Below are 43,126 nucleotides of genomic sequence, written 5' to 3' on the forward strand. Positions count from 1 at the left end.
CAACAGGCAACAATTCGGACGCGGGGTGGAGCAGCTCGGTAGCTCGTCGGGCTCATAACCCGAAGGTCGTCAGTTCAAATCTGGCCCCCGCAACCAACTATTTGTGTGCATGGCACGGCATCTGCCGATGCGATGCTGCGAAGACACAAACTGCTACTGCTCGGCAGGCTTGTGGTGAAAAGTCCTGGTAACAGGCAACAATTCGGACGCGGGGTGGAGCAGCTCGGTAGCTCGTCGGGCTCATAACCCGAAGGTCGTCAGTTCAAATCTGGCCCCCGCAACCAACTTTTCATGTTATCTCCTATTTTTCCCCTCTCTGATCCCCAATTCTATCATCCTGATCTTGAACATTAATTTTCAAGCTACTGGTCGTCGCCAGCTCTTGTTCGGTATCATCGTGACCTCTGTTCATGGATGAGGCCGCTTCCTATGCTGCAACCCTTCAGTTATCTCCCTCCCAAGATTGACATCCAGACCACTAGCCTTGACGAGGTGATGGCAAGCCAGGCGCAGATCAAGCTGCTGCTGGTCGCCGACACCGAGCGCAGTACCCTGCTGGCGCAACCCGCCTTCGCCGGGGTCGCGGCCCAGCTCGCCCTTGGCCAGAAGGCGCCGTACCGGTTGGCGGACGCCCAGGGCCTGCAATTGGTGATCTTCGTGGATCCCGAGGCGAGCCAGGATCATCGGCTCTACAAGCAGGTCCGCTCCTGGGTCGCACCCCTGGCCGGCCTCAAGGTGGCGCAGTTGGCGCTGCATCTTGAGGGATTCGACGACGCCAGCCGGGCCCTGCTGGCCGAGCTGGTGCTCTCGGCGCTGCTCGCGGCCAATGTGCCACTGCCCACCCACAAGCAGCGCAGCGAGGAGACACCGAGCTACCGGCACCTGATGGTGTCACCCGCGTGCGAGCTCGATCTGGCCCGGATCCATGCCGAGGCGCAAGGCAATGGCCTGGCCCGTCATCTCGCCGTGCTGCCGGCCTCCGATCTGACCCCCCGCAGCTACCGGGCCTGGGCACAACAGCTGGCACAGCAGGAGGGCTGGCAGTGGCAGGAATACGATGAGGCCGAGCTCGCCAGACTCGGCGCCGGCGCCTTCCTGGCGGTGGCCAGGGGATCGGCAGACAACCAGGCCGCCATCGTCAAGCTCAGCTATTGCCCGGCCAAGGCGGAGCGCAGGCTGGCGCTGGTGGGCAAGGGGATCTGCCACGACTCCGGGGGCTACAACCTCAAGGTCGGCGGCAGCATGTATGGCATGCATTTGGACATGGGGGGCAGCGCCGTGGCGCTGGGCACCCTCTATGCAATCAGCCGGGCCAAGCTGCCCTACGAGGTGCACTGCTGGCTCGCCATCGCTGAGAACCACATAGGCCCGCAGGCCTACAAACCCGGGGAGGTGGTGACCGCCATCAACGGCACCACCATAGAGGTGGTCGACACCGATGCCGAGGGACGCATGGTGCTGGCGGATACCCTGGCCATGGCGGTGCAGGACGAGCCGGACCTGCTGATCGACTACGCGACCCTCACCGGCGCCTGCAAGCGGGCGCTCGGCAGCCGTTACAGCGGTGCCTTTACCAACAGACCCCAGTGGCTCGGCGAGTTGATAAGCCTGGGCCAGCGCAGCGGTGAGCGTGTCTGGCCCTTCCCGCTGGACGAGGATTACGATGACAACCTCGATAGCGAATGGGCCGACCTGCTACAGTGTGCGCCGGGTGCGTCACCGGATCACATCGATGCCGCCCGCTTCCTCAGTCGTTTCGTGCCCGAGCAGACCCCCTGGTTGCACCTCGACCTGAGCGGTTTTCGCAACAAGGGGGGCAACGGTGTGGTCAGCAGCGAGGTGACCGGATTCGGGGTCAGATTGACGCTGGATCTGCTCGGCGGCCCGCTGGGGCGGCGCCTCGACGATCGAGATGCATGAGCAAGCAACCTAAGCAAGACAACGAATGAGGACAAGCGTGAAACAACCAAGTTATGACTGGGTGCTGTTTGATCTGGACGAAACCCTGCTCGATTTCCCGGTCGCCCAGGCCCTGGAGCAGACCCTGCAGATCTACGGGGTGACACCCAGCGCGCCCAAGATGGCGCAATATCACGAGCTGAACCACCGACTGTGGCAGCAATACAACTCCGGCGAGATAGACGCCACTCATCTGCAGCAGACCCGCTTCTCGCTGTTTGCCGAGCAGGTCGATGTGGCGCCCATGGCGATGAACGACACCTTCCTGCAGCAGATCATCGCCCTGAGCACACCGCTGGACGGGGTGGTCGAGACCCTGCAGGCGTTCCAGCAAAGGGGTGTGCGGATGGGGATCATCACCAACGGTTTCAGCCTGCCTCAGCGAGGACGTCTGGACAAGCTGGGCTGGAGCGACTGGTTCGAGCCGCTGGTCATCTCCGACGAGGTGCATGTCACCAAGCCGGCCGCCGCCATCTTCCTGCATGCCCTCGAGCTGATGGGGCAACCGAGCCCGGCGCGGGTGCTGATGGTGGGGGACAATCCCAAGACCGACATCGCCGGCGCCGCGGCGCAGGGGCTGGCCACCTGCTGGTACAACCCGGAACGCCACGACACGCCGTGCGAGTCGACCCACGAGATCCACCACTTCGCGCACCTCAGCGCCATAGTGCTGGGACAATAGGAAAAGGCGCCAATATGGCGCCTGCAATGAAAAAGGCAGCCTGGAGCTGCCTTTTTGCATGTTATCGAGCCTTCAGCGAGCGAGGCGGCTGAGCAACCAGGACTCCAGCAGGGCGACCCCGTACGTCAGCACGGATTCGTCGAAGTCGAACTCCGGATGGTGGTGGGGCGCCGTCAGGTTGGCCCCCAGGATCAGATAGGCGGCCTGACCGCCGCTGCGCTGCACCCGCTCGATGAGAAAACCGGCGTCTTCGCTGGCACCGAAGCGGCGGGTATGGACAGTCTCCAGCTTGAGTGCCTGCGCGAGCGGCACTATCTCCTCGAGCAAGGCCGGGCTGTTCTCGATGCCGATGGCTTCCCCCTGCTTGCGGATGAGGTAGGTGGCCCCCTGCATCAGGGCGGCGCCTTCCACTATCTGCTGCACCTGACCGAACATGTAGTTGTTGAGCTCAGGGGTGGCGCCGCGGGTCTCTCCCTGCAGGCGAGCGTGCCCCGGTATCACGTTGCGACCGCTGCCGCCGCTGAGCTGCCCCACGTTGATGCGGGTCATGCCGTCCCGATGCCGCGCGATGCCGAGCATGGCGGTGGTGGCCATGCAGGCCGCCGCCAGCGCATTGCTGCCCGCATTGGGCTCGAGCCCCGCGTGGGCGGCGCGTCCCATAAACTCCACATCGAACTTGGTGGAGCAGAGAAACTCGGTCGGGTTGACCACCAGCTCGCCACTGTTGGCATGAATGCCGATGTGCAGCGCCAGCAGGGCGTCCACGTCGTCGAGCTGGCCACCGGCCGCCAACGCCTTGCCGCCGCGACACCCTTCTTCGGCGGGCTGGAAGAACAACTTGATGCGACCGTTTAGCTGCTCGGAGAGAGCAGCAATGCGCTCGGCCAGCACCAGGCCGATGGCGGTGTGACCGTCGTGGGCACAGGCGTGCATCCAGCCCGGATTGCTTGAACGCCATCCCTCCTGGCTGGGTACATGCTGCTCCTGCTCGCTCTCATCCACTTCCACCGCATCGATGTCGAAGCGCAGCGCCAGGGTAGGGCCCGGGCGGCCTGTCTCCCACAAGCCCATCACCCCCGTTATCTCTTCGATGCGGGCCAGCCAGTCGGGATGCGCCCCCTGACGAAGGGCGCGCTCCTTCTGGGCTTGCACATCTATCTCTCGGCCCATGATGAGATTGCTGGCCAGCAGCTTGTCGCCCAGCATGACGGAGAAACCGAGTTCGGACAGATGGTGAGCGATGAGGGAGCTGGTGCGAAATTCACACCAGGCCGCTTCGGGCAGACGATGAAGGTCACGGCGCCAGTGGCGCAGAGCATCCTGAGTCATGGTAATTCCTGCATGGCGAAACCAGCGGATATTGTGACGGGCAGGGGAGCAAGAGTAAATCCCGTAGCAGAAATGCAACAAGGGGAGCGATAGGCTCCCCTTGAGGGTCATAGTGATGGGGTGGCGGTAAAATCTTCATCACTCACTATAAATCTCAGCTTGGCGTCGAATGCCACTCCAACCCCTCAAAAGCAAGGGTGTGCGCGCAATTAACCAGCGCTCGAATGTCGATAAGAGTCAGGTTGAGTAATTTTCTGGCGAATTAACCGACTCAAAGCTGGGACAGCGAGGGCAGAGAGACGGCAACCAGAGTGAAAAATACGGTAAAAACGGCGGTAACAACGAACTCTTTCATTATTGTGTCTCCCTTGGCTGACTGTTGATGGGACCAAGATACCATAATGGCCCGTTAAAACAATGATAAATGTATTTTTATGGCGTTTCATGTTCCATGAAGATGCTAGGCTTTATTTCTATATGTTTATGAGTGCTTTGTACCCTCTCGAGGTGATTATCGCGGAGTAGAGCGCAGGGCATAAATTAAATATATTTAAAATCAGTTGGTTGCGTAATTTCTTATTGATGATTTAATGGGTTTTATATGAGGCTTTTTTGGGTTTTTAAAATTTAATGGACTTCTCAGAACCATTTTGGCGTCTCAACCTGTCGTATGAGGCGCATAGGCATGCTCCGGTTCGACATTCTGTGGCTATAACCATTTTTCATCAGCAGTTGTCCTTCAATCCTCGTCTGGACAGCCACTTATCGGCATCCTCGGCCCAGGCTGACATCAGTTAACGAGCGGCAGAGATGCCCTGGTCTGCGCCAGGGCAGGCTCAGCTGGCGACACTGAATAACGGATATACGCTGGCCTTGTGGCACTGATGCAGAGCCTGAGGTGTTAAGGGGGGTTGGATAAGCGAGGTGGTTGCAGAGGCGGCGTCGATGGCTAGTGGAAGCAAGCCGCAAGGTGGAGGCGACGACGGGGGAAGGCGCTCACTCAGAGTTGTATCGCCGCCGTGGCCGGCATCCATCCCAAGGCAGGCGCAGGTCAATGGGAGGGGGAAAAGAAAAAACCCTCCAACGGAGGGTTTTTGTCACAACAGCCTGTAAAGCGTGTTTGGGCTTAGAACAGGGTGGTGGAGAGATCGTACAGTTCCTGATCGAACGGGCGCTTGAGGTTCTCGATGCAGTCGATGATGTCGTGATGCACCATCTCGTTGCCTTGAATACCGACGCAGCGGCCACCCTGGCCGGCCAGCAGTTGCTCGACGGCGAAGGCACCCATGCGGCTGGACATGATGCGATCGCGGGCGGTCGGCGAGCCGCCACGCTGGATGTGGCCCAGGATGGTGGCGCGGGTCTCGCGGCCGGTCATGGCTTCGATGTCTTTGGCCAAGGCGTTCACATCGGTCACGTGCTCACAGATGGTGATGATGGCGTGCTTCTTGCCTTTGGCTTCGCCTTCTTTGATCTGTTGCAGCAGCTTCTCTTTGTCAAAAGCCACTTCCGGTACGATCACGTACTCGGCGCCACCGGCAACCGCGGCGGACATGGCGAGATCGCCGCAGTGGCGGCCCATGATCTCCACCACTGAGATGCGATGGTGGGAGCTGCAGGTGTCCCGCAGACGGTCGATGGCGTCAACCACCACGTTCAGTGCGGTATCGAAGCCGATGGTGAAGTCGGTACCGGCGATATCGTTGTCGATGGTGCCCGGCAGGCCGATGCAGGGGAAACCCTCTTCGGTCAGCTTCTTGGCGCCCATGTAGGAGCCGTCACCGCCGATCACCACCAGGGCGTCGATGCCGTGCTTTTTCAGGTTCTCGATGGCCTCGGCACGGACTTTCGGGTCTTTGAAGGCGGGGAAACGAGCGGAGCCGAGGAAGGTACCACCACGGTTGACCACGTCGGAGACGCTGTGGCGCTCGAGCTTGACGATCCTGTCCTGATGCAGACCGAGGTAGCCATCATAGATGCCGTAGACTTCCAGGCCATGATGCAGACCGGCGCGCACCACGGCGCGGATGGCTGCGTTCATACCCGGTGCGTCACCACCACTGGTCAAAACACCAATACGTTTGATTTGCTTGGTCATGAGTGCCTCTGGATCTGAGTTGTCGAAAATCAATATCTGAAAATAGGGTCAGCCACTTTTACTATATCGGCTTTCCTATGAAGCGAGCGGGACCCATAGGAAAGGAATATATGAAACACCATATACAAGAGAGGGGCCAGGCCCCTCTCTCTGCGCGCCTTACTTGGCGGCGCCAGCGATGATCTGGGAGAAGTCGTCTACTTTCAGGGACGCACCACCCACCAGGCCACCGTCGATGTCCGGCTGACCGAACAGATCGGCAGAGGTCGCGCCAGTCACGGAGCCACCGTACAGGATCTGTACCTTGGCAGCCACTGAGCCATCGAAGCTGGCCAGGTACTGACGGATGTGAGCGTGCACGGACTGAGCGATTTCCGGGGTAGCGGTCTTGCCGGTACCGATGGCCCATACCGGCTCATAGGCAACGACGGCGTTCTCGAAGGAGGCGATACCACAACGGTCGATCACGGCTTTCAGCTGGGTTTCAACCACGGTGTTGGTGGTGCCGGCTTCGAACTGCGCCAGGGTCTCACCGATGCACAGTACCGGGACCAGGCCTGCTTTCTGGATGACTTCGTACTTGGCGGCAACCACGTCGTCGGTCTCTGCGTGCAGGGTACGACGCTCGCTGTGGCCGACCAGGGAGTAGGTGCAACCGAAGGCTTTGAGCATGGAGGGGGCGTTTTCACCGGTGAAGGCGCCGGACTCGTGAAGGTCGGCATTCTGGGCGCCGTAGGCGATCTTGGTGCCTGCGGTCAGTTGCTCAACCAGACCCAAAAAGATAACCGGCGGGCAGACGGCGACTTGTACCGAAGGATGAGCGGCAGCAGCCGGGGTCAGTCCTTTGATCAGAGCTTCTACAGAAGCCTTGGTGCCGTTCAGTTTCCAGTTACCCATTACCAGGTGCTGTCTCATCTTGTATATCTCCTAGGCATTTGATTGCGCGACATTATATGAATTGAACCGAGCCCAAGATAGCTGACCCGGCGGCAAATGACGTAATTTTTTTTCGCTTTCCTGATCCAAATCAGGAATGCAATCGTCGATCGCTCATTCGTTAACCTGACCCCGCAGACGGGCCCACCATACCCCAATCCATTCGTGAATGGCAGCCTCGGAATACATCAGATAACGCCCCTTGGGCAGGTAACTGTAGAGGGGTTGCGGCTGCTGGCTCTGCTTGGCGGTATAGTCGGTGGGGGCCGGCACCGCATCGAGTCCTTGTCCCTGATAGAGCGCCATGGCCCTGGGCAGATGGGTGGCCGAGCTCACCAGCGCCACCTTCTTTCCCTTGAGATAACGACTGATGCTGACCGCCTCGTCGTGGGTGTCTTTGTTGTTTTCAAACAACGTCATCCGGGATCTGTCTATGCCCAGACTTGCCGCCATGCGGGCATTGACCTCGGCGTTTGACAGCGGATCTCCCACCACGGCGCCCGAGAAGACCAACTCGGCTTGCGGATAGGCCTGGGCAAGCCGCACCCCCTCCAGGGTGCGGGCCTGGGAGATGTTGTTCTGCCAGGAGCGTTCGGGCACCGCAGGATCGCTCACATGGCCGTTGCCGAGCACGATGATGGCCTCGATGTCCGGGTGCTTGTTTATCTCGAAGGGCGGATAGGTCTGCTCCAGTGAGCGGGCCAACTCATAGCTTACCGGCCGCATCCCCATCAGGGCGACGATCGCGAGAGAAAGGGTGGCCAACAGCTTGCCGGTTCTCTGGAAGCGGGTGAACCAGAGCAACAGCAGCGCCAGCAGCAATAAGGAGAGGGAGAAGGGCAGCGGCATCAGCAGCTGGCCCAGCCATTTTTTTAGCTCAAACACTGTGGTGTCGTCCTTGAGTTTTCAGCGGATCCGGGATGTGACAGAATACCCCTCTTTTTTCCCATGGCCCAACCCTGTGTGCGCTCAGTCTGCGAGCGACGAGCAGGGGCGGCCGAAGATGAGTGTTGTCTTGAAGCAAGATCAGAGTTTTGACGGACGCGCCGACAAGTTCGCCCGCAACATTTACGACTCCACCAAGGGGCGCATCCGCACCACTGTGGTGTGGAGCGACATCGAAGCCTGCCTGGCCCGGCTCGGCAACCGGCCGCTGCGGATCCTGGATGCGGGGGGCGGCTTTGGCTACTTCGCCCAGAAGCTCGCGGCCATGGGTCACCAGGTGGAGCTGTGCGATCTGTCGGCGGAGATGCTGGAGCTGGCCCGGACCCAGATCGCCGAGAAGGGGCTTGAAGACAGAATTCGTCTCATCCAGTGTCCCATTCAGGATCTCAGGCTGCACGTGAGCGGAACCTTTGATCTGGTGCTCTGCCACGCCGTGCTGGAGTGGCTCGCCGAGCCTCGCCAGACCCTGCTCGGTCTGTTCCCTTTCGTCAATGCAGGGGGCATACTGTCGCTGCTTTTCTACAACCGTCACGGCCTGCTATTCCAGAGCCTGGTGGTGGGCAATTTCGACTACGTGCGCCAGGGGCTGAACAAGAAGCGCCAGACCGCCCTGACCCCCACCAATCCGCAACTGCCGGAACAGGTATATGACTGGATCGGGCGAGGGGGCCTCAAGATCATCGGCAAGACCGGGGTGCGGGTCATCCACGACTACATGCGCCACAAGCAGGATCAGCACGAGAAGTTCGACGATCTGCTGGCCATGGAGCAGCAGTACTGCCGTCAGGAGCCTTTCGTCTCCCTTGGTCGCTATATCCATGTGATGGCGCAAAAACCGGTCGCTTGAGACCCTGGGCTATCGCAGTCGATGCCATTTTTGCGGGATTTAGCCGCCAGAGCACCCATCGGCTCTGGCCTATACACAACGAGCGGGAGCGATGCGCACATGAGGTGCATGCCGGCCCTTCGGTTATAACAACGAGATGATAACGTCATGATGAGTACATCCCGTACCCTGCCCGAGATGGTGGGATGGGTCAGACAGGAGGGGCTGGCCTTGAGCCTGCCCACCGACCGGCTGGCCTTTCTGATTGCGGTCAAGACCCTGTCCGAGGACGAGTCTGATCTCTCCGAGGCCGCGCTGCACGATGCCTTCGGCTATGTGAGCAGCGCCTTCGGCCAGATGGACGAGACCCAGAGCGGTCGCGCCAACAACGCCATCAACGATCTCATTCGCCAGCAACTGCTGTCGCGCTTCAACACCGACATGGTGGCGGGGGAGAGCCTCTACCGCCTGTCGCGCCTGGGGGTGAGCATCGTCGACTTCTTCCTGGATCAGCGCCAGGTCGACTCCATCAAGCTCTCCATCCTGCTGGAACACCTGGCCGCCGAGCTCGACACCGCCCGCAAGGCGGCGCTGACCCTGGATACCCGCGAGCAGTGGGACGCCGAGGTGCTGCCCCGGCTCAGCTTCTCTCTCGAGGAGACCCTCGGGCGCATCGATCTCACCCAGCGCGCCATGGATGAGCAGCAAAATCAGGTCAAACGCGAGATAGCGGCCCTGCTGACCCAGAACTGGATCGATGCCATCCACAGCTGCGAGAAGCTGCTGCACGAGACCGGCCAGACCCTGCGCGAGTTGCAAGACACTCTGGACGCCGCTGGCCATCGCCTGCAGGCGGGTCTGCTCAACATTCAGGAAGCGGCCCAGGGGCGGGAGGACTTGTTCCACGTCGAGGAGCTGACTCACGCTTTGCAAGGACGGCTCGATGTGATCACCTCCTGGGGCCAGCAGTGCATCGAACTCTGGTCCCGCTACGACAGGCACGTCCACAAGTTCATCCGCAACGCCATCGACATGGACAAGAACCGGGCCTTCAGCCAGCGGCTGCGCGACTCCATCCGCAATTTCGAGCAGCACAGCTGGTTGCTGAGGGTGGCCGAGGAGCCGCGCCTGCTGGAGCTGCGGGACGAGACCATCGCCATCCACGACGAGGAGGTGACCGGTGAGGTGCCCCTCGAGATGGAGTATCTGGAGATGGTGGATATCAATCAGGAGCTGGCGGAGCGCATCGAGCGCTACCTCGCCCGCTACCCCGAGCAGCGCTCCCAGCTGGATCTCGCCGACGTGCTGCGGGAATACCTGCTGGACTACCCGGCCCACGCCCACTTCGATGTGGCGCGTCTCTTGATAGATCAGGCTGTGCGCCTCGGCCATGCCAGTGGTGAACGTGAACTTCACCACCAACCCGCATGGAAACCCATTAACCAAGCTGGATCCAAGGTTCAGGCCTATGTCATCGATCAATACTGAATTTCCCTTGCCGCTGCGATTGGCCGAGGCCATCGCCAACCCCTTGTTTCCGCGCATCGACACCGCCTTGCGCTCGGGCCGCCACATCAGTGCCGACGATTTCGAGCAGCATTCGGCCCTGGTGGAGTTTCACGGCGAGCTGGAGATCTTCTACGGCCGCTATCAGGTGGAGCTCATCAAGGCGCCGGAAGGCTTCTTCTACCTGCGTCCGCGCCCCAGCGCCGACATCGGAACAACGGTGTTATCCGAGCTCGACATGCTGGTGGGCAAGGTGCTCTGTTACCTCTATCTGAGCCCTGACCGCCTCGCCTCGGAAGGGGTGTTCGCCATGGGTGAGCTGCAGGAGGAGGTGCTGAGCCTCGCCGATGAGAAGCAGTTGTTGCGGATGGTCAACAGCCGCTCCGGCGGCACCGATCTGGACAAGAAGAAGCTGCTCGAGAAGATCCGCACCTCCATGCGCCGCCTGCGGCGTCTGGGCATGATCACGGCGCTCGGCAACGGCGACAAATTCCGGGTCAATGAATCCGTGTTCCGCTTCGCCGCCGACGTGCGATCCGACGAAGATCCCCGCGCGGTGCAACTGCGCATGATCCAGGAAGGGGAAGCCATCTTCCACGACGACGAGATGCCGAGCAGCGATTCCCTGTTCGACGACATCGAAGCGGATCTGGACGAAGAGCAGCTTGAGCTGGAGGTGGAAGATGATCAGCAAGGTTAAATTTTTGGTCCCGATGGGGACGATAGGTTTGATGGAGAGTGCGGCGTGAGAGGCAAATTCAAATCCCTGACCATGGTCAACTGGAACGGCTTCTTCGCCCGTACCTTCGATCTCGACCAGCTGGTGACGACGCTTTCCGGCGGCAACGGGGCGGGCAAGTCCACCACCATGGCGGCCTTCATCGCGGCCCTGATCCCGGATCAGTCTCTGCTTCATTTCCGTAACACTACCGAGGCAGGCTCATCGAGCGCGTCCCGTGACAAGGGGCTCTACGGCAAGCTGCAGCGCGGCCATTGCTACTCGGTGCTGGAGGTGATGAACAGCCGCGAGCAGCGGATCTGGGTCGGTGTGCACCTGGAGCAGGTCGCGAACCGTGACAACAAGGTCAACATCACCCCCTTCGCCCTGGTGGATGTGCCGGCCAATCTGGCGCCGACCGATCTCTTGCTGGAAAAGCTTGAGGGTGGCAAGGGGCGGGTGCGCGCTTTCACCGATCTGAAGGGTGCCGCCGCCGAGCTTGGCGCCATGAAAGTCGCCAAGTTCAATACGGTGACCGATTACCACAACTTCATGTTCGAGTTCGGCATCACGCCCAAGAAATTGCGTGACCAGAAGGATCGCGGCAAGTTCTATCGGCTGATCGAAGCCTCCCTCTACGGCGGCATTTCGTCCTCTATCAGCCGCTCCCTGCGTGAGTATCTGCTGCCGGAGAACTCCGGCGTGCGCAAGGCGTTCCAGGACATGGAGGCGGCCATCTACGAGAACCGCCGCACCCTGGAGGCCATCAAGGAGACCCAGGGGCAGCGGGATCTGTTCAAGAACCTGATCACCGAAACCACCCATTACGTGGCGGCGGACTATGTGCGCAACGCCGCCGAGAAGAACCGCCTCTCCGAGCTGGCCCTCAAGGCCCGTCAGGAACTGGCGGGCAAGCGCCGGCTGCTGGCCGAGGAGAAACAGCGCGCCATCTATCTGGCCGACGAGGTGGATCAGCTCACCAACCGCGAGAAGCTCTTGACCGACGAGCTGGAAAGCGCCGCCGAGCACCTGGCCAAGGTGATGGCCGCCGTTGGCTTGCAGAAGAAGATCGCGCTGTATCGCGCCGATCTGGCGGATCTCACCGACAAGCTAGAGCAGCAGCAGGCGATCGTGGAGGAGATCCACGGCCAGTTGCTGGAGGTGGAGGAGCGCAAGGAACTGGCGATCGGTGAGGTAGACAGCCTCAAGACCCAGCTCGCCGACTACCAGCAGGCGCTGGACATCCAGCAGACCCGCGCCATCCAGTACCGTCAGGCGGTGCAGGCGCTGGAGACGGCCCGCGAGCAGTGCGAGCTGCCGGGGCTGAGCGCCGAGCAGGCGAGCGAGACCCTGCACCAGTTCCGCGCCGTCGAGCAGAGCCTCACCAGCCGGGTGCTGGGGGCCGAGCAGCAGCTGGCCCTGGCCAAGGCCGCGGTGGCCGAGCACCAGGCAGCGCTGACGCTGCTGCTCAGTATTGCCCCCGAGACCGCCCGCGAGGCCGCCTGGCCCACGGCCCAGGCGCTGCTCAAGCGCCACATCGAAGACAAGGCCCGCATCGCCCAGGGGCAGGGGCTGCGCGCCGCCCTGGCTCGCCTGGAAAAAGAGAGCGAGAGCCAGAAGAACCTGCTGCGTCTGCGCGATGAGCTGAGCGAAGCTTCTGGCCAGCAGATCACCAGCGGCGACGAGCTGGAACTCTTCCTCGAGGCCCAGCGCAGCCGCCAGGAGGAGCTTGCCGAGCAACAGGCAGAGGTCAATCAACGCCGCGCCAGCCTGGAGCATCAGGGCGCCCAGCTCGGCCGCGATATCAGCGATCTCACCAAGCTGGCACCCCGCTGGCTGAAATCCTTCGAAAAACTCGAGCAACTGCGCGAGCAAAGCGGACTGGCACTCATCAGCGCAGAGGCGCTCTCCGCCGGCATGCAGACCGTGCTCGACAAGGAGCGGGAGTTCGAGCAGGAGAGCAACCGCATCCAGGCCCAGAAACAGGCGCTGGAGCTGCAGATCCGTAACCTGCAACTGGGGGCAGGGGAGGCGGATCCGCGCCTCGCCCGCATCGCCGAGCAGGTGGGGGGCGTGCTGCTCTCCGACGTCTACGACGACATCTCCATCGACGATGCCCCTTACTACTCCGCGCTCTACGGCCCGGCCCGCAGCGCCCTGGTGGTACTCGACCTTGAGGGCGCCATAGAGCGGCTGAAAAAACTGGAAGATTGCCCCGAGGATATCTACCTCATCCAGGGCAATCCGGATTCGTTCGATGAGGATCTGGTGGAAGCGGACGAGCTCGGCGACGCCGTGCTGGTGCGCACTAGCAAGCGTCAGGTGCGTTTCTCCCGCTACCCCGAGCTGCCGCTCTTTGGCCGCGCCGCCCGCGAGAAACGCATCGAGCAGCTCGACCTTGAGCGTGAAAACCTCATCGAGGGCTACGCCAAGGCTGCCTTCGAGCAGCAGAAGTACCACCGCCTCTACGGCCACTTTCGCGACTTCATCGGCCAGCATCTGGATATCGCCTTCCTGCCGGATCCGGAAGCAGAGGTGGAAGCCAAGCAGAGCGAGCTGCGCAAGTTGCAAGGGGCCATGGCCGAGTGCGACAAGCAGCTCGCCGACGCCAAAGCCGCGGTCGCCCAGCTGGCCCGCCACATCCAGCTGGTGCAGGCCATGCTGCCGTTCGCCCATCTGTTTGCCGAGGCCGATCTGGCTGCCCGCCTCGAGGCCGCCCGCACCGATGTGGAGAGCCTCAAGGCAGCCGAAGCCTTTATCGCCCAGCACGGCAAGGCGCTGGAAAGACTCGAGGCCCTGGTGCAGGTGCTGCGCCAGGATCCTCAGGATCTGGCCGCCCTGCAGGCCGCGTACGACGAGGCGAGCGGATTGCTGGCGGAGCAGAAGCGCCGCGCTTATGTGCTCGATCAGCTGGTGGCCCGTCTGCCGCACTTCGCCTATCAGGATGCCCAAGACCTGCTGGGCAAAGCGTCTGAAATGAGCGAGCGGCTCAAAGAGAAGCTCAAGGCCGCCGAGCTGGCGGCCCGCACCGCCACCGAGCAGCACAAGCAGATCGGCCTGCGCCACACCGAGGCGCTGCAGCTGCGCACCGCCCTCGATTCCAGCGCCTCGGCCAAGGGCCAGACCCTGGCGGAGTTCGAGCAGGAGCTGGGGGCCATGGGGCTCACCCTGTCCGACGACATGGAAGAGAAGTCCCGCGCCCACAAGAAGGAGATCGAAGAGCTGCTCATCCGCACCCGCTCCCGTCGCACCAGCGCCGAGGCCCAGTTGCAGGTGACCAAGCGCGAGATTGAATCCTTAGGCGGGCGCCTCAAGCTGGAGGGCAAGGACTACTTCGGCGCCCGCAAATCCCTGGTGGGTCACAAGGCGAGCTGGTCCCGGGTGGTGCGGCTGGCGCGGGAGACAGACGTCGAGAAGCGTCTCAACAAGCGCGAACTGGCCTATCTGGACAGCGACGAGCTAAGATCCATGTCCGATAAGGCGCTCGGCGCCCTGCGGGTGGCGGTGGCCCACGACGAGGCCCTGCGCGATGCGCTGCGCCTCTCAGAGGGTAACCGCAGCACGGAGCAGAAGGTCGCCTTCTACGTGCAGGTCTACCGCTACCTCAAGGATCGCATCCGCAACGACATCATCCGCTCGGACGATCCGGTGGAGGCCATCGAGGAGATGGAGATCGAGCTGGCCCGTCTCGCCGACGAGCTCAAGCAGCGGGAAACCCACCTGTCGCTCTCCTCCCACGAGGTGGCGGCCAAGATCACCAACATCATCCGCCGCGAGCAGAACCGCATCCGGGTGCTGAACCAGGGGCTGCAGAACATCGCCTTCGGGCTGGTGCGCGGGGTGCGCCTCAACGTCAACATCCGCGAGGCTCACACTCGGCTCTTGACCGCGCTGGCGGATCAGAGCGCCATGCACAACGATCTGTTCGCCGACAAGGAGCTCAGCTTCTCCGAGGCGATGGCCAAGCTGTTCCAGCGCCTGAATCCGCAGATAGAGCAGGGGGAGCGCAGCTACCAAGTGATGGGCGACGTGCTGCTCGACTATCGCAACTACCTGGAGCTGGAGATCGAGGTGCAGCGTGGCGCCGACGGCTGGCTGCGTGCCGAGAGCGGTGCGCTCTCCACCGGCGAGGCGATCGGTACCGGCCAGGCCATCCTGCTGATGGTGCTGATCAGCTGGGAGGAGGAGTCCCGCCGCCTGCGTGGCAAGGACATCGCCCCCTGCCGCCTGCTGTTCCTGGACGAGGCGGCGCGCCTGGATGGCAAGTCCATCGCCACCCTGTTCGAGCTGTGCGAGCGGCAGGACATGCAGTTGCTGATCGCCGCGCCCGAGAACATCAGTCCCGAGAAGGGCACCACCTACAAGCTCATCCGCAAGGTGCAGGGCAAGCACGAGCATGTGCACGTGGTGGGCCTGCGGGGCTTCGGCTTCGCCGACGACAAGCTGATCGCCTGACACAGGTTGACGGGTGAACACACAAACGGGAGGCTTGGGCCTCCCGTTTTCTATGGAAACTGTGAGAGAGTAGGCGCCTGTTTGCGGGATCAAGAGTGGCGGTGGCCGCCTGGTCGCCGGGCCGGCATGGCGCCGCATAAAGAATCGAGGAAATGGATATGAGGACCATGGTGCAAAAGGGGCTGCTGTTACCCCTCGGCCTGCTGCTGGCGGCCTGCAGCAGCCAGCCGGAGGCCAGCAAGAGCGGCAGTTGGCGGGGTTATACCCAGACCGGGCTGGCATCCTATTATGCCGATCGCTACCACAACAAGAAGACGGCGAGCGGCGAGCCTTACAAGAACAACGCCAACACGGCGGCCCACATGACGCTGCCTTTCGGCTCCATGGTGAGGGTGACCAACGTGGCCAACGGCAAGAGCGTGCTGGTGCGGGTCAACGACAGGGGCAACTTCGCCAGGGGGCGGGTCATCGATCTCTCCAAGGCGGCGTTCAGCAGCATAGGCAACCTCAGATCCGGCCTTATCAAGGTCAAGCTCGAGGTCATGTAGGGCTGCAGGGGCAATTTATGCTGCCCATTGCAGCGCTGGCAGAAACGCCGGTTAGGCCTCATGTCACGACGCTTCGCATTGACAGAAACTAAAGCCGGACTCTAACTGTGGGGTGAGCGATGGCCGAGTCTGTGACTCGGCTTGTCGACCCTTGCCAGCGCACAGAGACGGAGGAATCGAGATGGCTGACCACAGGCCCGTTCACCTAACCCAGATCCCGGTACAGGGGGCCAAGTCCCTTTATCCAGAACCCTTCGCCTCCCTGGTCAGGCACCGCACCAGGCGCAGATTGGGGGATCACTTCGGTCTCACCAACTTTGGCGTCAACTTCACGACCCTGGCACCGGGGGCCATCTCGGCGCTCAAGCATCATCACTCCAGACAGGATGAGTTCATCTACATCCTCTCGGGGACCCCCATGCTAGTCCATGGTGATGAGGAGTTCCCGATGTCGCCGGGGGATTGCATCGGTTTCAAGGCCAGCAGTGGCCTGGCTCACCAGCTGTTGAACAGATCCTCCGCAGACGTCACCTACCTTGAAGTCGACGACAGACTGCCTGCCGATACGGTCGAATACCCCGATGACGATCTGGCCCTGGTACAAGGGGCCGATGGCGCCTGGTCTGCCCTGCATAAAGACGGCACGCCTTACTGAGGGCGGCATAGAGAGCCAGGAGACTGGGTGTGGGCCCAGATTACCGAACCGATGAGCAACGGCGCCGCTCGTGCCTGTGAAGACTGCAGGCCAGGGAGTTGAATGCGCGAGTCGGTGATCAGCGGCTCGGCGCACGTGTGATCAGCGGCTGGCTCTGGTGCGAAAGCCTCGATGGCTCGGTCGCAGGCTTCCCTTCGGGAGGCTTGGGTGCACTCCCAGTCCCGGGACCTGCCTTCCGTGTTGCTCTCGGATTTGTTCAATAGAGCGAACAGTCTGTCCATATTGTCTGTCTATACGCATCAATAGCCTGCTCTTACACTGCGTCTCATGTCGAAGGATGCGCCCTTGGCTCGCTGACAAGCCGCTGTGATGGGCATCCTTTGCCAATGAATTTCTTGATAACGGAGTGTGATGATGAAGATGGAAGCGGACAAACTGGTGTCGATAGCGGTACTCAAGGCCAAAGCGGGCATGGGGGAGGTGCTGCGGCGTGAGTTGCTCGAGCTGATCGAGCCCACGCGCCTTGAACCGGGCAATCTCGATTACGTGCTGTTCGAGCTGCGCGACGAGCCTGAAACTTTTTATATGCGGGAGGCCTTCGTCAATCAGGCCGCTCTGGATGCTCACTGTGCCACCGACTATTTTCAGGCCTTCGCCCGGCAGGCCGATGCGCTGCTCGCAGAGCCCCTGCGGCTGATCATGATGAAGGAAGTGGGCCAATAGCCCAGATGGCGGTGGGTCTGGGTGACCTTGGTTTCGCTGGTGGCGAGCCTGTCTCCTGATGGCGCTCTGCCGGACGAGGAGGGAGAAAACGGGAGGCTTTGCCTCCCGTTTTTTATTGCCCAACGGCGCAGGGGCTGCCGCCGGGATCTCGGCGCGGTGCATCCATGCCACGGCCATCGATTGGGGCAAGCAGGACGCGCTTTCTACAGCGATCTTTGCTTGAGGCTCGCAGCCGACTTTCCGCTATCATCTGGCATAACAGTCATGCCATCAGCAGATGGATGGCCAGATGCCGAGGAATGGTTGCTGCGGGAGGGCCAATGAAGAGAACGCTGTTATTGGTTCGTCATGCCAAGTCGAGTTGGGATGAGAGGGCCCTGTCTGACAGGGATCGGCCCTTGGCCGCCCGTGGCAAGCGCGATGCCCCCGTGATGGGAGAACGTCTGGCGCGGGATGGGGTGAAGCCGGACCTGATCCTGTCGAGCCCGGCGTGTCGGGCCCTGTCGACGGCGAGGCTCATCGCCGCGGCGCTCGACTATCAGGCCGGGAATATCCTCGTCAACGACAGGCTCTATGCCTGCGATGCCACGACCCTGCTAGAGGTGATCGCCGGGTTGGGTAACGAGCCAAAGTGCGTGATGATCGTCGGCCACAACCCGGAGTTCACCGAGCTTGCACATCAACTTTCTCGAGGGATCACCCGAATGCCGACCTGCGCCGTGGCACAATTCACCTTCGATGGGGCGCCCTGGTCGGCCATCGCCGGAGTCAAGCCGGTGAGCGTCTCACTCGATTATCCGAAGAAGGAGTAGCGAAGCGCATTTTGCCTCAGGCTCCCGTCCGCTTGACGAAGCCGTTGCCTGTTGCGCTCAATATATTAACCGCGGCGGCGGGATTGGCCCGCCGTTGCAAGCTCTTTGCCGACCTGGCGGTAAGGACGGATATCTGATGAGACTCAAGGCTCTGATCACAGGGTTGGTGGTCGCCATGATCCCGGTTATCGGCGAGGCGGCCGACTGGCGCTATGGCGTCGGTGTGCATGATTTCAACGTGCCGGATGTGGATTCCCACACCTATGGGCTCAACGCTAGCCTGTCGGTGGATGAGCGTACCCAGAGCGATCTGCATCTGTTCGGCTCGGTCGATCTCTTCGTGGACAATGACAAGGATCACCTGGACCCGGACCACATACCCATCTGGTGGCAGCTGAACGCCGGCGCGGATGGCGACGTCTGGCGCGATGATCGGCTGCGACTCGGTTGGATGACGGATTTCAACACCAGGATGAACACGGTCAGCTCGGTGGAGCGGCAGATGACCGCCCTGGCGGCCATGGCCGCGGGTTATGAGGGCGACATATTTCAATACTCGCTGGAGGCAGGGCCCGGCTGGTTCTTCCTGGAGATAGATGATGATGCCCCCCGGGAGCGGGGTTACGATCGGGAGGGTTTGCGCAACAGCACCCTGGCTTATGCGCTCACCAACAAGGCCGCGATCAAGCTGGGGGATGACTGGACGCTCTCCGGCCTGGCCCGACGCTGGTGGGATGGTCACCAGACCCTGGAGAGCCAATACCGGGCGGAGCTGCGAGGGAATATCGATCATTGGTTGAGACGGGATCCGGCCAAGCGTACCCAGCTGGTGCTTGGCGCCGATGTCTACCACTACAATCTGACGCCCTATAACGAATCCAATCTGCCATCCGTCGTGGGCTGGGATAACGACGTGCTGGTCAGGTTGTCGCTGGAAACCCGCTGGTAAATTAGTAGCATTTTCTGATTAAAAACAGAGTGGTGTAATTTTGTGCTGCATTAGGCACAATTTAGCAGTTTTTTAGTGGATACGTTCGCAAGTTGATGGTGGATATCACTGCATCCTCCATGGTTATTCGGCCAGTGGAATAGGGGCGGCTCACAATTAATCCTCGTCTGGCCAGCTTCGCAGGCGGTAACGGAGCCTAGCTCTGGGTCCGCCTCATCCCGGTATTGAGATAGAGGCTGCTGTGGTGAGCGCTGTGGCTCACGAACATCACCTGATGACGGCTCTGATCGGACAAGATGATGATATCGCCAGCATTGGCGGGGCAGTTGAGCACTATCTCGTGCTCGGGAGCGGCCAGCTGATCGGCCTGATCCTTGAAATCCAGCGTGTATGAATACATATGGCACTCCACAACAGGCTCATATACAAACACATATCCCAACTCTAGCCGCCAGCGCCCGGATCCGCGGCGCTCGTTCGACACCGGAGTGCCACTTAATTTAGGCTATGAGCCGAGTGACGTTCCTGGTGGCATAAAGGAGCGTCAGGACAAATACAGGGTGCCATCGCCGGCAAGGGTGAACAGGCATGAACGGATTTTTCGACAGCGAATGACAAGGAGTCGTGATGACGGAACGGGTAACTGAGTTGGTGCGGATCGCCGCCTTTGCTGATGGGCAGCAGGGGGGCAATCCCGCCGGTGTCTGGCTGGGGGCCCACCTGCCTGCGGTGGACGAGATGCAGCGCATCGCCGCCGAGGTGGGATTTTCGGAGACGGCGTTCGCCGCCCCGCTGCACTCTGGTGTGCACTCTGACGAAGGGCGTGAGTGGCGGGTGCGTTACTTCTCCCCCGAGGCCGAGGTGCCTTTCTGTGGCCACGCCACCATCGCCCTCGGCGTCGCCCTGGCGCGGCGCAGTGGGGAAGGGGAGTATGAACTGCAGCTCAATCAGGCCAGGATCCGGGTCTCGGGCTGGCGGGATGGGGCTGGCCAATGGCAGGCGGCGTTGCACTCTCCGCCGACCCGCAGCACGCCTGCCTCACCCGAACAGGTGGCGGCCGCGCTCACGCTGTTCGGCTACACCCAGGTGGATCTGGATCCCCGTATCGCCCCTGCGCTCATTCATGGCGGCGCCGATCATCTGGTGCTGGCCCTGCACAGCCGCGCAGCCCTCGCCGCCATGCGCTACGAGCTGGCCCAGGGGCGCGCCCTGATGCAGGCGCAAGGCTGGGTCACCATCTTGCTGGTGCATGTGGCAGGAGAGCGGCATTTTCATACCCGCAATCCCTTTGCCTATGGCGGCGTCTATGAAGATCCCGCCACTGGCGCCGCCACCGCAGCCTTTGCGGGCTATCTGCGCGATATCCACTGGCCCCACGGCGGCGCCATCGACATTCTGCAGGGAGAAGACATGGGCATGCCATCGCGCCTGCATGCGGAGATCCCGGCCGAGCCCGGTAGCGGGATCCGGGTGTCAGGTCAGGCACGGCTGATGTGATCCGCCATGGTGCATCGTGTCTCGATAGAGCCATCCAGGAGGAATGCCGATGGCATTTTTTGAGCGCGCCGATATTCGGGGGTTAAGCGTCCGGTTGTTGGCATTGGAGGCGGGGCAGGGGATCCCGCTCACCAGCCGGGCCGGGCAGGAGTTGCATGCCATGTTGAGTGCGGTCGATGGCATCCGGCCCGTGGGGCGTGGTGCCGCTCGCCAGTTGACCGATCGGGGCCACCTGTTTCTGACCACCAAGCTCAAGGAGACCAATGGTGAGCCATCCTGGTCGGGGGAGAGAGTATTGGCGGCGCTGGAGGGGCATCTCCCCCACCACATCAACGCGGCGACCTTGAGCGGCCTCTGGCTGCGAGACTGCAAGGCCGCGCTATCACCGACCCAGCTGGCACGAGCCGACGAGTTGGGGGTCCGGGTGTATGGGGATGAGGTGCTGCGGCTCCGCTGCGGCTCATCCCTCTCCCTGCTGTGGCAGGATGGCCGCCGCTATTGTGCCGATGAGGGCTTGCAGCTGCTGGGGGAACTCGCTTTGCCGGAGCGCGCCCTTGACAGGCTGCGAGGCATCGAGTGGCAAGGGCGGCAGATAGTGACGGTGGAGAACAAGGGCGCTTTCGTGGATTATCCGCTGCAACCTCAGGAGTTGTTGCTTTATGTACCTGGCCGCAATACCACCCTCGCCAAGCAGCTGATCCCGCTATTGCCGGCGGCTACCCCCTGGGCTCATTTTGGCGATCTGGATCAGCGCGGGCTGGATATCGCCGCCGAGCTTGCCAGCACCATGACCCGCCCGTTGGCGCTCTGGTTGCCAGAGAACCTCATGGAGTATGTTCACCACTATGCTCGCGACCTGACTCGTCCGTCGGAAGGGCAACAAAGCCGCCGCGGAAAGATCCCCTGGCGAGACCGTCTTGTGACAGCCAAGGCAAACGATGTGCTGACCACGGCCTTGGCTCATCTGGTCGCGAACAAGGCCTGGCTGGAGCAGGAGGTGCTGGTGACAGCCAGACGCTGGCGGTCATGGCCACGGGGTGACATGCCAGCGTCATGACGCAATAAAAAACCGCCTGCAGGCGGTTCTTTTTATCGCGCTGATCTTGTCAACGTTTCGGTAGGGCGCCCTCGCTCAGGGCCGACCGCTTAGCAGGATGGCGCCGCCGAGTGTGATAAAGAGTCCACCGGTGATGCGGCTAAACAGATGCTGGCTGCGCGCCGGCCGGAAGTAGCTGCCGGCGCGTCTGGCCAGGGCCACATAGCTCAGGTGCACCAGGCTGACGATGACGCAGATGGTCAGGTACATGGTGACGAACTGGATTGGCAGCGGACTCTGGTGATTGAGAAACTGGGGCAAGAGGGCGCAGAGGAAGATGATGGTCTTGGGATTGCTGGCCGAGACCAGAAAAGCCTCTTGCAAGAAGGAGCGGCTACTTCTGGCACTTGCGCTCGACCCCGCCAGCGTCATCTCCTGATTGCCCGCTCTGGCAGCGCGCAGCGCCTTGTAGCCGAGATAGATGAGATAGCCACCGCCCGCCAGCTTGAGGGCGATAAACAGGGGCGGCAGTGTCTGCAGCAAGGCGCCCACGCCCATGGCAACCAGACCGATGAGGATCGCCTGACAGGCCAGGTTGCTCGTGATGCTGAGCAGGGCGGCGCGCCAGCCGTGTTGCAGACCATTTTTAACGACCAGCAGCACATTGGGTCCCGGGGTCAGGGTGGCCAGCAGATAGGCCAGAAAGAACAGCATCCATGTGTTCAGATCCATGATGTTTACACTCCAATGTGAGAGCCAGTTTGGCGATGAGGTTTTTCATGCGAAAAAACCATGATGCCAGCGCGCAGGGGAGCGAGTCCAGCGGGGTGTTGGTATCTGGCCCAATACCCTTGCGGAGCGAGACCATGGTGAAGCGCCTGCTGCCAAGGGAGGGGGCATTCGATTATCCGATGCATAAAAAAACCGCCATCAGGCGGTTTTTGTCATCATGCGGCCCTTATTTCAGGGCTTTCTTCAGCTTCTTGATCTTGCCCTCGTGCTTGGCAATCTTCGCCTTGCGGGACTCGATCTTCTTCTTGACGTCTTTCTTGGATGCTTTAGCCATATGAGTTCTTCCTTAAATAGAGGGCAGCGGACTGCGCCTGGTGTGTCTTTCCATCGACATCAGACTGATGGCAAGGGTAACTTGTCGTCTTGTTGTGGCTGAATACACAACGGCAATCTGTGCTGGCGGGCGCTTTCTGCCGTGCTCGCGGGGCCAGTGCAGTAGGGTGTTGCCTCGGATACAGGGCCGATGATCCCCAACCTGCAGGTCGGCTAACCTGCCGCCAACGTCTCTACAAGCTAGTGTGATTTATCCACAAAGCAAGCAAAAGCTGAGCAATGAGGCGTCTCTATGCTGTGTACATCCTGCCGGATGGCGCTGTTCAACGGGAGGAGTGTAGGCGGTTACCCGTCAATCAATATTGACGACCATATCAATACTGTGGATATACTGGCGCGGTATTTTTCAAGAGTCAACGTCGTACTCATGTCTGTGTCTGTCGCATTACCCCAACTGCAAGCGATGATCCGCGATCTGAAAGCGGGACGCTTTGAAGTCAGGCATCCCCCGCTCGATGAGAGTGTGGGACTCGCCCCTCTCATCCTGGATCTCAACGAGTTGGCGGATAGCCTGGACCGGCGCTTTCGCGAGCTGCATCGGTTGCAGGAGATATCGGCCGAAGTGAACAAGGGGGTCTTCATCGAAGATACCCTCAGCCTCATCTACGACACCTTTGCCGAGTTCATCCCCTACGATCGCATCGGCTACGCCCTGCTCTGCGACGATGGCACCAGGGTGCGATCCCTCTGGTCCAGGAGCCGCATCAACCGGATAGCGCACCTCAAGGATGGTTATCGTGCCAACCTGGCGGGGAGCAGCCTTGCCCAGGTGCTGGAGACGGGAAAGCCCAGGATCATCAACGATCTGGAAGCCTATCTTGCGGAGCATCCCCAGTCCGTATCCACCCAGCTGGTACTGCGGGAGGGGGTACGCTCCAGCCTGACCTGCCCGTTGCAGGTGGATGGCAAGGGCATCGGCTTTCTGTTCTTCTCCAGCGCCAGCAAACACACCTATCAGAAGCTGCATCAGGAGGTGTTTGTCTACCTGGCACACCTGGTCTCTTCCATCATCGAGAAGGCGCAGCTCTATCGGCAGGTGCATGAACTCAATGTCAGGCTGGAAGAGGCGCTGGCCCGGCTCAAGGAGCAATCCTGCCGGGATGCCTTGACCGGGGCCCTCAATCGCGGGGCGCTCATGGAGCGCTTCACCCAGCAGATGCAGTTGGCAGAGCGCCGGGGCGAGCCACTCTGCCTCATCATGCTGGATCTCGATCATTTCAAGCAGGTCAATGACCATCACGGTCATCCCGCCGGGGATCATGTGCTGCAACAGCTGGTGCGGACCTTGACGAGCGAGCTCAGGGAGAGCGACAGGCTGGGGCGCTATGGCGGGGAAGAGTTTATCTTGCTGCTGGAGCAGACCAGGCTGGCGGAGGGGGTCAAGATAGCCGAACGGCTGAGGGCCAGGGTCGCCGCCATGCAGATTGAGCATGGGGGACGGTCCATCCCGGTCACCATCAGCGTCGGGTTGAGCTGCGCCGCGTTTGGCGAGAGGAGAGGTGAGAGGACGAGGGAAAGGGCAGGGGAAAGCGATCCCTGGCCCTCCTGCACCGAGCTGCTGGAGCGGGCCGATCGGGCGCTCTATCGGGCAAAGCAGAGCGGTCGCAACCGGGTTTGCGTCAATGAGGCCTGAGCCGAGTGGCGCAGGGCGGCCCTGCGATCAAGGGCCAGCAATATAAAAGAAGCGCCCCTGGGGGCGCTTCTGGCATTGTTTGACGGTGATCAGGCCTTTTTCAGGTAGGCCGCGACCAGCACTATCTGCACGCCGTTGACCTTGCCCTCGATGTGCAGCGGGTTGTTGGTCAGGCGAATGCCCTTGACCAGGGTGCCGCGCTTGGCGGTGAAGCCGCCGCCCTTGACGTCCAGATCCTTGATCAGGGTCACCGAATCCCCTTCTTGCAGCACGGCGCCGTTGGAGTCGACGGTCGGCACGCTGTCATCATCCTCGCGGGCCGCGCCAGCGTCGGCCCAGGCCTTGGTCTCTTCTTCCATGTACATCATGTCCAGCATGTCCTGGGCCCAGAGCTCGCCGCGGGCGGACAGGTTTTTAAGCTGGCGCCACGCCATCACCTGCACCGCAGGGACCTGGCTCCACATGCTGTCACCCAGGCAACGCCAGTGGTTGGCGACCAGGGTATCAGGCTGCTCCAGCTGACCACGACAGGTGGCACAGAGCGCCACGCTGTGATCGTCGTCGCTGGCGGGGGAGTGGGGCACCGGGAAGGCAGTCAGGACGTGTTCTGCTCCACAGAGTTCACACTTGGCGCCCGCGCGCGCTTGCAGGATGGCATTGATGGTCATGTTTTGATTCCGTTTATAGGGGGAAAACGGCCCGCCGTGGCGCACCGTGCTAACAAGGGGGCGGAATATAGCACAAATCCATGCGCTTTGTCAGGCTACCCCCTGCGCCCGGGGTTGCTTGCCCGCTCTCTTGAACGCGGCGCCATGGGTGCTTTTTGATGAGGGATCGCTAGAATGAGCCTCCTTTTGGATATGCAGGACAAGACCGCCGTGCTGGCCCATCGATTTCAACAACTGGACCGCTTGCTGACCGACACCCGGCGCTGGTGGCAGTACCAGCCTTATCACCATCAGGGCCTCGCCTTCGCCGATGAGGCTCCCGAACTGGCGGCCCGTCTCAACGGGCTGAGCCTCGAGGAGGTCATGGCGCTCGATGCCGACATGGCGGCGCTCTGCACCCTGCTTGCCCCCTGGATCCCGGCGGGCCAGGCACTGCACGCCCTGAGCGAGCTGGATGCCTTCCTGCCCGAACCCATTGCCTGCACCAAGGGGATGGCGATGTACATGCCGGGGCGCAAGCAGGCGCAGATAGAAGCCTTCACCGGCTGCTTGCCGCCCCATGGCGGGCCCTATCTGGAGTGGTGCGCCGGCAAGGGGCACCTGGGGCGGCTGGTCTCCTTGCAGCGCGGTGCGGATATCATCAGCCTGGAGCTGCAAGGCGCGCTGTGCGAAGAGGGGCGCCTGCTGGCGGCGCGCGATGGCGCTCGCATGCAGTTTATCGAGGCCGATGCCTTCGCCCCCGCGTCGGGCCAGCTCATCGCCCGGGAGCACCACGCCATGGCGCTGCATGCCTGCGGCGAGCTGCATACCCACCTGCTGGAGCGGGTGGCTGAGCAGGGGGCGAGCGGCGTGACCATCTCCCCCTGCTGTTACCACCTCATTCGCGGCGATCAGTATCGGCCCCTGTCAGAGGCCGCTGCTGCCAGTGCCCTGCGCCTTGGCAAGAGCGATCTCAAGCTGCCGCTGCAGGAGACGGTGACCGGCGGTGCTCGCATCGCCCGCCTGCGCGAGCAAGAGGTGGTGTGGCGCCTCGCCTTTGACTGCCTGCAGCGCCAGCTGCGCGGGGTGGATGAATACCTGCCGGTGCCCAATATGCAAAAGAGCCTGCTGACCGGTGGCTTCGAGGCATTCTGTGGCTGGGCGGCCGAGCGCAAGGGTATCCGTTTACCCGCTGGGCTCGATCATGCGGCCTTCCTTGCGCGAGGCGAGCAGCGCTACGGCGACGTCGCCCGCATGGAGCTGGTACGCCACCTGTTTCGCCGTCCGCTGGAGATCTGGCTGGCGCTGGATCGCGCACTCTTCCTGCAAGAGCACGGCTACTCGGTGGAAGTGGGGGAGTTTTGCGACAAACCCATGACGCCGCGCAACATCCTGATCCGGGCGGTGCGCGCCTGACCTTCACCCGCCAGGCGCCGCCGGGTGATCCGCCCCTGTACTGAGCGAGCAAAGATGCCGCAGATGGGAGATCCATCAGCTCCTATCCTGAACAAGTAAGGGGTTGCAGGGGGGGAGTCACACTTTTTGCATCGTTATTTTCCCGGTGTTTCAACGTGGGTGCCGCTGTTATTTCGGCGCGCTGGTTACTTCATTAGCCTTACGACGGTAAAAACATGGGTATTCGTGTCATCTGATCCACCACGCCGCGGAGTGAAATGGCTCACAAATTCGCCACACTCTTAATTTTCGTCGTGAATTTAGTAATTAAAGCGCCTATGCTCGGCCTGAACATTATAACGAGACAAGGATTGCTACCCATGTTCCAACCCAAGCCCTGTGCCTGGCTGGTCGCGGCACTTTGCGCATCTCCAGCTTATGCCGCCATGAATATCCAGCCAGACCCACAAAATAGCGGTGGCTATGTGATTGCCGCCTCCGATATCAGCGCCGTTGAAAAAAACAAGACCACCAATCCCATGTATAGCGTCTGGTCAAAGGCATTGGCTACCCGTCCCAACAGCATTGTGGATGCCATAGTGCCGCGCCTTGCCAGCAATCCGGATAACGTCAAACGGGTTGAGCGGGTATTTACCGAGTCGGATTGGGATTTTCTCACTCAGATGGCGGCCCCTGAATATACCTACGAGCGCTTCTTGCGAGCAGTGGGGAAATTCCCGGCATTTTGTGGTGAATATACCGATGGCCGTGACGCTGATGCCATCTGCAAGAAATCCATCGTGACGGCCTTTGCCCATTTTGCCCAGGAGACTGGCGGCCATATCGGCAAAAATAACAGCTCAGATAATCCGCTGGGGCTGGAGGAGTGGCAACAGGCGCTGGTCCATGTGCGTGAGATGGGGTGGTCGGAAGGGCAGACCGGTTATACCACCGGCTGCGGTCAGAATGACTGGCAAAACAAGAAATGGCCTTGCGCCAGCGGTCAGGGTTATTTTGGTCGTGGGGCGAAGCAGCTCTCCTATCACTTCAACTACGGCGCCTTCTCCGAGGCCATGTTTGCGGGGGATGCCTCGGTATTGCTGAACGATCCCGGTCGGGTCGCCGACTCCTGGCTGAACCTGGCCTCGGCCATCTGGTTCTTTCTGACCCCGCAGGCCCCCAAGCCCGCCATGTTGCACGTGATCGACCGCACCTGGGTGCCCTCCCAGCGCGAGATTGCCGCCGGTATCGGCTACGGCTTTGGCACCACCATCAACGTCATCAACGGCGGCATCGAGTGTGGCGAGCAGAATAAGGACAAGGGACAGCCGGTCAACCGCATCCGTTATTGGGAAGGGCTGGCGGCCCATTACCAGATCCCCATCGAGGCGGATGAAAAAAATACCTGCTGGCAACAGACCCCTTATGGCAGCCTGAATTTGAACGGCGCTACCGATGTGCTTTATACCAACTGGGATGGCAACTGGAAATATTATGCCGACAGACCCGGTGGTTATTCCTTCGAGTGCGAGCTGGTGGGTTTTCAAACCGCCTATTCTGCGCTGGTGCCGGGGGATTATGAAAAATGCGTGACCAACGCCTATGGCTCTCATGCCAATTGGCCCAAGGTGCGAGTGGTCGCCAAACTGGATCCGGCCCCGGTCGACCCAACCGATCCACCGGTCGGTGATATTCCCGCCTGGGCGGCCAGCAAGGTTTATACGGCCGGCAACAAGGTCAGCCACAAGGGGATTATTTATCAGGCTAAATGGTGGACGCAAGGGGATGACCCCACCCAGGGGGGGGCCTGGGCTCCGGCTTCCTGATAAATAACATAAATACCGGGGCGGCATAATAGGCCAACCCGGCATAAAGCAGAGCCATCGATAATGTGGGGGAGGCGAACTGCCTCCCTGTATTGACGGGGATAAAGATAATATGGGGAGTTGATTTATCACCGAGACTGCTTTATTGATGACCGCTATCTTACCCAGCTCGTAATCAATATGATCTTCTCTCCCCTGCGTATCTGCCCAGTGTGCCAACAACGGCTATTTCCGCTCAAGGCGTTCCTTGTCAGCCCCAGGCTTAAATTTCACTGCAAACAGTGTGACTCCCGGCTGGAAATGTATGAGGTGCGCCGCCGTCCGCTTATTAATGGGTTGCTCATGGTCGGCTTCTTTATGGTGGTGTCACGAGAATACGATAACCTGTTGAGCCTGGCGTTTGGCATCAAGGCGGCCCCCATCTTGCTGCTGATGACCTATGTCCAGTTGAAAACCAGTGCCCTGAGGGTTCCAGATGAAGTGCCACGGTAGGTGCCGTAACCGGCCCGTCTGTGTACCGCACAACAGCCCATCACTCAGATGACTGGCTCCCGTACTGGAACGCTGCCTGACGGCAACAAATACAAGGAGTTGTGATGAATATCGCCATCCATTTTGAAATTCCGGTGCGGGATCTGGGGCGGGCCACCGCCTTCTACGAACGGGTGTTTGGGCTCCAGCTCGAGCGGGTCAGTATCGACGGCAACGAGATGGCGCTGTTTCCCCTCGATGAGCAGGCGCCCGGCTGCTCGGGGGCCCTGGCCATGGGGGAGAGTTATGTGCCCAGTCTGGACGGCACTCGCATCTACCTGCGGGTGCCCGATATCGAGCGGGTGATGGCCCGGGCGCTTGAAGCGGGGGCAGGGGAGCTTTACCCGGTGACCCAAGTGAGCGAGCAGATCCGGGTGGCCGAGCTTCAGGACCCCGAGGGCAATCGCATCGCCTTGCAGGAGATATGCTGAGCATTATTCGTACGGTGCATGCCATATGAAATCTCATTCGTCAGATTGATAGAGATGACTCAATCTCGAGAAATACGGCCTGTTACAGGGTGCTGCAGGGGAAATTGACCACGAGATGGTCAGTTGTCGGCCTCTGCTTTGCGTGCTAATGCTCAGTGGTTAAACCGGATCGGGGACAGGCTCCGATCGCACAGTTCCCCCAAGGTTCAAGGAGGCATCATGGAAGGTCATTGTCTGTGTGGCGGGATCCGCGTTTCAAGCGGCGAGCATAAAGAGGTCAATCTGTGCCACTGCGCCATGTGCCGGCGCTGGTCCGGCGGGCCCCTGTTTGCGGTGCACGGTGGCAAGGATGTGCGCTTCACCGGGATCACGCCGGCGGCCTATCGTTCGTCCGACTGGGCGGAGCGCGGCTTCTGCCCGACCTGCGGCACCCACCTCTTCTATCACCTGCTGCCGACCGATGAGTACATACTGCCCGCCGGCCTGTTTCAGGATCAGGGGTTCGAACTTGCCAGCCAGATCTTCATCGACGAGAAGCCGGAGTTCTATGAATTCAGGAACGACACCCCGACCCTGACCGGTCAGCAAGTGTTCGAGCAGTTCGCCCCCAAACCCTAAGAAAGCAGCGATTGATGCCCGCATCGCAAAGTGCGGGCGCAGCGACCCAAGGAGAGCGTCATGGATGAACAACCCAAGGTGAAGGGGCCCGCCTCTTATTTTCCCTCCATCGAGCAGAAATACGGCGAGCCCATCGCCCACTGGCTGACGCTCCTGGCGAGCCGAGAAGAGAAGAAACACATGGCGCTGGTGGCTTGGCTCAAGGCCGAGCACGGCATGGGCCACGGCCATGCCAACGCCCTGGTGGCCCACTTCTTGGCGCAGGGTTGAGGCGTATCACGAGGAGTGCCATAAAGGCGCAATATGACGTGATGGCCGAGCTGGCACGGATCTTCTTGCCGGATCAGTTGGCAACAGGGCGGGCAGAGCATCCTCGACAACTTCAAGCGGTATATGGAAAGCGCGCTCTGAGGCGCGCTTTTCGATCAACCCTTTCCTGCCCGGCGGCGGGCTACTCTTCGATATCCAGCAGCACCAGGATGGCGCTCTCGCCCCCCCATTCCCGCGGGGCCTGATGGAAGGCGCGCACATTGGGGTGCTGGGCCAGCCAGCTCGGGATCCGCTGCTTGAGGATGTGCTTGCCGATGCCGTGCATCACCGAGGCGACGTGGATGTTCTCTTTCTGGCACAGGCTGAGCAAGGCGGCCAATTCTTGTTTGGCCTGTTGCTGGGTCATGCCGTGCAAATCCAGGTAGATCTCCGGCGGATAGATGCCGCGTTTGAGCTTTTTGAGCTCGAATTTTGACACGTCTTCGCGCACGTAACGGCTCGGGCAATCCTCCTCCAGATGGGGCTGATACTCATCGCTGAAAAAGTGGTCGACCCCAAGCTTTTCGCGGCTCTCACGCAGTTCGCGTTTCTGCTTGACCGGGCGCAACTCGGCCCTTATGGTATCTTGCTTTATTTTCCGGGTACCTTTGGCCGCATCGCGAAACAGCAGGCTTTCCTCGTCTGTGGGTGAGGGCGTTTTTTTCATCAGGTACTCGTCTTGCTCGCTATATAAGAATGCTCGGGCCGGATATTACTCGACTTGGAGGTGGATTTGGACAAGATATTTATCGATGAGGTGGTTGCCGAGATGCACACCATCCAGGACATGTTGCGCTGGGCCATGAGTCGTTTCAACGACGCCGGGATCTTCTACGGACATGGCACCGACAACGCCTGGGATGAGGCCGTGCAACTGGTGCTGCCCGCGTTACATCTGCCGCCGGACGTGGATCCCGGCATGCGCCACTCCCGCCTGACTACCAGCGAGCGTCACCGCATCGCCGAGCTCATCATCCGTCGGGTGCAGGAGCGGGTGCCGGCCGCCTACCTGACCAACAAGGCCTGGTATGCCGGTTGGGAGTTCTATGTGGACGAGCGGGTGCTCATTCCGCGCTCTCCCATCGCCGAGATGGTGGCCAACCGCTTCGCCCCCTTCCTCAAACATGAACCGACCCGGATCATGGACTTGTGTACCGGCTCAGGTTGCATCGCCATCATCATGGCCCACGAATTCCCCCACGCGGAAGTGGACGCCATCGACATCAGCGTCGATGCGCTGAACGTGGCCGAGCGCAATATCACCGATCACGGTCTGGAGCAGCAGGTCATTCCGATCCGCTCCGATCTGATGCGGGATCTGCCGGTCGGTGACAAGTACGATCTCATCGTCTCCAACCCGCCCTACGTGGACTCCGAAGACATGTCGGACTTGCCTGAGGAATTCCGCCACGAGCCCGAGCTCGCGCTGGCGTCGGGCTCCGATGGCCTCAAGCTCACCAAGCGCCTGTTGGCCAATGCCGCCGATTTCCTCAAGGATGACGGCGTGCTGGTGGTCGAGGTGGGCAACAGCATGATCCACCTGGAATCCCAATTCCCCGAAGTGCCCTTTACCTGGGTCGAGTTCGAGAACGGCGGTCACGGCGTCTTCGTGATGACCAAGGCCGAGCTCGAGCAGTACCAGCCTCATTTCGCGATTTACAAGAGCTAAGAGCAAGGAGCATCCATGGCAGGGAACAGTTTTGGACAACTCTTTCGGGTCACCACCTTCGGCGAGAGCCACGGCCTGGCGCTGGGCGCCGTGGTCGACGGCTGCCCGCCGGGGCTGGAGATAAGCGAGGCGGATCTGCAAGTGGATCTGGACAGGCGCAAGCCCGGTACCTCCCGCTACACCACCCAGCGCCGCGAGGCGGACGAGGTGAAGATCCTGGCCGGGGTGTTTGAGGGGCGCACCACCGGTACCTCCATCGGGTTGATGATCGAGAACCAGGATCAGCGTTCCAAGGACTACTCCGACATCAAGGACCTGTTCCGCCCGGGCCACGCCGATTACACCTACCACCAGAAATACGGTCAGCGTGACTACCGGGGCGGCGGCCGCTCCTCGGCGCGGGAGACCGCCATGCGGGTCGCGGCGGGGGCCATTGCCAAGAAGTACCTCAAGCAGATGCACGGCATCGAGATAGTGGGTTTTCTCTCCCAGCTTGGCCCCATCAAGGCCGAGACCTTCGATGCGAGCCAGATCGAGCAGAACCCCTTCTTCTTCCCGGATGCGGGCAAGCTGGAGGCCCTCGACGAATACATGCGGGCGCTCAAGAAAGAGGGCAACAGCATAGGCGCCAAGGTGCAGGTCATCGCCCGCAACGTGCCGGTGGGCCTGGGTGAGCCGGTGTTCGACCGGCTCGACGCCGACATTGCCCACGCCATGATGGGCATCAATGCGGTGAAAGGGGTCGAGATCGGCGACGGTTTCGCGGTGGTGGAGCAAAAAGGCTCGGAGCATCGCGACGAGATGACCCCGACCGGCTTTGCCAGCAACCATGCGGGCGGCATCCTGGGCGGCATCTCCTCTGGGCAGGATATTGTGGTGAGCATGGCGCTCAAGCCCACCTCCAGCATCACTGTGCCGGGCAAGACCATCAATACCAGCGGTGAGGCCACCGAGATGATCACCAAGGGTCGCCACGATCCCTGCGTCGGCATCCGCGCCGTGCCCATCGCCGAGGCCATGCTGGCGCTGGTGCTGATGGATCACCTGCTGCGCCATCGCGCCCAGAACATGGGTGTGCATACCCAGACTCCGCTGCTGCGCTGATCTCGGTGCCGGGCACTCGGCCGATCATGCTGCACGACAAAAAAAGGCGACCCCAGGGTCGCCTTTCTCATTGTGTATTGTCGCGTATTGTCATCAGGACGCGGGCTGGCCCAAGGTGTCATCATCCGGTGTCTGGCTGCCATCGAAGCGGCAGACGGGTGGGGCAAAGGCCGCGTCCGGCGCCGGGAGGTCGGCGATGGCGGCGTCGATGCGGGCGAGCTCGGACTCGCTCACCGCATCCCTGGCAAACATCAGGCTGACCGGTTGCCGATGCAGCAGCAACTGGCAGTGGATGTACTGACTGGCCCCCAGCTGTGTCAGCCGATAGTTGGCGTATTGCCACTCCATGATGACGCCGTCCAGACGCCGGGCCAGCAGCAGTTCGATCAGCCGCTCGTCCGAGTTGTATTCGGTGGCGAACCTGAGGGCCGGGCAGGCCGCCGTCAACGGGGCAGGGCGGGTGCCGCGCAGCTTGCCAAGGCGCAGTTGCGTCTGCCCGCACAGATCGGTGAGGCGACGGATCCCTTGCCAGCGATCCACGTGGCCCGGGATGGGGGCGTTGCTCAGCAGCACGAAGCTGGCGCGCCTGTAGGGGGCCGAGAAGCGGGCGAACTGGCGCCGCTGCGGGGTCTCTAGTGCCCCCATGGCCAGATCCAGCTGCTGCTGCTCGATCAGGTGCAGGGCCCGGGCCCAGGGCAGGTTGCGAAACTGGGGGGTCAGACCCGCCTTGTGCAGGATCTGGCGAGTCAGGGTGACATCCAGGCCGGTCAGCTCGTTCTTCTCATCGAGCTGGCTGAAGGGGGGCCAATGGTTCCAGGCCACCGAGAGATCAGCCGGGGCGGCCAGCGATGACTGGCTCAGGCCCAGCATCAGCAGCAGGCAGCCGTCTCGCAGCCTGCGCCTGATGGCACCCGGTTCGCGTCTTGTCATGCCTGTGAGCCTCCTTGCGCCCTGATGACAGGAGAATATACCCATCTAGCACCGATTTGGCATCAGCGGCCGCTTGAAAGGGCGCCATTTCTTTGCGTTGCCGAGGCAGTCAGGATTTTTTCCCGCCGTGCTGGGAGGAGGGTCACATTTTTCTCGTGTAACAGGGCCAACTCCGTTAGACTGCGCCTCTATTCTTTCCCCTTTGCTCTGCTCCCCGGGGAAATCGTTGTTTTCTCAATAGGCCCAGAACTTGTGAGATGGCATCGGCTCAGCAGAGGAGCCCCACCACAAATCCCCGGCGCCCCTATCCCTAGCAGGTAATTATGAGTTTTTCTTCCCTCGGTCTGGCCGAACCCTTGTTGCGTGCCGTTGCCGAGCAAGGCTACGACACCCCGTCTCCCATTCAGCTGCAAGCGATCCCCGCCGTTCTGGCTGGCCGCGACCTGATGGCGGCGGCCCAAACCGGGACCGGCAAGACCGCAGGCTTTACCCTGCCGATGCTGCAGCGTCTGATGGAGAGCAAGCGTAAAGTTTCTCCCAACCGGATCCGCGCCCTGGTACTGACCCCGACGCGTGAGCTGGCCGCCCAGGTGGGCGAGAGCGTGCGCAACTACGGCAAGCATCTGCCGATGCGCAGCCACGTGGTCTTCGGCGGTGTCAGCATTAACCCGCAGATGATGGCGACCCGCCGTGGTCTGGACGTGCTGGTGGCCTGTCCGGGTCGCCTGATGGATCTCTACAACCAAGGCGCCGTGCGCTTTGACGAGGTGGAAATCCTGGTGCTGGACGAAGCGGACCGCATGCTCGACATGGGCTTCATCCGTGACATCCGCAAGATCCTGGCCCTGATGCCGAAGCAGCGTCAGAACCTGCTGTTCTCCGCGACCTTCGCCGAGGAGATCCGCGAGCTGGCCACCGGCCTGCTCAACAACCCGGCGGTGATCGAAGTGGCCCCGCGCAACAGCACCGCCGAGCGTATCGAGCAGCTGGTACACCCCTGTGACAAGGCCAACAAGATCGCGCTCTTGAGCCATCTGGTCACCAGCAACGACTGGCAGCAGGTACTGGTGTTCACCCGTACCAAGCACATGGCCAACCGTGTTGCCGAGACCCTCGACAAGAACGGCGTCAGCGCCGCCGCCATCCACGGCAACAAGAGCCAGGGTGCCCGTACCCGTGCCTTGGCCGGTTTCAAAGATGGTAACGTCAAGGTGCTGGTCGCGACCGACATCGCCGCCCGCGGCCTGGACATCGACAAGTTGCCGCAAGTGGTCAACTTCGAGCTGCCCAACGTGGCGGAAGACTATGTGCACCGCATCGGCCGTACCGGCCGTGCCGGCGCCGCCGGTCACGCCATCTCCCTGGTCGCCGCCGATGAAGGCAAGCTGATCAAGGCCATCGAGCGTCTGACCAAGCAGAACATCAAGTGCGAGCAGGTGGCTGGCTTTGAAGCCTCCCGTGAGACGCTTGACAACATCGCCCGTGGCATTGGCGCGCCGCTGCGCAAAGAGCCGCGTGATCCGAGCGAAGAGCGCCGTGCGCCGCGTCCGCAAGGTCAGCGTCAGGGTGCCGGTCGTTCCGGCAATGCTGGCGGTGCGCGCACCGGCGGCAATGCGGGCAAGCCCAAGCCGCAAGGTGGACAGCGTCCGGCCGAGGGGGCCGCCAAGCCGGCCCAGGCCCGTCGTCCACGTCGCGCCAGCCACAACCAGTAAGCGGTTGAGGGTTCGCCCTCATCCTCCCACCGGTTGATAGAAAAAGCCCTGCCAGTTTGGCAGGGCTTTTCTGTGTGTGCCGTTCGCCGGGAGTCCGGCGTGTCAGACAGCCGCCTCAGCGGGCTGGCTTATCCGCCTTCACGCGCTGTTGTCGGCAAAACGCCCTGAGCGCGCCGAAGAGGGCGAGCAGTATCCCCATGAAGATGAACAGGAAGCCGATGGGCAACAAGCCGAACGGCTCATGCAGATAACCCTGGCTATCCACGTATGAGCCGATCAGCTGGAAGCTGATGAGGGAGATCACCCCGAGTGCCGTGAACAGCGCCGCCAATTTCATCATCATATTATCTCGTGGTCTTGGAAGAGGCCCCAGCCTGTCATGGCAGAGTGAAGTGAATGTGAAGTGGGGCTAAAGAGCATTTCAGCGGCAGACTGCCTGATGCGTTGGTCACAGCTATGGGGCAGACCCTGCCAGCGCCAGCATAGGCCTTGTGCGAGGTGTCAGCAGGAACGAAAAAGCCCCGCCAGGTTGGCGGGGCTTCTCTTTTTCCATCCAAGGGTGAGGATCAGAGCGCTGGCAGCAGCCCCAGGCTGACGCTCACCTGGACGCCGACGATCAGCACCCCCATGGCACCGGCCAGCCCCAGGGCCAGCACGCCACCCGGGGCGCGGTAGTGGTGCGCCTCGGCCCGCTTGCGGCTCTGCCACACCAGGGTCACCGGCAGCAGCACCGCCAGCACCGCCAGGGCGATGGCGGCATAGCCCAGCGCCATGATGAAGCCCTGCGGGAAGTAGAGCGCGAACAGCAGCGGCGGCACGAAGGTGATCATGCCGGTCTGGATACGGCCGCTGGCATTGTCCTTGCGGCGGGTCACCTTGGCCATAAAGTCGAACAGCCCCAGCGTCACCCCGAGGAAGGAGGTGGCCAGCGCCAGGTCTGCGAACAGGTGCATCGCCTGATTGAACGCCGGCCAGCTGACCAGGTTGCCGACGCTGGCCAGCAGGCTGTCGAGGGCCCCGCCGGTCTGGATCAGGGTCTGCTGACCGAGCAGCCCCAGGATGGCGACCTGCCACAGCACGTAGAGGATGAGGGGCAGGGCGGAGCCCCACACGAACACCCGGCGCAGCTGCTTGGGGCAATCGCCGAGGTAGAGCATCACGCTCGGAATGGAGCCGTGGAAGCCGAACGAGGTGAAGATGACCGGCAGGCCCGCCAGCAGCAGCCCCTGGCCGAGCGGCATGGAGAGCAGGTGCTGGCCCTCGGCGCGCGGCAGCAGCAGCGCCAGCACCCCTACCATGATCACCAATTTCACGGTGAACATCAGCCGGTTGAGGTAATCCACCTGCTTGGTGCCCACGCACACCATGCCGCCAAACAGCAGGGTGAAGGCCCAGGCCGCCTGCTCCTGGCTGACGGTGGTGCCGGCATCGGCCAGCGCCTGCGCCAGCAGGCTGCTGCCGCCGCTGATGTAGGCGGAGGCCAGCGAGTAGAACAGCATCAGGATGCAGAAGGAGGCGATGCGCTTGCCCCAGGGGCCTAGCAGGTGATCCGCCAGCTGGTGCAGGTACCACTTGCCGGTGTTGAGGCTGGCTTCCACCTGCAACATGGCGGTGAAGGCCATCAGCGCCCAGAGCCCGATCATCAAGAGCAGGGTGGCGGGGCCGCCGAGGGAGGAGGAGGCCAGCGGCAGGGCCAGCATGCCGGCGCCTATGGTGGTGCCGGCAATCAACAGGGTACAACCCAGGGTTTTGGTGTTCATGTGTCCATCCGAGATCAGAGAAAGAGTGCCAGAAGCAGGGTCAGGAGGCGCCTCCGGGGCTGAGGCCGGAGGCTAGCAATATCGGAGTGGACGCATCGTTACGAAAAACCGCTCGTTTGTAAAAGATGGTTGCCACGTTAGCGGATCAAAATAGCGGAGACAAGCCTATTACGGCAGATCTTGTACTATGAGGTGGCAATAAGTGGAAATAAAAGATGACAGAAAACGGGATTCTTTGGTGAAAAAGCGCGCCGACGGCGGTTGCCGCCGGCGCGGGGGCCTCAGCGGCGACGCTTGAGGGTGCGGCTGATGTAGTGCAGGCCGCAGTGGTATTCGCCGTTGATGGCCTTGAGCGCGAGGGCGAGCGCCTGGCTGGCCAGGGCGTCGTGCTGCTGGGGCAGGGAGTTGATGCCGAAGGGGAGAAAGTCGAGCAGGCGATCGTCACCGAAGGTGGCCATGGCGAGCCGGCTCATGTCGGTCTCCTGCTCCAGCAGGTAGTCCAGCACCCCCTCCATCAATATGTAGGAGGTGGCGACCAGCGCCTCGGGCAGCTGACCGAGCCGCAGGTGCAGCTCCTTGATTAGCCGATAGCCCTCGATACGGGAGAAGTGCTCCCCCTCGCAGATGTGGGGCGTCAACTGTGACACGGCAGCTTGCTGAGCCAGCGCCTGCTCGAAGCCAGCTTTCCGCTCCTGGCTGATCGTGAGGCTGGGCAGCGCTGTGATCAGTGCCACATGCCGGATGGCCGGGGTGAGCAGGGAGGCGGTGAGATCGAAGCTCGCTTTCTGGTTCTCGCTCGCCACAGTGACGAAGTGATCGGCGGCCATGGCCCGATCGATGGCCAGGATCTGGACGCCATGGGCCTGCTGCTGCAGGTAGAAGGGATCCTCCGGCGGCAGGCAGCTCGCCACCAGCAGCGCATCCACATGGCGGCTGACCAGCATCCTGGCCAGCTCCTTCTCGGTATCCGCCTCATCTTCCGAGCAGACGATCAGCAGCTGATAGCCCTGCGCCCGCGCGCCCTGCTCGAGCCGCTTGGCGAGCTTGGCATAACTGGCGTTCTCGAGATCCGGCAGGATGAACCCCAGGGTGCGGGTCTGGCCACCGCGCAGGGAGGCGGCGCGGCTGTCCGGTTGATAGTTGTGGGCATTGACCACCGCCATCACCTTGTCACGGGTGGCCTGGCTGATGCGGTATTGATCGGCCTTGCCGTTGATCACATAGCTGGCGGTGGTGCGCGAGACACCGGCGAGGGCGGCGATTTCATCCAGTTTCATCATCTTGGCTCTGTTTGAGTTGCAAGGTCCGCGACGACCCAGGGTAGGGACACCGAAAAGTGTGCGCGGGATCATATCATTGAAAAGCACTCGGCGTCGGCACTTGAACAATCAGCTGAAACGATTCAGTCTGAGTGTAAGTGAAACGATTCAGCTTGTCAGCAGGCAATGGGTGACCGGGGTTGAAAAGCCGCCCTGGATCACCGAAGGACGCAATCCAGTCTATTGTCAGCAGGCAAATTACCCGAGTGTTAAGCCGGACCGCCAGCAGGCGAGGCCGGCACCTGATGGAGAATCTCTATGTTGAAGTTGGCGCAGCAGCAGATCCTGCTGGGGCAATCGGTGGCGACCAAGGCGGATGCCATCGCCCTGCTGGCAGGCAAACTGACCGAAGCGGGTCTGGTGGAAGCGGGCTATGTGGACGGCATGCTGGCCCGGGAGGCGCAGCACGCCACCTACCTCGGCAGCGGCATCGCCATTCCCCATGGCACCACGGACACCCGTCATCTGGTCAAACACACCGGCGTCATGGTGGCCCAGTTCCCCCAGGGCATCGAGTGGGACCAGGGGCAGATCGCCTACGTGGCCATCGGCATCGCCGCCAAATCCGACGAGCACCTGGGGATCCTGCGTCAGCTCACCCATGTGCTGGGTGACGAGCAGGCGGCGGCGCAACTGAAAACCGCCACCGATGCCGACACCATCATCAATATCCTCACCGGCGCGACCGCGGCCAAAGAGGTGCAATACCTGACCCTGGCGGACTTCCCGGCCGACGATCGCGACCAGCTGCTGCTGGGAGCCGCCGCCCGCGCCAAGTCCGCCGGCTGGGGGGAGGCCGCCATGGTGACTTCCTTGCTGGCCAGCGAGCCGGCCTACCTCGGCGAGGGGATCTGGCTGGCCCGCACGCCAGCCATCCAGACCGGTTGGGTACTGGCGACCCCGAGCACGCCACTGCAGGCAGGGGAGTTGCCGGTCGGCGCCCTCTTGCTGCTCTGCGCCAGCGATGCCAGCCATCTGCCCCAGCTGGATAACCTGGCCAGGTTGGCTGCCGCCGGCCAGCTCGAGACGCTCGCGGGCAGCGACGGATTGGCCATGCTGCAATCGGGCCCGGCCAGCGGTCTCTCAGAGACCTTCACCATCATCAACCCCCATGGCCTGCACGCCCGCCCGGGCGCCATGCTGGTCAAGGTGGCCAAGGAGTTTGCATCCGACATCCGGGTGGCGAACCTGGATGGCAGCGGCGAAGCCGTCTCCGCCAAGAGCCTGATGAAGGTCATCGGCCTTGGTGTCAAGTGCGGTCACCGTCTTGCGTTCCGTGCCGAAGGGGCGGATGCCGAGGCGGCCCTCAAGGGGATAGGCGAAGCCATTGCCGCCGGTCTGGGCGAGGGGGCACACTGATGGACATAGTGACCATCACCCTCAACCCAGCGCTGGATCTCACCACCCGTCTGGGCACCATGAGCCTGGGGGAGGTGAACCTGGTGAGCGAGGCTTCCTTGCGCGCTGCGGGCAAGGGGATCAACGTCGCCATGGTCCTGAAAGATCTCGGCCGTGACGTGGGCCTGACCGGCTGGCTCGGCGAGGATAACCAGCAGAGCTTCGTCTCTCTGTTTGCCGAACGCTCACTGGCCGATCACTTCGTGCGCGTGGCGGGCAGCACCCGTATCAACGTGAAGATCTCCGAGCAATCGGGTCGAGTCACGGATCTCAATCTGCCGGGGCTTGACGTGCACCAGGCGGAAGTGGCCGCGCTGGAGGCCGAGATAGAGAAACTGGCGCCGCGCGCCGACTGGTTCGTGCTGGCGGGCAGCCTGCCCAAGGGGGTCGAGCCTGGCTACTGCGCCAAGCTCATCAGCCTGCTCAAGGCCAAGGGCAAGCAGGTGATCTTCGATTGCAGCGGCGCGGCCCTGAGCGAGGGCATCAAGGCGGCGCCGACCCTGGTCAAGCCCAATCTGGAAGAACTCAGCCAGTGGGCAGGTCGCCCCATCGAGACCCTGAGCGATCAGTCCGACTGTGCCCGCGCCCTGCAGGCCGCCGGTATCCCCCATGTGGTGATCTCCAATGGCGCCGACGGACTCATCTGGTTTGCGCCCGATGCCGTTTGGCAGGCCATTCCGCCGCGCATGCAGGTCGTCAGCACCGTCGGTGCCGGCGACTCCCTGGTGGCGGGGCTGGCCCATGGCCTCAGCCTCGGCTGGGCGCCGGAGCAGACCCTGCGCCTGGCCACCGCCGTCTCTGCCCTGGCGGTGAGCCAGGTGGCGGTCGGCTTTGACGATATCAAGGTACTCACCCCCTTACTCGAGCAGGTGCGCGTGCAGCGTCTGGATGACCTGGCACCGGCTCAATCCAATCCCCTTTCGATGACACACTCAGGAGATGCCCAATGAAAGCAATTCTGGTTACGGCTTGCCCGGCGGGCATTGCCACCAGCTTTCTCGCTGCAAAACGGATAGAACAGCAGGCCAAGCTGGTGGGCTGGGAGCTCAGACTCGATGTCGGCTCCAGCGTCCAGCCCCGGCAGGCGCCCTCGGCCGATAAAATCGCCGCCGCCGACCTCATCCTGGTGGTGGCCAGCGGTCCGGTGGATCTCGCCGCCTATGACGGCAAGCGCCTCTATCAGGGCAGCATGGATCTCGCCCTGCAGGATCCGGCCGCCGTGCTGGCCGCCGCCGAGCGCGAGGCCAGCCTCTATCGTCATCAGGCTGCTGCTGTTGCAGCCAAGCCTGCGGCGAGCAAGCCTGACACGGCCAAGCGCATAGTCGCGGTCACCGCCTGTCCGACCGGGGTGGCCCACACCTTTATGTCGGCGGAAGCGCTGGAGACCATGGCCAAACAGCTGGGTCATCAGATCCGCGTCGAGACCCAGGGCTCGGTCGGTGCCCAGAATGCCCTGACCGCGGAGGAGATCGCCGCCGCCGATCTGGTGTTCCTCGCCACCGACATCGAGGTGGACATGGCCCGCTTCGATGGCAAGCCGGTCTATCACACCAGCACGGGGGCGGCCCTCAAGAAGACCCGCGCCGAGCTGGACAAGGCGTGGACTGAGGCAAAAACCTATCGCCACAGCGGCGCCGCCGCGGCCAAGAAGGAGGAGAAGGCGGGCCCCTACAAGCACCTGCTGACCGGGGTCTCCTTCATGCTGCCCATGGTGGTGGCCGGTGGCCTCATCATCGCCATCTCCTTCATCTTCGGTATTGAAGCGTTCAAGGAGCCGGGCACCCTGGCCGCCGCCCTGATGCAGATCGGCGGCGGCTCTGCCTTCGCCCTGATGATCCCGGTGCTGGCCGGTTACATCGCCTACTCCATCGCCGACAGGCCGGGCCTGGCGCCCGGCATGATCGGCGGTATGCTGGCAAGTTCACTGGGCGCCGGCTTCCTCGGTGGCATAGTTGCCGGCTTCCTGGCCGGTTACAGCGCCAAGTACCTGAGTGACAAGGTGCGTCTGCCGGTCACTCTGGAGGCGCTCAAGCCCATCCTCATCATACCGCTGGTGGCCAGCCTGTTTACCGGCCTGGTGATGATCTACGTGGTGGGCGGCCCGGTCGCTGGCATCATGAGTGCCATGACCGAATTCCTCAACAACATGGGCTCCGCCAACGCCGTGCTGCTGGGGGTCATCATCGGCGCCATGATGTGCTTCGACATGGGGGGGCCGGTCAACAAGGCGGCCTACGCCTTCGGGGTCGGCCTGCTGGCCTCCAAGACCTATGCCCCCATGGCGGCGGTGATGGCCGCCGGCATGGTGCCAGCCCTGGGGATGGGGATCGCCACCTTCCTGGCCCGCACCAAGTTCATCAAGGCGGAGCAGGAAGCGGGCAAGGCCTCCTTCGTGCTGGGACTCTGCTTCATCTCCGAGGGGGCCATCCCGTTCGCCGCCAAGGATCCGATGCGGGTCATCCCGGCCTGCATGGTGGGCGGTGCCCTGACAGGTGCGCTCTCCATGCTGTTCGGTTGCGAGCTGGTGGCGCCCCACGGCGGCCTGTTCGTGCTCTTCATCCCGAACGCCATTAGCCACGTGTTCATGTACATCCTGGCCATCACGGCCGGCTCGCTGGTGACCGGGGTCGCCTACGCCATGCTCAAGCGCGGTGAGGCGCAAGCCAAGCTGGCGACGGCCTGATGACTCACGAGTGAAAAAATAGAGAATGAACAAGGCGGCCCGCGGGCCGCCTTTTTTGTTGATGGTGTCCCGTCCTGAATATGGTTTACACCTTTCCCCCAATAAATGGAGAACCCGATGGGACAAGGTGTGAAACGGACACAGCGCGATTACTCGCTGACTTTTAAATTAGCCGTGGTCGAGCAGATTGAAAAAGGCGAGCTCACCTACAAACAGGCTCAGGCCCGATATGGCATTCAGGGCCGCTCCACCGTTCTGGTATGGTTGCGTCAACATGGTCGGCAAGATTGGAGCCTGGGGGCTTCTGCGCGCGCCGACAGGAGTATCACCATGCCTGACCCCGACAACCAGACGCCCGAACA

38 protein-coding genes, 2 tRNA genes and 1 pseudogene are annotated in these 43,126 nt (G+C 61.9%); 29 read left to right on the forward strand and 12 right to left on the reverse strand.

The genetic code is table 11. The features are described 5' to 3' along the window. The first annotated feature begins 19 nt into the window (after positions 1–19). The 4 genes from MM194_RS18470 (at position 20) to yjjG (ending at position 2,641) form a co-directional block, all read left to right on the forward strand. Positions 20–96: transfer RNA gene (locus tag MM194_RS18470), tRNA-Met, on the forward strand. A gap of 111 nt (positions 97–207) precedes the next feature. After that, positions 208–284, forward strand: a tRNA-Met gene (locus tag MM194_RS18475). A gap of 145 nt (positions 285–429) precedes the next feature. Beyond that, positions 430–1,920, forward strand: a complete 1,491-nt coding sequence (locus tag MM194_RS18480; protein WP_241344379.1) for a leucyl aminopeptidase family protein — start codon at positions 430–432, stop codon at positions 1,918–1,920. A gap of 37 nt (positions 1,921–1,957) precedes the next feature. Beyond that, positions 1,958–2,641, forward strand: coding sequence for a pyrimidine 5'-nucleotidase (yjjG, locus tag MM194_RS18485; RefSeq protein ID WP_033132039.1), 684 nt, complete (start codon positions 1,958–1,960; stop codon positions 2,639–2,641). Positions 2,642–2,713: 72 nt separating this feature from the next. Here yjjG and MM194_RS18490 read toward each other — a convergent pair whose 3' ends face one another. The 4 genes from MM194_RS18490 to elyC form a co-directional block, all read right to left on the reverse strand. After that, positions 2,714–3,970 carry an amidohydrolase gene (locus MM194_RS18490; RefSeq protein WP_241344381.1) on the reverse strand — a complete coding sequence of 419 codons (1,257 nt, stop codon included), beginning with the start codon at positions 3,968–3,970 and terminating at the stop codon, positions 2,714–2,716. Positions 3,971–5,096: 1,126 nt separating this feature from the next. Further along, positions 5,097–6,068 (reverse strand): 6-phosphofructokinase, encoded by a 972-nt coding sequence (pfkA, locus tag MM194_RS18495; protein WP_005326082.1) that lies wholly within the window; start codon positions 6,066–6,068, stop codon positions 5,097–5,099. A 159-nt stretch (positions 6,069–6,227) separates the two neighbouring features. Beyond that, positions 6,228–6,983, reverse strand: a complete 756-nt coding sequence (gene tpiA, locus MM194_RS18500) for a triose-phosphate isomerase (protein ID WP_033132037.1) — start codon at positions 6,981–6,983, stop codon at positions 6,228–6,230. A gap of 135 nt (positions 6,984–7,118) precedes the next feature. Further along, positions 7,119–7,889: an envelope biogenesis factor ElyC gene (gene elyC, locus MM194_RS18505; RefSeq protein WP_241344383.1), complete on the reverse strand. Its 771-nt coding sequence runs from the start codon at positions 7,887–7,889 to the stop codon at positions 7,119–7,121. 130 nt (positions 7,890–8,019) lie between these two features. Here elyC and cmoM point away from each other — a divergent pair, with 130 nt between their 5' ends. The 9 genes from cmoM to MM194_RS18550 all read left to right on the forward strand — a co-directional run bounded on the left by cmoM (position 8,020) and on the right by MM194_RS18550 (position 19,141). Then, positions 8,020–8,796, forward strand: coding sequence for a tRNA uridine 5-oxyacetic acid(34) methyltransferase CmoM (cmoM, locus tag MM194_RS18510; protein ID WP_241344422.1), 777 nt, complete (start codon positions 8,020–8,022; stop codon positions 8,794–8,796). Positions 8,797–8,943: 147 nt separating this feature from the next. Further along, a complete protein-coding gene (gene mukF / locus MM194_RS18515) occupies positions 8,944–10,263 on the forward strand; it encodes a chromosome partition protein MukF (RefSeq protein WP_241344385.1) in 1,320 nt (439 codons plus the stop codon). Further along, on the forward strand, positions 10,244–10,981 hold the full coding sequence (mukE, locus tag MM194_RS18520; protein WP_033132235.1) for a chromosome partition protein MukE: 738 nt from the start codon (positions 10,244–10,246) through the stop codon (positions 10,979–10,981). The genes mukF and mukE overlap by 20 nt, the downstream gene beginning before the upstream one ends. A 45-nt stretch (positions 10,982–11,026) precedes the next feature. Then, positions 11,027–15,454, forward strand: coding sequence for a chromosome partition protein MukB (gene mukB, locus MM194_RS18525; RefSeq protein ID WP_241344386.1), 4,428 nt, complete (start codon positions 11,027–11,029; stop codon positions 15,452–15,454). Positions 15,455–15,612: 158 nt separating this feature from the next. Next, entirely contained in the window at positions 15,613–16,002 is a 390-nt protein-coding gene (locus MM194_RS18530; RefSeq protein WP_241344424.1) for a septal ring lytic transglycosylase RlpA family protein, read from the forward strand. 181 nt (positions 16,003–16,183) lie between these two features. Next, positions 16,184–16,657, forward strand: a complete 474-nt coding sequence (locus tag MM194_RS18535) for a cupin domain-containing protein (RefSeq protein WP_241344388.1) — start codon at positions 16,184–16,186, stop codon at positions 16,655–16,657. A 414-nt stretch (positions 16,658–17,071) separates the two neighbouring features. Continuing rightward, positions 17,072–17,380 carry a putative quinol monooxygenase gene (locus tag MM194_RS18540; RefSeq protein ID WP_241344390.1) on the forward strand — a complete coding sequence of 103 codons (309 nt, stop codon included), beginning with the start codon at positions 17,072–17,074 and terminating at the stop codon, positions 17,378–17,380. A gap of 320 nt (positions 17,381–17,700) precedes the next feature. Then, complete coding sequence (locus tag MM194_RS18545; protein ID WP_033132238.1) at positions 17,701–18,192, forward strand: histidine phosphatase family protein; 492 nt, start codon at positions 17,701–17,703, stop codon at positions 18,190–18,192. A gap of 136 nt (positions 18,193–18,328) precedes the next feature. Next, positions 18,329–19,141 (forward strand): hypothetical protein, encoded by an 813-nt coding sequence (locus MM194_RS18550; protein WP_241344392.1) that lies wholly within the window; start codon positions 18,329–18,331, stop codon positions 19,139–19,141. Positions 19,142–19,337: 196 nt separating this feature from the next. Here the strand turns inward: MM194_RS18550 and MM194_RS18555 are convergent, their stop codons facing one another. Beyond that, positions 19,338–19,541: a hypothetical protein gene (locus MM194_RS18555; protein WP_033132240.1), complete on the reverse strand. Its 204-nt coding sequence runs from the start codon at positions 19,539–19,541 to the stop codon at positions 19,338–19,340. Between the two features lie 227 nt (positions 19,542–19,768). On the opposite strand from MM194_RS18555, the gene MM194_RS18560 reads away from it, so the two are divergent. Next, the gene (locus tag MM194_RS18560) at positions 19,769–20,638 is read left to right on the forward strand and encodes a PhzF family phenazine biosynthesis protein (RefSeq protein ID WP_241344393.1); all 870 of its coding nucleotides are present in this window, start codon (positions 19,769–19,771) and stop codon (positions 20,636–20,638) included. A 49-nt stretch (positions 20,639–20,687) separates the two neighbouring features. Continuing rightward, positions 20,688–21,695 carry a Wadjet anti-phage system protein JetD domain-containing protein gene (locus MM194_RS18565; protein WP_241344395.1) on the forward strand — a complete coding sequence of 336 codons (1,008 nt, stop codon included), beginning with the start codon at positions 20,688–20,690 and terminating at the stop codon, positions 21,693–21,695. Positions 21,696–21,770: 75 nt separating this feature from the next. On the opposite strand, the gene MM194_RS18570 is transcribed toward MM194_RS18565, so the two are convergent. Continuing rightward, positions 21,771–22,406: a LysE family translocator gene (locus tag MM194_RS18570; RefSeq protein WP_241344396.1), complete on the reverse strand. Its 636-nt coding sequence runs from the start codon at positions 22,404–22,406 to the stop codon at positions 21,771–21,773. Positions 22,407–23,262: 856 nt separating this feature from the next. Between MM194_RS18570 and MM194_RS18575 the strand changes: the two genes are divergently transcribed. Further along, complete coding sequence (locus MM194_RS18575) at positions 23,263–24,432, forward strand: sensor domain-containing diguanylate cyclase (protein WP_241344397.1); 1,170 nt, start codon at positions 23,263–23,265, stop codon at positions 24,430–24,432. An 89-nt stretch (positions 24,433–24,521) separates the two neighbouring features. Here MM194_RS18575 and MM194_RS18580 read toward each other — a convergent pair whose 3' ends face one another. Beyond that, entirely contained in the window at positions 24,522–25,100 is a 579-nt protein-coding gene (locus MM194_RS18580; protein WP_241344398.1) for an alkylphosphonate utilization protein, read from the reverse strand. A gap of 174 nt (positions 25,101–25,274) precedes the next feature. Here MM194_RS18580 and MM194_RS18585 point away from each other — a divergent pair, with 174 nt between their 5' ends. The 6 genes from MM194_RS18585 to MM194_RS18610 all read left to right on the forward strand — a co-directional run bounded on the left by MM194_RS18585 (position 25,275) and on the right by MM194_RS18610 (position 30,150). After that, on the forward strand, positions 25,275–26,495 hold the full coding sequence (locus MM194_RS18585) for a methyltransferase (protein ID WP_241344399.1): 1,221 nt from the start codon (positions 25,275–25,277) through the stop codon (positions 26,493–26,495). 359 nt (positions 26,496–26,854) lie between these two features. Next, positions 26,855–28,300, forward strand: coding sequence for a chitinase (locus MM194_RS18590; protein ID WP_241344400.1), 1,446 nt, complete (start codon positions 26,855–26,857; stop codon positions 28,298–28,300). A 120-nt stretch (positions 28,301–28,420) separates the two neighbouring features. Then, complete coding sequence (locus MM194_RS18595) at positions 28,421–28,792, forward strand: hypothetical protein (protein WP_033132246.1); 372 nt, start codon at positions 28,421–28,423, stop codon at positions 28,790–28,792. Between the two features lie 104 nt (positions 28,793–28,896). Further along, positions 28,897–29,262, forward strand: coding sequence for a VOC family protein (locus tag MM194_RS18600; RefSeq protein WP_241344401.1), 366 nt, complete (start codon positions 28,897–28,899; stop codon positions 29,260–29,262). A gap of 219 nt (positions 29,263–29,481) precedes the next feature. Next, positions 29,482–29,880 carry a GFA family protein gene (locus MM194_RS18605; protein ID WP_241344402.1) on the forward strand — a complete coding sequence of 133 codons (399 nt, stop codon included), beginning with the start codon at positions 29,482–29,484 and terminating at the stop codon, positions 29,878–29,880. A 60-nt stretch (positions 29,881–29,940) separates the two neighbouring features. After that, complete coding sequence (locus MM194_RS18610) at positions 29,941–30,150, forward strand: DUF4287 domain-containing protein (protein ID WP_100860506.1); 210 nt, start codon at positions 29,941–29,943, stop codon at positions 30,148–30,150. Positions 30,151–30,331: 181 nt separating this feature from the next. On the opposite strand, the gene smrB is transcribed toward MM194_RS18610, so the two are convergent. Continuing rightward, positions 30,332–30,856 (reverse strand): endonuclease SmrB, encoded by a 525-nt coding sequence (gene smrB / locus MM194_RS18615; RefSeq protein ID WP_241344403.1) that lies wholly within the window; start codon positions 30,854–30,856, stop codon positions 30,332–30,334. A 66-nt stretch (positions 30,857–30,922) separates the two neighbouring features. Here smrB and prmB point away from each other — a divergent pair, with 66 nt between their 5' ends. After that, the gene (gene prmB, locus MM194_RS18620) at positions 30,923–31,858 is read left to right on the forward strand and encodes a 50S ribosomal protein L3 N(5)-glutamine methyltransferase (RefSeq protein ID WP_033129852.1); all 936 of its coding nucleotides are present in this window, start codon (positions 30,923–30,925) and stop codon (positions 31,856–31,858) included. A gap of 15 nt (positions 31,859–31,873) precedes the next feature. Next, complete coding sequence (gene aroC / locus MM194_RS18625; protein WP_241344404.1) at positions 31,874–32,962, forward strand: chorismate synthase; 1,089 nt, start codon at positions 31,874–31,876, stop codon at positions 32,960–32,962. Positions 32,963–33,055: 93 nt separating this feature from the next. On the opposite strand, the gene MM194_RS18630 is transcribed toward aroC, so the two are convergent. After that, positions 33,056–33,892, reverse strand: a complete 837-nt coding sequence (locus MM194_RS18630) for a transporter substrate-binding domain-containing protein (protein WP_241344406.1) — start codon at positions 33,890–33,892, stop codon at positions 33,056–33,058. Between the two features lie 323 nt (positions 33,893–34,215). On the opposite strand from MM194_RS18630, the gene MM194_RS18635 reads away from it, so the two are divergent. Further along, the gene (locus MM194_RS18635; RefSeq protein WP_033129847.1) at positions 34,216–35,604 is read left to right on the forward strand and encodes a DEAD/DEAH box helicase; all 1,389 of its coding nucleotides are present in this window, start codon (positions 34,216–34,218) and stop codon (positions 35,602–35,604) included. A gap of 115 nt (positions 35,605–35,719) precedes the next feature. On the opposite strand, the gene MM194_RS18640 is transcribed toward MM194_RS18635, so the two are convergent. The 3 genes from MM194_RS18640 to cra form a co-directional block, all read right to left on the reverse strand. Further along, positions 35,720–35,947 (reverse strand): DUF3955 domain-containing protein, encoded by a 228-nt coding sequence (locus tag MM194_RS18640; protein ID WP_241344408.1) that lies wholly within the window; start codon positions 35,945–35,947, stop codon positions 35,720–35,722. Positions 35,948–36,170: 223 nt separating this feature from the next. Beyond that, positions 36,171–37,364, reverse strand: coding sequence for an aromatic amino acid transport family protein (locus MM194_RS18645; protein WP_241344410.1), 1,194 nt, complete (start codon positions 37,362–37,364; stop codon positions 36,171–36,173). 281 nt (positions 37,365–37,645) lie between these two features. Continuing rightward, positions 37,646–38,644 (reverse strand): catabolite repressor/activator, encoded by a 999-nt coding sequence (cra, locus tag MM194_RS18650; protein ID WP_241344412.1) that lies wholly within the window; start codon positions 38,642–38,644, stop codon positions 37,646–37,648. Positions 38,645–38,941: 297 nt separating this feature from the next. Here cra and fruB point away from each other — a divergent pair, with 297 nt between their 5' ends. The 4 genes and pseudogenes from fruB to MM194_RS18670 all read left to right on the forward strand — a co-directional run. Beyond that, on the forward strand, positions 38,942–40,042 hold the full coding sequence (gene fruB / locus MM194_RS18655; protein ID WP_241344414.1) for a fused PTS fructose transporter subunit IIA/HPr protein: 1,101 nt from the start codon (positions 38,942–38,944) through the stop codon (positions 40,040–40,042). After that, the gene (gene pfkB, locus MM194_RS18660) at positions 40,042–41,031 is read left to right on the forward strand and encodes a 1-phosphofructokinase (RefSeq protein WP_241344416.1); all 990 of its coding nucleotides are present in this window, start codon (positions 40,042–40,044) and stop codon (positions 41,029–41,031) included. The genes fruB and pfkB overlap by 1 nt, the downstream gene beginning before the upstream one ends. Beyond that, complete coding sequence (gene fruA / locus MM194_RS18665) at positions 41,028–42,764, forward strand: PTS fructose transporter subunit IIBC (protein ID WP_241344418.1); 1,737 nt, start codon at positions 41,028–41,030, stop codon at positions 42,762–42,764. The genes pfkB and fruA overlap by 4 nt, the downstream gene beginning before the upstream one ends. A gap of 117 nt (positions 42,765–42,881) precedes the next feature. Continuing rightward, positions 42,882–43,126 (forward strand): annotated as a pseudogene (locus tag MM194_RS18670) (helix-turn-helix domain-containing protein); the annotation flags it as partial.

Origin of the sequence: Aeromonas sp. MR16, assembly GCF_022549315.1 — a bacterium.
In the GTDB taxonomy this organism is placed as follows: Bacteria; Pseudomonadota; Gammaproteobacteria; order Enterobacterales; family Aeromonadaceae; genus Aeromonas; species Aeromonas aquatica.

Coding starts and splice junctions, on each gene's coding strand:
- mukE (WP_033132235.1), top strand. CDS start 10,244: ATGTCATCGATCAATACTGAATTTCCCTTGCCGCTGCGATTGGCCGAG.
- MM194_RS18585 (WP_241344399.1), top strand. CDS start 25,275: ATGAGCCTCCTTTTGGATATGCAGGACAAGACCGCCGTGCTGGCCCAT.
- pfkB (WP_241344416.1), top strand. CDS start 40,042: ATGGACATAGTGACCATCACCCTCAACCCAGCGCTGGATCTCACCACC.
- aroC (WP_241344404.1), top strand. CDS start 31,874: ATGGCAGGGAACAGTTTTGGACAACTCTTTCGGGTCACCACCTTCGGC.
- pfkA (WP_005326082.1), bottom strand. CDS start 6,068: ATGACCAAGCAAATCAAACGTATTGGTGTTTTGACCAGTGGTGGTGAC.
- MM194_RS18555 (WP_033132240.1), bottom strand. CDS start 19,541: ATGTATTCATACACGCTGGATTTCAAGGATCAGGCCGATCAGCTGGCC.
- MM194_RS18605 (WP_241344402.1), top strand. CDS start 29,482: ATGGAAGGTCATTGTCTGTGTGGCGGGATCCGCGTTTCAAGCGGCGAG.
- MM194_RS18645 (WP_241344410.1), bottom strand. CDS start 37,364: ATGAACACCAAAACCCTGGGTTGTACCCTGTTGATTGCCGGCACCACC.
- MM194_RS18580 (WP_241344398.1), bottom strand. CDS start 25,100: ATGACCATCAATGCCATCCTGCAAGCGCGCGCGGGCGCCAAGTGTGAA.
- MM194_RS18570 (WP_241344396.1), bottom strand. CDS start 22,406: ATGGATCTGAACACATGGATGCTGTTCTTTCTGGCCTATCTGCTGGCC.
- MM194_RS18480 (WP_241344379.1), top strand. CDS start 430: ATGCTGCAACCCTTCAGTTATCTCCCTCCCAAGATTGACATCCAGACC.
- tpiA (WP_033132037.1), bottom strand. CDS start 6,983: ATGAGACAGCACCTGGTAATGGGTAACTGGAAACTGAACGGCACCAAG.
- cra (WP_241344412.1), bottom strand. CDS start 38,644: ATGATGAAACTGGATGAAATCGCCGCCCTCGCCGGTGTCTCGCGCACC.
- fruA (WP_241344418.1), top strand. CDS start 41,028: ATGAAAGCAATTCTGGTTACGGCTTGCCCGGCGGGCATTGCCACCAGC.
- MM194_RS18490 (WP_241344381.1), bottom strand. CDS start 3,970: ATGACTCAGGATGCTCTGCGCCACTGGCGCCGTGACCTTCATCGTCTG.
- fruB (WP_241344414.1), top strand. CDS start 38,942: ATGTTGAAGTTGGCGCAGCAGCAGATCCTGCTGGGGCAATCGGTGGCG.
- MM194_RS18530 (WP_241344424.1), top strand. CDS start 15,613: ATGAGGACCATGGTGCAAAAGGGGCTGCTGTTACCCCTCGGCCTGCTG.
- MM194_RS18540 (WP_241344390.1), top strand. CDS start 17,072: ATGAAGATGGAAGCGGACAAACTGGTGTCGATAGCGGTACTCAAGGCC.
- MM194_RS18600 (WP_241344401.1), top strand. CDS start 28,897: ATGAATATCGCCATCCATTTTGAAATTCCGGTGCGGGATCTGGGGCGG.
- MM194_RS18640 (WP_241344408.1), bottom strand. CDS start 35,947: ATGATGATGAAATTGGCGGCGCTGTTCACGGCACTCGGGGTGATCTCC.
- MM194_RS18550 (WP_241344392.1), top strand. CDS start 18,329: ATGAGACTCAAGGCTCTGATCACAGGGTTGGTGGTCGCCATGATCCCG.
- MM194_RS18635 (WP_033129847.1), top strand. CDS start 34,216: ATGAGTTTTTCTTCCCTCGGTCTGGCCGAACCCTTGTTGCGTGCCGTT.
- MM194_RS18560 (WP_241344393.1), top strand. CDS start 19,769: ATGACGGAACGGGTAACTGAGTTGGTGCGGATCGCCGCCTTTGCTGAT.
- MM194_RS18545 (WP_033132238.1), top strand. CDS start 17,701: ATGAAGAGAACGCTGTTATTGGTTCGTCATGCCAAGTCGAGTTGGGAT.
- smrB (WP_241344403.1), bottom strand. CDS start 30,856: ATGAAAAAAACGCCCTCACCCACAGACGAGGAAAGCCTGCTGTTTCGC.
- mukF (WP_241344385.1), top strand. CDS start 8,944: ATGATGAGTACATCCCGTACCCTGCCCGAGATGGTGGGATGGGTCAGA.
- MM194_RS18610 (WP_100860506.1), top strand. CDS start 29,941: ATGGATGAACAACCCAAGGTGAAGGGGCCCGCCTCTTATTTTCCCTCC.
- MM194_RS18590 (WP_241344400.1), top strand. CDS start 26,855: ATGTTCCAACCCAAGCCCTGTGCCTGGCTGGTCGCGGCACTTTGCGCA.
- MM194_RS18535 (WP_241344388.1), top strand. CDS start 16,184: ATGGCTGACCACAGGCCCGTTCACCTAACCCAGATCCCGGTACAGGGG.
- MM194_RS18630 (WP_241344406.1), bottom strand. CDS start 33,892: ATGACAAGACGCGAACCGGGTGCCATCAGGCGCAGGCTGCGAGACGGC.
- MM194_RS18565 (WP_241344395.1), top strand. CDS start 20,688: ATGGCATTTTTTGAGCGCGCCGATATTCGGGGGTTAAGCGTCCGGTTG.